This is a genomic window from Ideonella sp., assembly GCF_036277275.1.
Classification (GTDB): domain Bacteria; phylum Pseudomonadota; class Gammaproteobacteria; order Burkholderiales; family Burkholderiaceae_C; genus Ideonella.
This window is the reverse complement of the sequence record NZ_DASUNH010000076.1, coordinates 54,964-104,811: the sequence shown is the minus strand read 5'-3', so window position 1 is coordinate 104,811 and position 49,848 is coordinate 54,964. Positions and strand designations below refer to the sequence as shown.

At 68.7% G+C, this 49,848-nt stretch carries 40 protein-coding genes (1 of these 40 only partly in view); 20 read left to right on the top strand and 20 right to left on the bottom strand.

Features of this window, described 5'->3' with window-relative positions:
* Nucleotides 1-225: hypothetical protein (locus VFY73_RS13610; protein ID WP_329719555.1), on the top strand; the 225-nt coding region annotated here is incomplete at its 5' end.
* Here the strand turns inward: VFY73_RS13610 and VFY73_RS13605 are convergent.
* Entirely contained in the window at nt 204-692 is a 489-nt protein-coding gene (locus VFY73_RS13605) for a hypothetical protein (RefSeq protein ID WP_329719553.1), read from the bottom strand. The two genes, VFY73_RS13610 and VFY73_RS13605, sit on opposite strands and share 22 nt — an antisense overlap.
* 116 nt (nt 693-808) lie before the next feature.
* A complete protein-coding gene (locus VFY73_RS13600; RefSeq protein WP_329719551.1) occupies nt 809-1,681 on the bottom strand; it encodes a TPM domain-containing protein in 873 nt (290 codons plus the stop codon).
* 261 nt (nt 1,682-1,942) lie between these two features.
* Here VFY73_RS13600 and VFY73_RS13595 point away from each other — a divergent pair, with 261 nt between their 5' ends.
* The 4 genes from VFY73_RS13595 (at nt 1,943) to VFY73_RS13580 (ending at nt 5,032) form a co-directional block, all read left to right on the top strand.
* On the top strand, nt 1,943-2,389 hold the full coding sequence (locus VFY73_RS13595; protein WP_329719549.1) for a host attachment protein: 447 nt from the start codon (nt 1,943-1,945) through the stop codon (nt 2,387-2,389).
* 159 nt (nt 2,390-2,548) lie between these two features.
* The gene (locus VFY73_RS13590) at nt 2,549-2,971 is read left to right on the top strand and encodes an Hsp20/alpha crystallin family protein (RefSeq protein ID WP_329719547.1); all 423 of its coding nucleotides are present in this window, start codon (nt 2,549-2,551) and stop codon (nt 2,969-2,971) included.
* A gap of 119 nt (nt 2,972-3,090) precedes the next feature.
* A complete protein-coding gene (locus VFY73_RS13585; RefSeq protein ID WP_329719545.1) occupies nt 3,091-4,407 on the top strand; it encodes a wax ester/triacylglycerol synthase family O-acyltransferase in 1,317 nt (438 codons plus the stop codon).
* A gap of 97 nt (nt 4,408-4,504) precedes the next feature.
* Entirely contained in the window at nt 4,505-5,032 is a 528-nt protein-coding gene (locus VFY73_RS13580; protein WP_329719543.1) for an SH3 domain-containing protein, read from the top strand.
* Nucleotides 5,033-5,199: 167 nt separating this feature from the next.
* Here VFY73_RS13580 and VFY73_RS13575 read toward each other — a convergent pair whose 3' ends face one another.
* A complete protein-coding gene (locus VFY73_RS13575) occupies nt 5,200-5,844 on the bottom strand; it encodes a phosphoribosyltransferase (protein WP_329719541.1) in 645 nt (214 codons plus the stop codon).
* Between the two features lie 165 nt (nt 5,845-6,009).
* Between VFY73_RS13575 and VFY73_RS13570 the strand changes: the two genes are divergently transcribed.
* Nucleotides 6,010-7,440, top strand: coding sequence for a homospermidine synthase (locus VFY73_RS13570; RefSeq protein ID WP_329719539.1), 1,431 nt, complete (start codon nt 6,010-6,012; stop codon nt 7,438-7,440).
* A gap of 88 nt (nt 7,441-7,528) precedes the next feature.
* Here the strand turns inward: VFY73_RS13570 and VFY73_RS13565 are convergent, their stop codons facing one another.
* Nucleotides 7,529-9,991, bottom strand: coding sequence for a Lon protease family protein (locus VFY73_RS13565; RefSeq protein WP_329719537.1), 2,463 nt, complete (start codon nt 9,989-9,991; stop codon nt 7,529-7,531).
* A 167-nt stretch (nt 9,992-10,158) separates the two neighbouring features.
* On the opposite strand from VFY73_RS13565, the gene VFY73_RS13560 reads away from it, so the two are divergent.
* The 6 genes from VFY73_RS13560 to VFY73_RS13535 all read left to right on the top strand — a co-directional run bounded on the left by VFY73_RS13560 (nt 10,159) and on the right by VFY73_RS13535 (nt 19,004).
* On the top strand, nt 10,159-10,614 hold the full coding sequence (locus tag VFY73_RS13560; RefSeq protein WP_329719535.1) for a hypothetical protein: 456 nt from the start codon (nt 10,159-10,161) through the stop codon (nt 10,612-10,614).
* Nucleotides 10,615-10,644: 30 nt separating this feature from the next.
* Nucleotides 10,645-11,184: a CBS domain-containing protein gene (locus VFY73_RS13555; RefSeq protein WP_329719533.1), complete on the top strand. Its 540-nt coding sequence runs from the start codon at nt 10,645-10,647 to the stop codon at nt 11,182-11,184.
* 175 nt (nt 11,185-11,359) lie between these two features.
* Nucleotides 11,360-13,897 (top strand): magnesium-translocating P-type ATPase, encoded by a 2,538-nt coding sequence (mgtA, locus tag VFY73_RS13550; protein ID WP_414654454.1) that lies wholly within the window; start codon nt 11,360-11,362, stop codon nt 13,895-13,897.
* 99 nt (nt 13,898-13,996) lie between these two features.
* Complete coding sequence (gene groL / locus VFY73_RS13545) at nt 13,997-15,628, top strand: chaperonin GroEL (protein ID WP_329719529.1); 1,632 nt, start codon at nt 13,997-13,999, stop codon at nt 15,626-15,628.
* Between the two features lie 46 nt (nt 15,629-15,674).
* Entirely contained in the window at nt 15,675-18,056 is a 2,382-nt protein-coding gene (gene lon / locus VFY73_RS13540; RefSeq protein WP_329719527.1) for an endopeptidase La, read from the top strand.
* A gap of 36 nt (nt 18,057-18,092) precedes the next feature.
* Complete coding sequence (locus VFY73_RS13535) at nt 18,093-19,004, top strand: hypothetical protein (RefSeq protein WP_329719525.1); 912 nt, start codon at nt 18,093-18,095, stop codon at nt 19,002-19,004.
* Here the strand turns inward: VFY73_RS13535 and VFY73_RS13530 are convergent.
* Genes VFY73_RS13530 through VFY73_RS13515 form a run of 4 tightly spaced genes read right to left on the bottom strand, consistent with a single transcriptional unit; the run spans nt 18,998 to nt 24,178 of the window.
* Nucleotides 18,998-20,017 carry an SUMF1/EgtB/PvdO family nonheme iron enzyme gene (locus VFY73_RS13530; RefSeq protein WP_329719523.1) on the bottom strand — a complete coding sequence of 340 codons (1,020 nt, stop codon included), beginning with the start codon at nt 20,015-20,017 and terminating at the stop codon, nt 18,998-19,000. The genes VFY73_RS13535 and VFY73_RS13530 overlap by 7 nt on opposite strands.
* Complete coding sequence (locus VFY73_RS13525; protein WP_329719521.1) at nt 20,014-21,684, bottom strand: hypothetical protein; 1,671 nt, start codon at nt 21,682-21,684, stop codon at nt 20,014-20,016. Before VFY73_RS13525 ends, VFY73_RS13530 begins: the two co-directional genes overlap by 4 nt.
* Nucleotides 21,681-23,150 carry a UbiA family prenyltransferase gene (locus VFY73_RS13520; RefSeq protein ID WP_329719519.1) on the bottom strand — a complete coding sequence of 490 codons (1,470 nt, stop codon included), beginning with the start codon at nt 23,148-23,150 and terminating at the stop codon, nt 21,681-21,683. The genes VFY73_RS13525 and VFY73_RS13520 overlap by 4 nt, the downstream gene beginning before the upstream one ends.
* On the bottom strand, nt 23,138-24,178 hold the full coding sequence (locus VFY73_RS13515) for an NAD-dependent epimerase/dehydratase family protein (protein WP_329719517.1): 1,041 nt from the start codon (nt 24,176-24,178) through the stop codon (nt 23,138-23,140). Before VFY73_RS13515 ends, VFY73_RS13520 begins: the two co-directional genes overlap by 13 nt.
* A gap of 261 nt (nt 24,179-24,439) precedes the next feature.
* Here VFY73_RS13515 and VFY73_RS13510 point away from each other — a divergent pair, with 261 nt between their 5' ends.
* Nucleotides 24,440-25,768 (top strand): nicotinate phosphoribosyltransferase, encoded by a 1,329-nt coding sequence (locus VFY73_RS13510; protein ID WP_329719515.1) that lies wholly within the window; start codon nt 24,440-24,442, stop codon nt 25,766-25,768.
* A 189-nt stretch (nt 25,769-25,957) separates the two neighbouring features.
* Nucleotides 25,958-26,923 carry a hypothetical protein gene (locus VFY73_RS13505; protein WP_329719513.1) on the top strand — a complete coding sequence of 322 codons (966 nt, stop codon included), beginning with the start codon at nt 25,958-25,960 and terminating at the stop codon, nt 26,921-26,923.
* A gap of 44 nt (nt 26,924-26,967) precedes the next feature.
* On the opposite strand, the gene VFY73_RS13500 is transcribed toward VFY73_RS13505, so the two are convergent.
* Nucleotides 26,968-27,924 (bottom strand): ribose-phosphate diphosphokinase, encoded by a 957-nt coding sequence (locus tag VFY73_RS13500; RefSeq protein ID WP_329719511.1) that lies wholly within the window; start codon nt 27,922-27,924, stop codon nt 26,968-26,970.
* Nucleotides 27,925-28,346: 422 nt separating this feature from the next.
* Between VFY73_RS13500 and VFY73_RS13495 the strand changes: the two genes are divergently transcribed.
* On the top strand, nt 28,347-29,069 hold the full coding sequence (locus VFY73_RS13495) for a GNAT family N-acetyltransferase (protein WP_329719509.1): 723 nt from the start codon (nt 28,347-28,349) through the stop codon (nt 29,067-29,069).
* On the top strand, nt 29,066-30,889 hold the full coding sequence (locus tag VFY73_RS13490) for a long-chain fatty acid--CoA ligase (RefSeq protein ID WP_329719507.1): 1,824 nt from the start codon (nt 29,066-29,068) through the stop codon (nt 30,887-30,889). Before VFY73_RS13495 ends, VFY73_RS13490 begins: the two co-directional genes overlap by 4 nt.
* A 28-nt stretch (nt 30,890-30,917) precedes the next feature.
* Here VFY73_RS13490 and VFY73_RS13485 read toward each other — a convergent pair whose 3' ends face one another.
* From VFY73_RS13485 to VFY73_RS13475, 3 genes are all read right to left on the bottom strand, one after another.
* The gene (locus VFY73_RS13485) at nt 30,918-31,394 is read right to left on the bottom strand and encodes a cytochrome c (RefSeq protein WP_329719505.1); all 477 of its coding nucleotides are present in this window, start codon (nt 31,392-31,394) and stop codon (nt 30,918-30,920) included.
* A gap of 5 nt (nt 31,395-31,399) precedes the next feature.
* Nucleotides 31,400-31,861: a universal stress protein gene (locus VFY73_RS13480; RefSeq protein WP_329719503.1), complete on the bottom strand. Its 462-nt coding sequence runs from the start codon at nt 31,859-31,861 to the stop codon at nt 31,400-31,402.
* Nucleotides 31,862-32,204: 343 nt separating this feature from the next.
* On the bottom strand, nt 32,205-32,669 hold the full coding sequence (locus VFY73_RS13475) for a CBS domain-containing protein (protein WP_329719501.1): 465 nt from the start codon (nt 32,667-32,669) through the stop codon (nt 32,205-32,207).
* Between the two features lie 291 nt (nt 32,670-32,960).
* Here VFY73_RS13475 and VFY73_RS13470 point away from each other — a divergent pair, with 291 nt between their 5' ends.
* The gene (locus VFY73_RS13470) at nt 32,961-33,086 is read left to right on the top strand and encodes a hypothetical protein (RefSeq protein WP_329719499.1); all 126 of its coding nucleotides are present in this window, start codon (nt 32,961-32,963) and stop codon (nt 33,084-33,086) included.
* A 230-nt stretch (nt 33,087-33,316) separates the two neighbouring features.
* Here the strand turns inward: VFY73_RS13470 and VFY73_RS13465 are convergent, their stop codons facing one another.
* Both VFY73_RS13465 and VFY73_RS13460 read right to left on the bottom strand, forming a co-directional pair.
* Entirely contained in the window at nt 33,317-35,086 is a 1,770-nt protein-coding gene (locus tag VFY73_RS13465; RefSeq protein ID WP_329719497.1) for a PHA/PHB synthase family protein, read from the bottom strand.
* A 155-nt stretch (nt 35,087-35,241) separates the two neighbouring features.
* Entirely contained in the window at nt 35,242-36,972 is a 1,731-nt protein-coding gene (locus VFY73_RS13460) for an AMP-binding protein (RefSeq protein WP_329719495.1), read from the bottom strand.
* Between the two features lie 471 nt (nt 36,973-37,443).
* Here VFY73_RS13460 and VFY73_RS13455 point away from each other — a divergent pair, with 471 nt between their 5' ends.
* Nucleotides 37,444-38,427, top strand: coding sequence for a hypothetical protein (locus VFY73_RS13455; protein ID WP_329719494.1), 984 nt, complete (start codon nt 37,444-37,446; stop codon nt 38,425-38,427).
* 95 nt (nt 38,428-38,522) lie between these two features.
* Here VFY73_RS13455 and VFY73_RS13450 read toward each other — a convergent pair whose 3' ends face one another.
* The 5 genes from VFY73_RS13450 to VFY73_RS13430 form a co-directional block, all read right to left on the bottom strand.
* Entirely contained in the window at nt 38,523-41,207 is a 2,685-nt protein-coding gene (locus VFY73_RS13450) for a cation-translocating P-type ATPase (RefSeq protein WP_329719492.1), read from the bottom strand.
* Nucleotides 41,204-43,669, bottom strand: coding sequence for a cation-transporting P-type ATPase (locus tag VFY73_RS13445; RefSeq protein WP_329719490.1), 2,466 nt, complete (start codon nt 43,667-43,669; stop codon nt 41,204-41,206). Before VFY73_RS13445 ends, VFY73_RS13450 begins: the two co-directional genes overlap by 4 nt.
* Before the next feature lie 125 nt (nt 43,670-43,794).
* Complete coding sequence (locus VFY73_RS13440; RefSeq protein ID WP_329719488.1) at nt 43,795-44,664, bottom strand: cytochrome c3 family protein; 870 nt, start codon at nt 44,662-44,664, stop codon at nt 43,795-43,797.
* Nucleotides 44,661-45,239 carry a hypothetical protein gene (locus VFY73_RS13435; protein ID WP_329719486.1) on the bottom strand — a complete coding sequence of 193 codons (579 nt, stop codon included), beginning with the start codon at nt 45,237-45,239 and terminating at the stop codon, nt 44,661-44,663. The genes VFY73_RS13440 and VFY73_RS13435 overlap by 4 nt, the downstream gene beginning before the upstream one ends.
* A complete protein-coding gene (locus VFY73_RS13430) occupies nt 45,239-46,492 on the bottom strand; it encodes a 2Fe-2S iron-sulfur cluster-binding protein (RefSeq protein ID WP_329719484.1) in 1,254 nt (417 codons plus the stop codon). Before VFY73_RS13430 ends, VFY73_RS13435 begins: the two co-directional genes overlap by 1 nt.
* A gap of 214 nt (nt 46,493-46,706) precedes the next feature.
* Between VFY73_RS13430 and VFY73_RS13425 the strand changes: the two genes are divergently transcribed.
* Entirely contained in the window at nt 46,707-47,924 is a 1,218-nt protein-coding gene (locus VFY73_RS13425) for an acyl-CoA dehydrogenase family protein (RefSeq protein ID WP_329719482.1), read from the top strand.
* An 81-nt stretch (nt 47,925-48,005) separates the two neighbouring features.
* On the opposite strand, the gene VFY73_RS13420 is transcribed toward VFY73_RS13425, so the two are convergent.
* Nucleotides 48,006-48,194, bottom strand: a complete 189-nt coding sequence (locus VFY73_RS13420) for a hypothetical protein (protein WP_329719480.1) — start codon at nt 48,192-48,194, stop codon at nt 48,006-48,008.
* Between the two features lie 340 nt (nt 48,195-48,534).
* On the opposite strand from VFY73_RS13420, the gene VFY73_RS13415 reads away from it, so the two are divergent.
* Nucleotides 48,535-49,848 carry the 5' portion of an ATP-binding protein gene (locus VFY73_RS13415; protein ID WP_329719478.1) on the top strand. Its footprint extends 738 nt past the window's final position, so only the first 1,314 of its 2,052 coding nucleotides appear in the window; the start codon lies at nt 48,535-48,537; its stop codon lies off the right edge, out of view.

The following is a 49,848-nucleotide window of genomic DNA, read 5'->3' as shown; positions in this document are numbered from 1 at the left end:
GCCCGGCCATCAGGGCAGATACGCTGGGTATCTGCCCAGCCGTCCGGACACGCCATCATCACCATCTGGTCGAATCCCAATGGCAGCTATCTGCCGGACAGGACACTAGCCCGCCTGCAGCCGCCCCGGCTTGATCAGGATCAGTTGCGTGTGTGCCATCGCGGGTCGTCGGGCGAGGTCGACCCGGCGGTCGTCGACGGGCGCTACGGCTTCTTGCCGCCGTAGGGACTGCCTGGAGTGGGCTGATCGCGCTCTGGCGAGACCTCGGCATCGGCCGGGAAGTAGAAGAACGCCTGGTGGTGGTCGCCCGGGTGGATCGTCGTCACCGTGCGTTGTGTCTCACCGCCCAGGCTCGCCTGGATGTCGTAGCGCCCCAGCGGCAGGTCGATCAGCAACCACGGGCCGTCCAACGGCGCGTCGAACACCACGCGCAGCTGCGCGTCGGTGATCTTGACCCGCACATCGACGAGGTAGGCACCGGTCTTCTTCGCCGCGGTGACCGCCCACAGGCTGAAGCTTTCGCGCCGCGCATGCAGGTAGGCCTGCTCGGCCTGAGAGACGCCGCCGGACACATACGCATACCCCTGCGCCGTCTTGCCTTCCTGGACGGCCTGCGCCCCGGCAACCAGGCACAAGGTGCCGACAAAGCATTGAATCGCGCCCATGGCGATACGCCGAAGTGGTTTCTTCATGAAGGATCCTTGGGTAGACGGCGACAGGGCCTGCACCACGCCACCGGGTTTCAGGGAAAGACTCAGGGGCGCCGGACAACGCGTGGCGTTGGCGGCTTCGAACGCGTTCGAGCGCATCACCACCGACCCGAGGCGCCACCGCCACCGAAGCCACCGCCACCGCCGCGAAAACCGCCGCCCGGGCCGCCACGACCGCCTGCCCCACGCCCGAGGCCGAGCAGATGCCAGCCGCCGAACAGGCTGACCAGCAGGGCGATCAGCCCGGCCGACACGGCGAGCGACAGCACGCCGGCGATCGCGAACACACCGAAGGCCACGGCACCGCCGGTGACCAGCGCGCCGGGCAGTCTCCCCAGCAGCACCCGCAGCAACCCGCCGAGCACGACCGCCACGGCAAGAATCACCGGCAGGTAGCCTGCGATGTCGTCAGTCGACACCACGGCCTGGCCCGGTGGCGGCGGCAACGGCTCGCCATCGACGACGCGAATGATCCGGTCGACGCCGGCCTCGATGCCGCCGGCGAAGTCCTGTTGTTGAAAACGAGGCACGATGACCTCGCTGATGATCCGCTTCGCGGTTGCATCGTTGAGTGCACCCTCCAGGCCATAGCCCACTTCGATGCGCAGCGCCTGGTCGTCCTTCGCGACGACGAGGATCGCGCCGTCGTCGACCTTGCTGCGGCCGAGCTTCCACTGCTCGCCCACGCGCAATGCAAATTGCTCGATGGGCTCCGGCGCGGTGCTTCGCACGATCAGCACGGCGAGCTGGCTGCCCTTGCGCGCTTCGAAGGCCGTCAGCTTCTGCTCCAGGCTCAGCTTGTGCTGGTCGTCGAGCAAGGCGACCTGGTCGACCACGTGCCCGCTCAGCGGCGGCACCGGCCACTGCGCCGCGGCAGGCACAGCCCAGCACAGCGCCGCCAGCAGCAGCAGAGACCTTGCCAGGGCGGCGACCACTTGGATGCCGGACGGCGTTGCGAGGCGAAATCCCATGTCATCGACTTCCATCGCAGACGATTCAAGCACCGTGATGACCGAGCGCCTTGCGCTTCGTCAAGGCGCGCATGAAGGTGCCGACAACCCATGCCCGCCGGCCAGTCTCAACTTTCAACGCCGCGGTTGACGGCCATCAACCCACCGGCCGCACCGAGACCTATCGTGAAACATCAGACCGCGCGTTCTGAACTCTGACCGTTCGAGAATTTCCAGGCCGCGTGGCCTCACCGTTCACCCCTTCCCAGCTGGAGCACTGAGATGAACACCCAATGGATCATCGTGGCCAATGCGTCGCTTGCCCGCTTGTTCAAACGTGACTCGCCCAGCGATCCGTTGATTGCGTTGCCAACGATGGAGCACCGCGAAAGCCGCCTGAAGGGCAGCGAGTTGACGGATGACCGGGCCGGCCACGAGGCGACCGACCACAGCAGCGGCGGCAACCGCTTCGAGCCACGAACCGAGCCGCACCGCAAGGAACACCAGCGGTTCGCCCACGAAATCGCCGATCGGCTGGGCGACGCGTTGGCCGAAGACGCATTCAAGTCGCTCTGGATCTGCGCTTCGGACCCCTTCCTCGGCGAACTGAAGGCGGCACTGAGTGATGCGGTGCGCCATCGGCTGCAGCACACCGTTGGCAGCGACTTCACGTCGCTCGGCGTCGACGAGATCGAACGGCGGCTGCAACGTCCCCACGTCAACGCCTGATGCCGTTCGGCGCGGGCCACAGCGATGGTGGCGAGGCATCACTTGACAAAACTCAACGCGCTGCCGACCTGCCTTCCTAGACTTTTGTCCGTTGAGCCGCGAACCCGCGGGCTCGACACGGCGGCGCAGCGCCGCCTGTTCAACCCAAGGAGCAAGACCATGAATGCACTGACCCGACTCGAACGTTTCGAAGACATGTTTCCCGAGGTCTTCCGCCGCTTCGCGCGGCCGCTTCAATGGAGCGAGGCGACACCGGGCGAGATCAAGATCGACGTGACCGAGAACGACAAGGAGTACCTGGTCCGCGCAGAGATTCCGGGCGCCAAGAAGGACGACATCCGCGTCACCGTCGATGGCAATTTCGTCTCGATCTCCGCCGAGGTCCGCCAGGAGAAGGAAGACAAGTCCGACGGAGGCCGCGTGCTGGTGAAGGAGACGTACTACGGTAGCGCGTCGCGTGGCTTCTCGCTTGCCAGCGAAATCGATGACAAGGCCGTGGTCGCCAAGCTGGAAGACGGGGTCCTGAAACTGACGCTGCCCAAGCGGGCCAGCGCCGCTGCGAAGGCGATCTCGATCCAGTGATGCGCGTACCGGGGTCGGTCGGGTTGGACCCTCCAGCCACGGCCGCATCCTGAGGAGATACCGATGCTGGCACCTTCCCGACATTCGGCTGCATCCACGGCGAGCGCGCCGGATCTGTGATGGCCATGCACCCGATGAACCCGGTGGACGCCGCCTGGTACCACATGGACGGGCCGGCCAATCCCGCGATCGTGACCGCCGTGGCGATCACGCGCCGACCGCTGGATGTCGACCGCGTGCGGCGCGACGTCCAGAAGCGGTTGCTGCGCTTCGACCGCTTCCGCCAACGCGTCGTCCAGCCCAGTGCGCTGACGACACCGATGTGGGAGGACGTGCCGGACTTCGACCTCGATGCCCACTTGGTGCATGTCGCCCTGTCGGCCTCTGGCGGCGAAGCCGCGCTGCGCTCGCTGGTGGCGGGCCTGGCGAGCCTGCCGCTCGACCACCGGCGCCCACTGTGGCAGGCGCACGTCATCGACAACGTGCAAGGCGGCAGTGCGTTCGTGATGCGCTATCACCACTGCATCGGCGACGGCACGGCCATGATGACCGTGGCCGCGAAGCTGTTCGACATGCCGCGCCACCCGGTGCGGCCGCGGGCGCGCCCCGCCGCGAGCGCACAGCCTTCGGTCATCGACACCGCGATGTTGCTGGCCGGCGAGGCCGGCGCCGTGCTGTCGGACCTTGCCAAATGGCCTGATCCGGCGTCGCCGTTCAAGGGCGAGTTCGGTACCCGCAAGAGTGTCGCCTGGTCATTGCCGGTGCCGATCGACACCGTCAAGGCGATCGGCGCACCGACCGGCGCGAAGGTCAACGACGTGCTCGTCGCCGCGCTCAGCGGCGCCCTGCGCAGCTACCTGCGCCGAAGAGGGGCCGAGCCCGACGACACGACGCTGCGCGCGATGGTGCCGATCGACCTTCGCACGACCGCCAGCGCCGGTGAGCTCGGCAACGCGTTCGGGCTGGTGATCCTCGACCTGCCGGTGTCGGCCACGACACCCGCGGCGCGCCTGGCGAGAACCAAGGCCGGCATGGACGCATTGAAGGCGTCGGCAGAGGCGCCGGCGATGCAACGGCTGCTCGATCTGTTCGGCCGCGGACCGAAAGCGCTGGAAGACATCGCCTGCGACATCTTTGGCAGCAAGGCGAGCCTGGTGCTCACCAATGTGAAGGGCCCCGGCGAGCGCATCCTGCTGGCCGGCGCCCCGGTGGATCGGCTGATGTTCTGCGTTCCGCACCCGGGTCAGCAGATCGGCTTGGGCGCGAGCATCATGAGTTACCACGGCATGGCCACCCTCACCATCGTGGCCGACGCCGGGTTGGTGCCCGATCCGCAGGTCATCACGCAGGCGTTCAATCGGGAGGTCGCGGCCATGGGCCGAAAGAGCCAGCGTCCGCGGCGCACCATCGATCTGGGGCCCGGGGCGACGCCATGAGGCCGCGACACGCGCGGGTGGGGTTCCCGGCACCGGCCCGATGGGCCCGGCGGTTGCAGCCACGGCGTATCTTCCCGTCATCACTCTGGAGCCTGTCATGCGAAAACCACTGACTGCCTCGGTGCTCTTCTGGGTCATCGCCACTTTGCAGCCCGCCCATGCCGCGGAACCAGACACCCTCACCGCGTACGAGGCTCAACTGCGCGCCGGCCCGTCTGCGGACTATCCGGCCGTCTCGCTGGTGCCTGCAGGCGCCAAGATCGCCGTACAGGGATGTCTGGGCGATTTCACCTGGTGCGACATCGTTGCCGAGGCGGGCCGCGGCTGGCTCGAGGCGGACAACATCACCCGGTCCCGCGACGGAGCGGTGGTGACCGTCCGCCGCTTCGGCGCGAGCATGGGCATCGGCACCGTCGAATTCGATTTGCTGTCCTACTGGGAACAGCACTATTCCGACCAACCTTGGTATGAGGAGCGCGCTCGCTGGGCCCGCCTGCCGTGGGTGAACCGGCAGCATTGGCCCCAGTTTCCCGGTCAGCCGCCCATTCATCCGCAGCCCCCGCCCCCTCCGCCACCGCCAAAGCAACCTGCCCAACCGCTCATGCCCAAACCGCCGCGGCCTTGAGCGTTCACGCAGCGCCCGACCGGCCGGTATTCGGGCCGGTCACATCGAGACTCAGCCGCGCCCCTGGCGACAGGGCCGCCTCGCATGCGAAGGCTTCGCGATGCGCCACCGGAGCGTGGCTCATCGCAGGGCGCCCGTCGCGCCCAACACCAGCTTCGTCAATGTGCTCATGAGCGTTCCGCAAGCAGCGCCACGACCTCGTCGTCGCTGGTTTGGCCGAAGTGACGGTAGTGGGCGCCGACGGCGCCGAACCAGGCCGGCGTCTCGAGACAGACCAATTCGTCGACCTCGGAGCGCAAGGCTTCTGCCTCCAACGCCGGCGCCACCGGAATGGCCAACACCACACGCGCCGGGTGTCGGTGCCGCAGGGCCATGATGGCCGCACGCACCGTGGTGCCCGTGGCGATGCCGTCGTCGACCAACAGCACCGTCTTGCCGGCAACCGGAACCGGCGGGCGGTCTTTCAGGTACAGCGCCCGGCGGCGTTCGATTTCCCTCATATGCACGGGCAGTTCGCGTCTGACGTAGTCGCGCGATGTCCCACTGAGCGCCAACGTCTGCTCATCGATCGCCAGGGCCGGTTCGGCGCCATCGGCCACCGCCGCCACCGCCAGCTCGGGCTGGTCGGGCGCACCGATCTTGCGAACCAGCAGCAGGTCCAGCGGCGCCTTGAGTGCCTTGGCCACTTCGGCGGCCACCGGCACGCCACCGCGCGGCAGAGCCAGCACCACCGGATCGACAAAGCCGCGTCGTTTCAGCGCTTCGGCCAAGCGCCGGCCGGCGTCGGCGCGATCCTCGAACAGCCATTCCATCGCCTGCCCCTGTGCGATCTGTACCCGCCCACGATGGCGCAAGCCGCCCCACCCGGGCCTGAGATTTCTCAAGCCCGGGCGTCGAAGTCGTGGAATTGACCGAACTCAACCGACGCCACGCCAAGCGTCGAAAAATGCAATCCGTCCCTGCCGCCGGAGCCCGCTTTGGATCGCGCCCCCATTCACCACCGTTTCGGCCGCCGCATCCTGATGATCGGCTTCGGCTGCATCGGCCAAGGCGTGCTGCCGCTGCTGCTGCGGCACATCGAGATGCGCCCGGAGCAGGTCCGGGTGCTGTCGCGCCGTGGCGACCCGCAAGGCATGGCGCATGCCCAGGGTGTGCGCTGCGATCAGGTCGAACTGAGGCCCGACAACCTGCGCAGCGAGTTGCTGCCTCGCCTGGCCCCGGGCGACCTGGTGCTGAACCTGTCGGTCAACGTCAGCAGCACGGCCCTGATCGCCTTGTGCGCCGAAGTGGGGGCGCTGTACCTGGACACCTGCATCGAGCCCTGGGACGGCGGCTACACCGACAGCCGGCTGTCGGCCGCTCAGCGCAGCAACTACGCATTGCGCGAAGAAGCCTTGGCACTGCATGGCTGCAAGCCCGGCCCGACTGCGCTGCTGACCCATGGCGCCAACCCTGGGCTCGTGTCCTACTTCGTGAAGCAAGCGCTGCTGCACATTGCGCGCGACACCGCGACACCGGCTGGGCCCCCGGTGGGACGCGAGGCCTGGGCCGGCCTGGCGCAGCGCCTGGGCGTGCGGGTGATCCACATCGCCGAGCGTGATTGGCAGCACCGGGCGGCAGGGCATCCGGCGCGCCACCCCGGCGAGTTCGTCAACACATGGTCGGTCGAAGGCTTCGTCGACGAGGCCTGCCACCAGCCGGCCGAGCTCGGCTGGGGCACCCACGAGCGTCATCTACCGGCCGATGCCCACCACCATGACGCCGGATGCCGGGCGTCTGTCTATCTGAGCCGGCCCGGCGCAGCCACGCGCGTGCGCAGCTGGACGCCGCTGGCCGGGCCGCAACACGCCTTCCTGGTCACCCACGCCGAAGCCATCTCGATCGCCGACCACCTGACCTTGGGTGACCCGCTGCGCCCGAGTTTTCGACCCACGGTGCACTACGCCTACCGGCCCTGCGACGACGCCGTGCTGTCGCTGCAGGAGGTGGCGGCGCGGGAGTGGCGCTTCCCGGCCGAAGGACGGGTGCTGAAAGACGACATCGACGGCTCGGGCATCGACGAGTTGGGCGTTCTGCTGATGGGCCATGCCAAGGGTGCCTACTGGTACGGCTCGCGCCTGTCCACGGCCCAGGCGCGGCAGCTGTGCCCGCACAACAGCGCCACCAGCCTGCAGGTGACCGCGGCAGTGATGGCTGGCGCGGTCTGGGTGATGCGCCACCCGCAGCTGGGCATCGTCGAGCCCGATGACCTGCCCCACGACGAAATGCTGGACCTGGCCCGCCCCTACCTGGGCGACATGCTCGGCGTCTATACCGACTGGACCCCGATCGTCGACCGTCCCTGGTTGTTCGACGAAGACATCGACCGCGAGGACCCCTGGCAGTTCAAGAACTTCCGGGTCACTTGAACGCGCGCTCCAGCCCTTGCAACGCCGGGCCCATCAAGGCATGGCGCGTCGTCGGCCAGGCTCCGGCATGGGGTGGCGACACCGCGCGTCAGCGCGACCGCCGCAGGCGCAGGCCGGCGCCGCCGAGCGCGCGACGAAGCATGCGGCCGTCGTCGCGCCATCGATCCCCGCCGTGAATCCGGCGCAGCTCCGACATCTGCACCAGACGCGCCGCCACCAGCCGGTTGAAGCTCCCCTCGGGCAGCCGGCCCTTGCTGTCCGGCTCGCCGGCGGCCAGGCCCGTCAGCAACTCGACTGCCTCATCGACATCGGAGACGGCGTGGATGCGAAAGCGCCCCTGCGCTGCCGCCTGCACCACATCGTCGCGCAGCATCAGGTGCTCCACGTTGGTGGCCGGAATGACGACACCCTGCCCGCCCTCGAGGCCACGCTCGCGACAGGCGTCGAAGAAGCCCTCGATCTTCTCGTTGACGGCGCCGACCGCCTGCACCTGACCGTGCTGGTTGACCGAGCCCGTCACCGCCAGCGATTGCCGGATCGGCACACTGGCCAACGCCGACAACAGCGCACAGAGCTCGGCCAACGAGGCGCTGTCGCCCTCGACCGGCCCGTAGGATTGCTCGAATACCAGGCTCGCTGACAACGACAGCGGCACGCCCTGGGCGTAGCGCGCGCCGAGGAAGGCCGCGAGGATCATCACGCCTTTGGAGTGGATGGGCTGGCCCAGTGTCGATTCGCGCTCGATGTCGACCAGGTCTCCCTCGCCCACGCGCGCCGTCGCGGTGATCCGCACCGGCAGCCCGAAGCGAAAGCTGCCGGACTCCTGCACCGCCAGGCCGTTGATCTGGCCCACGTGCAGGCCGCTGGTGGCAATGAGCAGGGTGTCGCGCCGCATCGCTTCGTGCCAGGCGTCGCGCTGCCGGTCGGCGCGTCGCTCTCGTGCGGCCAGCGCGGCATTCACGTCCTCGCGGCCGATACACGACCGGCCGCCTGCGGCACACACGTGGTCCGCCTCGCGCAGCAGATCCTGCAGCGGCCGGACGCGGATCGACAGCTTGCGCGAATCGTCGACCATGCGCGAAGCGTGCTCGACCATCCGCCCCACCGCGTCGCGGTTCAATGCACGCAAGCCGGCGGCGCGGGCCAGCGACCCCAACAGCGCAGCAAAGCCCTGCACGCCGGCAGCATCGCGCGGCGCCTCTTCCTCGAAGTCGGCGGCCACCTTGAACAGCTCGTCGAACTCGGGATCCAGCGACTGCAGCAGCTCGTAGTGTTCACGCTCGCCGAACAGCACCACCTTGAGCGCCAGCGGGATCGGCTCCGGCTCCAGCGGCAGCGTACCCAACCAGCCCGAGAGGTGGGCCAGCGATTCGATGCGGGCCTCGCTGGTGGCAAGCGCCCGCTTGAGCCCGTCCCACGCATAGGGCTGGCTCAGCACCTTCTGCGCATCCAGCATCAGGTAACCACCGTTGGCGCGCTGCAGGGCGCCCGGCTTGATGAGCATGAAGTGCGTCACCAGCGTCCCCATGTGGGCCACCTGGTCGATCCGGCCCGTCAGGTTGGCGACGGTGGGGTTGTCAACGCAAACGACCGGCGCGCGGGCACCGTCTTCGTGGCCGACGAAAAGATTGACCCGATAGCGGTTCAGCGACAGGCTGGTCGCGAAACTGAGCTTGTTTTCGTCTTCGTCCTCTTCGGCCGGCTCGTGCAGTTCGGCGCCGGTCTTCACCACGTCGGCCAGCACCCCGTCGAGATAGCGCTGAACGGTGGGCAGGTGCGCAAACGCCCCCTTCAGCTCCTCGACCAAGTGCCCCGTGGCGCGCAGGATCGCCTCACGCGTGGCCGTGCTGACGAGCGCCCGCGTCTCTCGCCGCAGCTTTGGCAGTCCTTGCATCATCTGGTCCAGACGGGCGCGCATCGCCTGCATGGCGGCTGCGACACGCTTGCGTTCATCGTCCGGCAGCGCGGCAAAGGTTTCGGGATCCATCGCCTGCCCATCCCTCATGGGCGCGAAGGCGATACCGTCCGGCGTGTTCTGCAGCATCACGCCCTGCGCGTCGGCGGCGGCGGTGATCTCTGCCAACGCTCGCTCCTCGCGTGCCGTGTTCGCCTGTTCGATGGCGCGGATGCGTGACCGATACTCCTCGCCCTCCAGCGCGGCGCCAATGGCCTCGCCCAGTTCGGCGACGAAATCCTCCATCGCCTTGTGCAGGCGTGCGCCCTGCCCCGCCGGCAGCCGCAGCACCGCGGGGTTGTTCGATTCGGTGAAGTTGTGGACGTGGCACCAATCCTGCGGCGGTGGCCGGGTGGCGGCATGGGCCTCGAGCAGGCGGCGAACGATGTGGTGCCGGCCGCTGCCGGGCTCGCCGAAGACGAAGACGTTGAAACCCGGGCCGACGAGGTCGAGCCCCAGCCGGAGGGCCTCCACCGCACGCGCCTGGCCGAAGGGCTGCTCGGGTTCGGGCAGCGCGGCCGTGGTGTCGAAGTCGAAAACCGCCGGGTCGCAGCGTGAACACAGGCGATCCGGGTCGAGGGCTTCGTGTGGGTGCATGTGTTTACCTGTCGAGCGTCTCCACCATGGCAGCAAGCTAAGGCGCGGCCGGGCCGGGCCGCTTGACCAGCATCAAGAAGCTGCGGTTCGAGGTTGGGCCAGGAAGCCGCTGCTGCGCGGCTCGGAGTTGACAAAACGCAATGCCGAGGCAACGGGGCGTCCTACGCTTGAACCAGCCGCCGTACGAGGGCATTTGCCACCGCCGCGTGCTTGGGCTGCGACGCTGGGCCGACCCATCGGCCCGTCGCATCACGCTGCCAATGCAGCGTGATCGCAGCCTGGGGGTGCAGGTGACCCTGCGTCAGCAGGGCCTTCGGTGCGGCGGCCCCTTCCCCTTTTCAACGTACGAAGCGACGCTGAAGGTGGCCGAGGCGCCGAAGGCGCAGTTGCGCGATCCCCAAACCGCATCGGCGATGACGACGCATCATCTTTCCATCCTCGCACCGCAAACGGAGCGCACCATGTCTGAGTTCATCACGCCCTCATCCATGCTCCCGTCCACTCGGAAAGCAGGCCCCCCTTTGCCGCCGGCGTTCGACTTGCTGCACTGGCTGCGCCGCCATGTGATCAGCATCGTGGTGCTGCTGGCCTTGCTGAGTGCCGTGGTGTCGGTGGCAGCTTGAGTCGCCCATGAGCATGCCCGAGGAAGCCGCATGAACATCGCCTCGATCTCCCAGCGCAAGGTGGTGACCGTCGACGAGCACGCCAGCCTGCAGGAAGCCGCCCAGCTGATGCGGGACCGCCATGTCGGCGCCGTCGTCGTCACCCGCGGCGACGCCGGCGCTTCACACCTGATGGGCGTGCTCACCGATCGCGATCTCGCGCTGCTGGTGGTGGCCGAGGGCCGCTCGCCGCACATGCAGGTGGGCGCGGCTCTAGGTGACGCCGGGAGCCAAGGCCTTGTCGCGATCCCTCAGAAGGCCAGCATCGCCGAGTCAGCCGAGGCCATGCGAGAGGCCGGTGTGCGCCGGTTGCTGCTGATCGACAGCCAGGGCCGGCTGACAGGCATCGTCACATTGGACGACCTGATCGCCTCCTACGCAGACCAGCTCGGCGACATCGCCGCCGCGCTGGAGCGGGGCATCGAACACGAGGTCGAGCGCAGCGCTGGCGACGTCGGCGACCATGACGCAAGCCCGGTGCTCGTGCCACCGGACCTGGCCGTGACCTGGCGTCGCGTCTTCGAGCCCTGAGCGCAGCAAGAGAACCCGGCGCCAGCATCGCATCGCGGGCCGCGGCACGCTCACCATCGGCATGAAGCAGGTCCGCCAGCCCAGGCCGTCCCACCCCGCCGCATCCGCGTCGCAGGCAACCCACCACCCCCCCGAGGACACGGCTGCGTTCTGGAGCCGCGAAGCCCCTGCCTTGATGGCAACGCTGCGCAGCCAGACCCAGGGCCTGTCTTGCGCCGAGGCAGCCCGACGCTTGCGCACCGAAGGCCGCAACACCCTCGACGAGGAACTGGACACACGCACCTGGCGACTCGCCCTCGGGCAGTTCAAGAGCCCTTTGGTGCTCATCCTCGTCTTCGCCGGCGTGGTGTCGGCCAGCCTACGCGACTGGCTCGACGCGGCCATCATCCTGGTCGTGGTGCTGGGCAGTTGCGGCCTTGGCTTCCTGCAGGAATACCGCGCGTCGAAAGCGGTGGCGCAGTTGCGCAAGAGGCTCGCACTGACAGTGACGGCCCTGCGCGATGGCGCGCCCCGCGTCGTGCTGACCAGCGAGCTGGTGCCCGGCGACATCGTCATGTTGTCGGCCGGCAACCTGGTCCCGGCCGATGGGCTCGTGCTGGACAGCCGCGACTTCCTGGTGACCGAAGCCAGCCTCACCGGCGAATCGTTCCCGGTGGAAAAGCAACCCGGTGTGCTGCCCGCCGACACGCCGATCGCGCGTCGCACCAATGCCGTCCATCTGGGCACCTCGGTACGCAGCGGCACGGCCACCGTGCTGGTCGTGCACACCGGCGAACGCACGGCCTTCGGTGCCTTGGCGCAGCGGCTGCGTGCGGCGCCGCCCGAGACGGAGTTCGCGCGCGGGGTCCAGCAGTTCGGCGTGCTGCTGGTGCGGGTGATGGTGGTGATGGTGCTGTTCGTGCTCATCGTCAACCAGTGGCTGGGGCGGCCGTGGGTCGAGTCGATGCTGTTCGCCGTCGCCCTGGCGGTCGGCCTGTCGCCCGAGCTGCTGCCGGCGATCATCAGCGTGACGCTGTCGTCAGGCGCCCGCAGGATGGCACGCCGAGGCGTCATCGTGCGGCACCTCGAAGCGATCGAGAACCTCGGCAGCATGGACTTCCTGTGCACCGACAAGACCGGCACCCTCACCGAAGGCGTGATGACGCTCGAAGCCGCCACGGCGCCCGACGGCAAAGCTTCTGCAGAGGTGCTGCGCCTGGCCTACCTGAACGCGGCCTTCGAGACCGGCATCGACAACCCGTTGGACGCTGCCCTGGTGGCCGCAGGTGAAAAAGCCGGGCTCACGACGGCCGCCCTGCGCAAGATCGACGAGATTCCCTACGACTTCCTGCGCAAGCGCCTGACCATCGTGGTCGAACCGAAGGGCGGGCAACAGCACCTCATCATCACCAAGGGTGCCTTCGCCAACGTGCTCGAGACATGCACGCGGATCGTCCGTGGAAGCGGCCCCGAGCCGTTGGACGACGAGGAACGCAAGCGGCTGGACGCGTGGTTCCGCGAACAGGGCAGCCGCGGCCTGCGGCTGCTGGGGCTCGCCACGCGCGAGGCCGCACCGCGCAGTGGCTACACGCACGACGACGAAGCCGGCATGTGTTTCGCCGGCTTCCTGCTCTTCCTCGATCCACCCAAGGCCTCGGCGAAGGCCACGCTCGGCGCCCTGGCCGAGCACGGCGTCGGTGTCAAGATCGTCACCGGAGACAACCGCTACGTGGCCGCCCACGTGGCCGAGGCCGTCGGGCTCGACCCTCGGGCCATGCTGACCGGCGAGCAGATCGCCAGCATGAAGCAAGAGGCTCTGTGGCACCGTGCGGAGAAGGCCGTGTTGTTCGTTGAGGTCGACCCGCAGCAGAAAGAACGCATCGTGCGTGCGCTTCAACACCGCGGCCATGCGGTGGGCTATCTCGGCGACGGCATCAACGACGCGCCTGCACTGCATGCCGCCGACGTCGGCATCTCGGTCGACGGTGCCGTGGACGTGGCGCGCGAGAGCGCCGACGTGGTGCTGCTGCGGCCCGATCTCGACGTGCTGTGCCAGGGCGTGGAGGAAGGTCGCCGCACCTTCGCGAACACGCTGAAGTACATCAGCATCACGACGAGCGCCAACTTCGGCAACATGATCAGCATGGCGCTGGCCGCCCCGCTGCTGCCCTTTCTGCCGCTGTCGGCCAAGCAGATCCTGCTCAACAACTTCCTCTCGGATCTGCCCTCCATCGCGATCTCGTCCGACCGCGTCGACGACGACCGCCTCACCACCGCGCAGCACTGGGATGTTCACGACCTGCGCCGCTTCATGCTGGTGTTCGGCCTGACAAGCTCCGTGTTCGACCTGCTGACCTTCTGGCTGCTGTTGAAGGTCTTCGATGCTTCGCAGCCGGTGTTCCAGACGGCCTGGTTCGTCGTATCGCTGCTCACGGAGCTCGCCGTCGTGCTGGTGTTGCGAACGCACCGGCCTGCCTGGAACAGCCGGCCCGGGACCATGCTGTGGCTGACGACCCTGCTCACCGCCTTGCTGGCCCTTGCGCTGCCGTTCGTCGGCCCGGCGGCGGCCCTGTTCGCCTTCGTCGCCCTGACACCTACGGTGGCCGTCGGCATGCTCCTCGTCGTGCTCGGCTATGTGGCCGCGACCGAGTTCGCCAAACACCGCTTCTACGCGCGCCCGCATCGGCGCAGCCGTGCCGCCGCGCGCTCGGCACGTCGACGCGCGAGGCGTTGACGCGCGCTTGATTGTGATCAACCCCGACGACGCCAGGCGGCATACGCTGGGCTTTTCGCGGCAGTTTGACCGCATGCACGCCTCGAAGGAGTCAACCCCATGACCGCCAAACAACTGCTCTATGGCGAAGATGCCCGCAACAGGATCCGTCGCGGCGTCGACGCGCTGGCCGACGCGGTGAAAGTGACGCTGGGCCCGCGTGGCCGCACCGTGATCCTCGATCGCGATTTCGGCCCACCGCAGATCGTGAACTCCGGCGTCGTGGTGGCCAAAGCCATTGAGTTGGAAGATCGTTTCGAGAACATGGGTGCGCAGCTGCTGCGCGAGGTGGCCGCGCGAACCAGCGAAATGGCGGGCGACGGCACCACCACCGCCACGGTGCTTGCGCACGCCATGATCCAGGAGGGCTTGAAGTACCTGGCGGCGGGCATGAACCCGATGGACCTGAAGCGCGGCATCGACCTCGCCGTCGATGCGGTCGTGAAGGAGCTGAAGGCCATCGCACAGCCTTCCACGACATCGCAGGAGATCGCCCACGTGGCCGCGATCTCGGCCAACAACGATCGGTCGATCGGCGACCTGATCGGCGGCGCCATGGACAAGGTGGGCCGTGAGGGCGCCGTGTCGATCGAGGACGGTTCCGGCCTGGCCAGCGAGCTCGAGGTGGTCGAAGGGCTGCAGTTCGACCGTGGCTACCTGTCGCCGTACTTCATCAACAATGCCGAGAAGCAGGCGGCGGTGCTGGAAAACGTGGCCATCGTCCTGTGCGACCAGAAGCTGACCGCGGTGAACGATCTGGTGCCGCTGCTGGAGGCGGCGGCCAAGGCCGGGTCGCCGCTGCTCGTGATCGCCGAGGACGTGGAGGCCGACGCGCTGGCGACGCTGGTCATCAACAGCGTGCGTGGCGTGATCAAGACCTGCGCCGTGAAGGCGCCCGGCTTCGGCGACCGCCGCAAGGCGATGCTGCAGGACATGGCGGTGCTCACCGGCGGCACGGTGATCTCCAGCGACCTCGGGCTGACCCTGGCCAAGGCGACGCTCGAGAATCTCGGCCGGGCCCGCCGCGTGGAGATCGACAAGGACACGACCACGCTCATCGGTGGCGGCGGTGACGAGCGGGCCATTGCCGAGCGCGTTGCAGCGATCAAGAAAGAGCGCGACGCGCAGACCAGCGACTATGACCGCAAGCAGCTCGACGAGCGCGTGGCCAAGCTGTCCGGCGGCGTGGCGCTGATCAAGGTCGGCGCCGCCACCGAGACCGAATTGAAGGAGCGCAAGCTGCGCGTCGAAGACGCACTGCACGCCACACGCGCGGCCGTGGAGGAAGGGATCGTTCCCGGAGGTGGTGTGGCTCTGTTGCGCGCCCGCCTGGCGCTGCGCACGCTCGCGGCACCGAATCTGGACCAGGAATCGGGCGTTCGCATCGTCCAACGCGCGCTCGAAGAACCGCTGCGCCGCATCGTCTCCAACGCGGCCGACGAGCCTTCGATCGTGCTGCACAAGGTGGACGAATCGACGCACCGCAACTACGGCTACAACGCCGCGACGCGCGAGTACGGGGACATGCTGGAAATGGGGGTCATCGACCCGGCCAAGGTCACCCGGCTGGCGCTGCAGAACGCCGCGTCGATCGCCAGCCTGGTCCTCACCACGGACTGCATGGTGGCCAACGCGCCGAAGAAGGCGCCGGCAGAAGGGGCGATGCCGGCGGCCAGCCCGGAGATGTATTGACAGCCTGCAGCCGAGCCTTCGAACGTTGTCGCAGCCGGAGTGAACCATGAGCCAGACCCAAGCCGCCCCCGTCGTCGAACTGCCGCCCGGCGTGGTGGCGTTGATCCCCATGCGCAACCTGGTGCTGTTTCCTCAGGTGCTGGCACCGGTCAGCGTCGGGCGCGCGAAGTCGGTCGCCGCCCTGGAACACGCCCTGGCCAGCGAGACGCAGGTGGGCATCGTGTTGCAGAAAGAGCCCCGCGAAGACGACCCTTCCGTGGACGGCCTGTGCGTGGTGGGCACGTTGGCCAAGGTGGTGCACCATGTCGAGCAACAGCAGGGCCTGCACCATGCGGTGTGCCAGGGCATGCAGCGCTTTCGCATCGTCGGGCCGGCTGAGGGGTATCCGTTCCTCGCCGCGCGCATCGAGCCCCTCGTCGAAGCGGCGGACGCCTCGGCCGAGGCCGAGGCGCTGGCGCTGCAGCTGCGTGAGCGAAGCGTGGAGCTCCTGTCGTTGCTGCCCAGCGTGCCCGCCGAACTGGTCCACGCATTGCAGACCACCCGCGGCCCGGCACAACTGGCCGACATCACCGCCAGCATCATCGACGCCGAGGTGAACGAGAAGCAGGCGCTGCTCGAAATGACCACGACGCAGGATCGCGTTCGCCGGCTTCTTCCCTTGCTGTCGCACCGCATCGAGGTGCTGCGGCTGTCGCGCGAAATCGGCGAGCGAACGAAGGAGCAGATCGATGATCGCCAGCGCAAGTTCATGCTGCGCGAGCAGCTGAAGACGATTCAGCAGGAGCTCGGCGAGACCGACGACAACGACGCCGAAGTGGCGCGCCTGGATGAAGCGATCACCAAGGCCGCGATGCCGCCGGACATCGAGACCCATGCCCGCAAGGAGCTGCGGCGCCTGCAGAGCATGTCCGACGCGTCGGGTGAGTACTCGATGCTGCGCACCTACCTCGAATGGATGGTCGAGCTGCCGTGGGCCACGCCCGCGGAAACGCCCATCGACCTGGCCGCGGCGCGCCAGACGTTGCAGGCCGATCACTTCGGGCTGGACCGGGTGAAGCAGCGCATCGTCGAGTTCCTGGCCGTGCGCAAGCTCAACCCGCTGGGCCGCGCGCCGATCCTGTGCTTCGTCGGCCCGCCGGGCGTGGGCAAGACCTCGCTGGGCCAGAGCATTGCGAAGGCGCTTCAGCGACCCTTCGTGCGCGTGTCGCTCGGTGGCGTGCATGACGAGGCCGAGATGCGCGGCCACCGCCGCACCTACATCGGTGCCCTGCCCGGCAACATCATGCAGGGGCTGCGCAAGGCCGGCGCGCGCGACTGCGTGATGATGCTCGACGAGGTCGACAAACTGACGGCCAGCGCCCATGGCGACCCGTCGGCAGCGCTGCTCGAGGTGCTGGACCCCGAGCAGAACAACAGCTTCCGCGACAACTACCTGGGCGTGCCGTTCGACCTCAGCCGGGTCGTGTTCATCGCCACGGCCAACGTGATCGACAACGTGCCAGCGCCGGTGCGCGACCGCATGGAACTGATCGACATCCCCGGCTACACGCAAGAAGAAAAGCTGCAGATCGCGCTGACCTATCTGGTGCCGAGGCAACGCGAGGCCAACGGCTTGCGTGAAGGCCAATGCCAGCTGACGACCGAGGCGCTGCAGGCCATCGTCGCGAACTACACGCGCGAGGCAGGCGTTCGCCAGCTCGAGCGCGAGATCGGCCGCGCGATGCGCCATGCCGCGATGAAGGTCGCCGAAGGATCGGCCGACGCGGTGCACATCGATGCCCAGGACCTCGACACCATTCTGGGGCCGGTCAAGTTCGAGCGCGAGGTCGCGCTGCGCAGCAGCGTCGCCGGCGTGGCCACCGGGCTGGCGTGGACGCCGGTCGGCGGCGACATCCTGTTCATCGAAGCCACGCGGGTGAACGGCAGCGGCAAGCTCACCTTGACCGGCCAGTTGGGCGACGTGATGAAGGAGAGTGCCCAGGCCGCCTTCACGCTCGTCAAGTCGCGGGCGGCCGATCTGCAGGTATCTCCGACGGCGTTCGACAGCATCGACCTGCATTTGCATATTCCCGCCGGCGCCATCCCGAAGGACGGACCGAGCGCCGGTGTGGCGATGTTCGTCGCGCTGGCGTCGCTGTTCACCGACCGTCCGGTGCGGCACGACGTGGCGATGACAGGGGAGATCAGCCTGCGCGGCTTGGTCCTGCCGGTCGGCGGCATCAAGGAAAAGGTGCTGGCCGCGCAACGCGCCGGGCTGCGCACGGTCTTGCTGCCCCAGCGCAACCTGAAGGATTTGCGCGAGGTGCCGGAGAGCGCCCGCGCCGGCATGCAGTTCGTCGGCCTGGAGACGGTCGATGATGCGATCCGCACCGCCTTCGCAGACACGAGCGATTCGGAGTCGTCGAACGACGGCCGGCCCGGCCGTTGACATGCGTCAAGATCCCGGAACGGGGATAATTGCGGCTTGGACACGCTGCGTCGATTTCTGCGAAAGAAGCTCCTGTGGCCCGCGCTGTGCAGCCTCGTGCTCGCCGGGGCGGGGGCTCGCGCCGAAGAGCCTGCGTCAGCGTGCGCAGCGTCAGCGCGCGGCATCCCGGCGCGCGCGGAGCGAGCACCGGGTGCCAGCGAGTTCATCGCGTCGGTGGCGGGCCTTGGCGATCACGCGCGCGACGAAGCGATCCGCGACGAGTTGCTCGCCGGCAATCTTCCGCAGTTCCTGCGCCGGGTGCGGCCGGCAATCTTGAACGCGCGCTTGCGTGATGGCCGCAGCGTGCAGCTCACGCTGTGCGTGCTGTCCGACTACCTCGGCCTCGGCGCCGACAACGACTTCTTGCTCGTGCCGATGGGGCTGGACAGTGCGCTCGCCGTGGCCACGAAATTCGGCTTCACGCTTCCCACGCGGCGCATCGTCGACCTGATCTACCGCGCGGCCGACGTGCACCTGCTGCCGCAGCCGCTGCCGGCCAACGACCGCATGCGCTCCACCGCCTACTTGCAGCAGCATGGCGCGCTGGTGGCACGGCAGCGTGCAGCGCTCGGTGCGCCGCCCGGCGCCCTGACCGCCGGCCACAAGAAAGACCTGGTGCTCAGCGAACGGCTGTGGCGGCAACCCGGGCGCGTGGCGATCTACGGCTGGCAACGCGCCGACGGCACGCCGATCCAGCCGCTGTCCACCGTGCACGGCGAGCGCTACGCCGACTACAGCCACGGCGTGCGCCTGGTCAGCCAGACCATGTTCGTCGACGGCCGCCCGGCGCGGCTGCTGGATGTGCTGGCCGACGACACGCTGGGCCCGTTGCTCAGCGACGAAGGCCCGCTCGCCCCGGCGGCCGGCTGGCTGGCGGCCCGCGCGGGCCGCGACGGCCGGGGTCATTGACCCGCGCGCTGCGGCAAGGTCTTGCAGCAGCGAAAGCCCAGGTGGTAGTTGGCGTGGCTGTGCATGTCCATCACGCGCGTGCCGTGCCAGAAGGGCGCGCGCCAGCGACACCAGTCCTCATGGGCACGGTAAGCGTCGAAGATGAACCAACTGCCCTTCATCTCGGTGACGCCCAGCTCGGCGCTGCCCAGGCTGGCCATCTGCGACGCGTCCAGCGGCAGGTTCATGTGTTCGGCCGCATTGCCATGGAGGTCGTGGACGCCCAACGGGCTGCGACAGTCAGGGAACGAACCGGTCGGGTAGGTGTTCGAGCCGCAGGCGTTCCAGCCGCCGCCCTGACAGCCCGGTGTCTTCCGGCCGCCGGTGGCGCAGACGCCGCTGCGGTAGCTGGGGCCATAGGCCCAGCGCTTGTCAGCCGCGTGCGCGCGGTTGTTCGCATCGCGCATGCGGTTGACCGCAACACTCTGCGTCTGGCCACGGGCCAGGTCGAAACGATAGTCCGGCGGCTGCAGCGCGCCCTGGCAGGCGCCTTCCCATTCGTGTGCGTCACACAGCCGCTTGCCCATCGCCTCGCAGATTTGCGCCGCCTCGCGCGCCTTGACCCAGACCACCGGGTATTCGCAAGGGATGTCCGGGAACTCGTACTGGTCGATGCAGGCGCGGGCGTCCTCGGCGCGCTGGCGGGCCGGGTCGTACAGCGGCGCCATGTTCAGGCCACCGCAGATGCGCGCGAAGGCCGGCTCGTCGCCGCCAGGTGATGCACGCGCCCGCATGGCCCGACACTGCTCCGGAGTCAGCGGATGCTGCGAAATCGCCGGGTTGCCTTGGCCGATGTAGCCCGAGCGTTCGATGATGGTGCGGATGCGCTGCATGGCGGCATCGTCGAGCCCGTGCACCTGCCGGATGGCGCTCAGCATGGCCTCGTTCTGCTGCTTGAACGAGGGGCCCGGCGCTGCGGCAACGAGCAGCCAGCAAGCCAACACGGCGAAAGCGACGCGCAGACTCTGCTTCATCGTGGAGCCTGTCGCCGAGTGAGGTAGAAGAAGTCGCGGTCGTCGGGGAAGCTCAGGAAGCGCGGCAGCAGGGCCGCCCCCAGGGTCTTGTCCAGCACGGCCATGCCTGGCACCAGGTGCTCGACGCCGAGCTGCGTGCCGCTGCGTGGGTACAACGCGAGGTAGGTGTGCTCCAGCGCGTTCATGTCCAGGTGCATGGCGTAGCTGCAGCCATAGGCCAGGAAGACGCGCGCCATCGCGCGCGGCGTGGCGCTCGAGAAGTAGCCGTAGACGAGGTAGCGCCGGCCCTCATGGGCCACGATGCAGGCGCCCGCGCGCAGCGTGCGCAGCCGTTCGTCGGCCGAGCCCGACCAATTGCCCACGCCCCATTGCTCGACCGTGCGGCCCGCCATCGGGATGCCGCCCGGGCCCGGTTCGACCAGCGGCATGCCGTTCTGCCGCGCATGGCGCAGCGTCCCGACGCGGTGGGCCTCGTCGTCGCGCCAGGTCTCCATGCCGACGGTGCCGTCGTCCCGCACGAACAGCGTCGCCAGCCCTGGCTGCAGCCGGCTGAAGACCACGCCCTGCTCGACGAAGCCGTAATGGCTGCCGTGGTTCACCGCCGCCAGCGCACCGTGGCTGAACGCGCCGTGCTCGCGCTTGAAGCCAGCGGTGAAGGTCGCGATGACACGCTCCAGCAGCGACGGCTGGAGCATGCCGGTGCGCACCAGCGCCGCGGCGCTGTCGAATCCGTCCGGGCCGGGCAGGCTCTCGTCGCGCTGTGCCGGCCGCACGCGTGCCGACCAGCCCAGGCGCGGGTGCTCGGTGCCAAGGGCGAAGCCGAGGTCCAAGCCGTCAAGGTCGAACGCCACGAGGTAGGCCAATGCTTCGGACTCGACCGCATCCAGGCCCTCGGCCGCAGCGCCCGGCGGCGTGGCGCTGACCCACACGCCGTCGAGCCCCGCGGCCCCGTACCAGCGGCCCGGCCACAACGCGCGATCGGGTGACAGCATGGCGATGCCGAGCCCCGGGGCCATGATCGCCGGGGGCGGCGCGCCGCTGCGCAACCGTGCAGCCGGCGGCGACCCGGGTGATGGGGCGCCGGCGCCGACGCCAGACGCCGCGGTGGCAGCGCGCTCGGCGAAGGCGTCGCGGTACAGCTCGTTCTTGACGAAGCCGATGATCTGCTCGCCGCGCCAGACGTGGTCCCGCAGGAATTCGGTCGTCGCCTCCAGGGCGCTGCGGTTGCCCGGCACGGCGTTGCGCATGAACAGCCGGTCTTCGCACAACGGAACGTAGGACAGCCGCTGCCGGGCCGCCTGCGCCAGCGCCTTATCGGGCCAGACCGTGCAGCGCGTGACGGCGCCTTCGCGCGTGATCAGCAGCACGCCCGGTGCTGCCGGATCGAGGGCGACGCGCTGGTGCCGTGGGTCGGCGTTTTCGAGGTGGAAGCTGCGCGTGCCCCGGCCATCGGGCGCCGGCAGCGACAGCAGCAGCCAGGCATTGGCGTTCGGCGCCAGATGCGTCAACACGGCGACGCCGGCTGCCCCGGGCAACGCGACCCGTTCCACACGCCGCGCAGCCTGCAGCGCGATGAACGCTTCGTCGCCGGCCGCCGCCGCCACGCCGTGCAGCAGCGTGGTCAGCGCCGCCAGCGCCAAGCCCAGTGCATGGTGGCGACGCATCATGGTCCGAACAACAGCAGCAACGCCATCGTCACGCCGAACGCGCGGCTGAGCGGGTCTCGCAGCGCAAACGCCACCAGGTCGTCATGGATGCGACCGCGGTGGGCCATCAACCACATGTGACCCACCCAGAACAGCAGCAGCGCGCTCAGCGACCAGATGGTCAGGCGCGGCGCCGTGGGGGTGATCACCACGGGGTACAGGGCGAGCAGCACGACGGCGATGCAATCCGCCGCCGTGCCGAGCCCGGCGATCAGCGGCGCGTCGCTGACTGCGTAGCCCCGCACGCGGCCGCCCGAGCCAAGGCCGGGGCGCAACGACACGATCTCGGCGTAGCGTTTCAGCAATGCCAGGCCGAAGAACAGCGCCGTGCTGCACACCAGCAGCCACGGCGACACATCGATCGCCACCACCAGGGAGCCGGCGTAGACGCGCAGGCTGTAGCCGACGGCCAGCACCAACGCGTCGACGATGGGGTAGTTTCTCAACCGCATCGAGTAGGCGAGATTCAACACGGCGTAGCAGCCCAGCGCGGCCAGGAAGGGCGCGGGCAGGGTCAGCGCCAGCAGCGACGCCGCCAGCCACAGCGCGGGCACCAGCAACAGGCCGTGCAGCAACGGCAGGCGGCCGGACGCCAGCGCCCGCTGGCGCTTGTGCGGGTGGCGGCGGTCCGCTGGCAGGTCGAACAGGTCGTTCAGCAGGTACACGCCCGACGCCGCCAGGCTGAAACACACGAAGCCGACCAGCACGGCCAGCAGCTTTGGCAGATCGTAGAGCTGCTGCGTCGCGAGCAGCGGCACCAGCAGCAGCATGTTCTTCAGCCAGTGCTGCGCGCGCATCGCACCAAGGTACTCGCGCCAGCCGGGCCGATCGGCGCCGAAGCTGTGTTCGATCTCGGCCACACGTGCCGTCGCCGCCGCCAGCTGCGGCGACGGCCTGACGAGCACGGCGTGGCGCGCCGCCGCCCAGACCGGCAGGTCGCTGCTGCTGTTGCCGGCATAGTCGAAACCGCCCTCGCCGAACGTTGCGACGAGGCGGTCGCGTTTGACGCTGCCTGACAGGTTGACCCGGCCATCGCTGGCGAGCACGGCGTCGAACAGCCCCAACTGGTCGGCAATAGCCTGCGCGATCCGTGCATCGGCAGCGGTGGCCAGCACGAGGCGGCGGCCCTGGCGCTTCAGTGTCCACAGGTGCGCCAGCAGGTCTTCGGCCCGCGGCAAAGCGGACACGTCGAGCGACGCCCTGTGCGCCAGTTGTCGCTTCAGGTTCGCGCGCCCGGCCGCCAGCCAGGCCGGCAGCTGCAGCAGTTGCAGCGGCCGTCGCCGCGCCACGTCGAACAACGATTCGACGAGGGTGTCGGTGTGCAGCAGCGTTCCGTCGAGATCCACCACCAGCGGCACCGGATCAGCCTGGGCTTCGGGCGCGGCATCGCGTCCAGGCTCAAGTTCAGGCAGGGTCAGAAGAACCATTTGGCCAGGTCCAGCACGCCGTGCTTCCACGGCACACGGTGCGACACGCCGCTGCGGCCGCGGAACTCGGCCCGGTGCGCGAGGTACCAGTCGTAGTTGCGCTGCAGCGCGTCGCGGTTCGAATGGCGTGGCGTGAAGCCCAGCACCGCCTGCAGCCGCTCGATCGAGACCTCGCTCTCGTGCGCGGCCGTCTCGTAGATCCAGCGGTACAGGGGCGACAGGTGAAGCGCCTCCAGCACGCGCAGCAGCCAAACCGCCGGGCGCTGCGGCAGGCTGATGACATGGCGGCCGTGACCGGCACGGTCGAGCACGCACTGGAAGTTGTCGCGCATGGTGCCGAACTCGCCGGCGCCGACGTTGAAGGTGCCGTCGACGAGCTCGCGCTCGCGCGTCAGGCACAACCAGATCACGTCGCAGAGGTCCTCGACGTCCAGCAACTGGTAGCGGTTGTCGCCCCGGCCCAGCACGGGAAAGCCATGGCCATCGCAGGCCCAGTCGTAGAGAAGCTCGAAAGCCCCCAGGCGCTCGGGGCCGACGAAGCTCTTCGGCCGCAGCACCGGTACGCACATTCCCCGGCGGCGGGCCTCGGCGCAATGGCGCTCGGCTTCGATCTTGGCGCAACCGTAAGGGCCGACGCCGTGCAACGCATCATCCTCGCGGATGGGGCTGTGATCGGGAATGCCATAGACCGAGGTCGACGAGATGAAGACGAAGCGAGGCACCTGTTGCCGCCAGGCGGTGTCGAGCAGCAGCAGCGTGCCGCCGACATCGGTCGAGCGAATGTCGGCCTCGCTGGCCAACGGCAGCGCAGCGGCACAGTGCACGACGGCATCGACGCCATGCATTGCCCGCGCCACCGCCGCCGGATCACGGATGTCGCCCAGGATCGCGTCGACCCGGTCGCGCTCCGGGTAGTCGAAAGGCGCGATGTCCAGCGAGCGCACGCGAACACCACGCTCCAGCAAGAACCGGACGAGGTTGATGCCCAGGAAGCCGGATCCCCCGGTGATCAGACAGGTGCCGATCACGTGGCGGCGCTGCGCCCTGCGCACACTTGAAGGTGGGTCGCCGATGCGTTCATCGGTTGAGCGTAGCGGCCGCTTGTCGAACCGACTTGTCGAGGATCAAGGCACGGCCACGCACTGCCGCGAAGGCTCGTCCATCCCGGGGGTCTCGTCGAACTGCGGTGCCAGCGTCGTCCCCACGCGATGGTCGCGACTTGATCGGGATCAGTCGCAGGCGCCGCGTCATGCCTAGAGTGACGCGATGAATGCCGCCAGGGACGATCGATGAGTGCGCTGCTCACCGACTTCTATCAGCTCACGATGCTGCAGGCCTATCTGCACGAAGGGCTCGAGGAGGAGGCGGTGTTCGAGCTGTTCGTGCGCAAGCTGCCCCCGAACCGTTGCTTCCTCGTGGCTGCGGGCCTGGAGCAAGCGCTGGACTACCTCGAGGACCTGCGCTTCGACGACAGCGAGATCGCATGGCTGGTCGGTCGCGGTGGCTTCCCCGCGACACTGGCGCCGCGGCTGCGCGAACTTCGCTTCACGGGCGATGTGCACGCCATGCCGGAGGGAACGGTGTTCTTCCCCGACGAGCCGATCCTTCGGGTGACGGCACCGCTGCCGCAGGCGCAGCTCGTCGAGAGTCGGTTGCTCAACATCGTTCATTTCCAGACGCTGATCGCCTCGAAAGCGGCCCGGATGCGAACGGCCGCGCGCGACAAGACGCTCATCGACTTCGGCATGCGCCGTGCGCATGGTGCAGAGGCCTCCGTGTTCGCCGCACGCGCGGCTTGGCTGGCCGGCTTCGACGGCACCGCCACCGCCGAGGCGGGCCGCCGCTTCGAGATCCCGGTGGTCGGCACGATGGCGCATTCGTTCGTGCAGGCGCATGCCAGCGAGGCGGGCGCCTTCGAAGCTTTCGCGCGCTCACGCCCGCTGCGGCCGACGATGCTTGTCGACACCTATGACAGCGAGGCCGCCGTCGCCAAGCTGATCGCCATCGCACCGCGCCTGAAGCTCGACGGCATCGCCATCGGTGGCGTACGGCTGGACAGCGGCGACCTCGGCGCACACGCTCGCGCGGTACGCTCGATGCTCGACGCTGCGGATCTGGCCGACGTCATCGTGTTCGCGAGCGGCAACCTCGACGAACACCGCATCGCCACATTGCTCCAGGACGGTGCACCGATCGACGGGTTCGGCGTGGGCACCGCGCTCGGCACCTCGAGCGATGCACCGGCGCTCGACATGGTCTACAAGCTGCAGAGCTACGCCGGCATCGCGCGGCGCAAGCGTTCCGAGGGCAAGGCCACCTGGCCGGGCGTCAAACAGGTGAGCCGACGCCTCGACGGCGTGGGATGCCTGGCAGGCGATCTCGTTCACCTCGTGTCGGAAAGCGCCCCGGGGGTTGCACTCCTGCAGCCCTGCATGCGCGCCGGCCGGCGCCTGCAGCCCACGCCGACCCTCGACCAGGTCCGCGAACGGCATGTCCATGAACGGTCACGCTTGCAGAGCGCTCTTTTGTTGCTGGACGCGGCACCGGCCGGGTACGGCGCGGAGATCTCCGCTGGCCTGCGCCACCTGGCCGCGCAGGTCGATTCGGCGACGTGCTGAGCCAGGAAGCTCGCGCATTCCATGCCAACACCCACGCCTGCCACGCCTGCCACGCCTGCCTTGACTGCCTCGACAGCGCCGGTCGCGCCGTCCGAGGCTTTGCCGAGCCTCGAGGCGAAGGTGGCGTTCCTGCGGTCGCCGGCAGCGCACGGTCTGGCGGATGGGAATGTGCAGGCCATGGAGACCCACATGTCCTGGGTCTTTCTGACCAGCGACTGCGTACTCAAGTTGAAGAAGCCGGTCCGCTTTCCGTTCCTGGACTTCTCGACGATCGAGGCGCGCGAGTTCTACTGCCGTCAAGAGCTGCGCTTGAACGCTCGCCTGGCGCCGGGTGTCTATCTGGGCCTGCGGGCGTTGCAGTGGCACGACGGCGAGTTCAGTGTCCTGCCGCCCGAGCGGTTGCCGGCACCCGGCCAGACGCTCGACTGGCTGGTGCTGATGCACCGGCTGCCCGAGCAGCGCATGCTGCATCGGTTGATTGCGCAGGGGCAGGTCACCGAGGTCGACATCGACAAGCTCGTTGGGCTGCTCGGGCGCTTCTACCGCCACGCCATGACGCTGCCTGTCCAGGCCGAGGAATACGTCGCCCGGTTCCATCGAGAACAAGCATCGAATCGCGAAGTGATGCTGCGGCCGCAGTTCGAGTTGCACCACGCGGGCCTTGCTCTCGATCGCATGGATCGCGCGCTGGTGACGTATGCGGAACTGCTGTATGAGCCTTGCACGCGCGGCCGCATCGTCGAAGGCCATGGCGATCTGCGGCCGGAGCATGTCTGCCTGGTGGACCCGCCGGTGATCATCGATTGCCTCGAGTTCAATGCCCAGCTTCGGCAGGTCGATCCGTTCGACGAGGTGGCGTTTCTCGGCCTTGAATGCGGCCTGGCGGGTGCCGACTGGCTCATGCCCCGTCTCATCGCCGGCTTGTCCGCGGCGTTGGACGACCGGCCGCCCGCCGCACTGATCCACCTCTACACGGCGCAACGGGCCCTGCTTCGGGCCCGCCTGGCCATGGCCCATCTGCTCGATCCGCAACCGCGCGCGCCGCAGAAGTGGGCACCGCTTGCACAACGTTGCGTGCAACGCGCGCTCGCGGCGCTCGACGACCTCGACGGTTACTGCCCGCTCAGCGACGCGACGGCCCTGGCCGCCAGCTGATCAAGTCACCTTGCCGATGGCCGGCTCGGCAGCGCGGGGCCGGGTCAACGGCCCCAGGAGGCATGGCTGTCACGGATGGCTCGCGCGAACAGCGGGGTGCAAGACACCGTCGTCACCATCGCCCTGGCCTCTTCGGGCAAGCGAAATGCCGGCACGCTGTCGGTCACGAACACCTGATCGATCGCGCCATCGATCAGCCTGTGTCCCGCCGTCCCGACGAACAGCCCGTGCGCCGCGCACGCGACGACGCTGCGCGCACCGGCAGCGCGCAACGCCAGCGCCGCGCGCTGCAGCGTCTCCCCGGTGGCGACGAGGTCGTCGAACAGCAGCACCGTGGCACCCGTCACATCGCCGGCAACGATCGGCGTGCCGCTGACCAGACCCGCGCTGCGACGCTTGTCCACCATCGCGAACCCGACCGGTCGCTCCAGCCGCGCCTCGAGGTCCTCCCGCCACAGCTGGGCGCGTTTCGCTCCTCCCGTATCGGGTGAGGCGATCACCAGCGGCCCTTGCCCAACCGTCGCGTCGACGGCCGCATCCAGTGCGTGGCGGGCGTCGAGGTGGATGGTCGGGATGCGGAAGGCGTTCTGGAATGCCGCGGGGTTGTGCACCTCCAGCACGATGATCTGCGCGGTGCCGACGGCCTCGATCAGTTGCGCGACGCAGCGCTGCGACACGGGATCGAAGGGCTTGGTCTGGCGATCCTTGCGCGCATAGGCGAGATACGGCACGACAGCCGTCACACGGCGGGCCCCGTGCTCGCGCAAGGTGGCGATGAACATCAGCAGCCGGGCCAGCTTGTCGTGCGGGCTGTCGTCAGGCCCGCCGTGCAGGCCATGGACCACATAGGCATCGCTGCCACGCGGGTCGACCAGCGGTCTCAGCTTGGCTTCACCGTCCTCGAAACGGCGGTCCTCGTGCGGCGACAACACCGTGTCGAGATCGCGTGCCAGCGCTTCGGCGAAGCCCCGGTTGCCGGCGTCCAGGGCAAAGATCAGCATGGTTCACCTCCCCGCGTCGCCCATTCAAGCACCGCCAGGTCCGGTTGGCTTGCGTTTCATCAATGCGCCGGATGGCATGTCGCCTAGTGTCCTGTCGCGTAAATAGCAGCCATTGCGACGGGTCGCAATGGGGATGATCGTGAGACGGCGAGCCGGGCAGATACCGGGTGGTATCTGCCCGGCTTGGCGACGCTGCGAGCGCCCCATTTCGGCCCGCCGACACATGCGCCAGCGCAACCTGACGCCATGCCGACAGCCGGATGCAGAGGATGACGATGGAGCCAGATGACAAGCCGACGTGCAGCCAGAGGGCAGGGCTTTCCGATCGATCCCGCATGGCCCCCGCAGAGATCCGCGGCATCGTGCTGGACACCATCCACACGGTCGCGCCGGAGACCGTGTCCCGGCAGATCCAGCCGGACATGGCGCTGCGCCAGGTGATCGATCTCGACTCCATGGACTGGCTCAACGTCATCACCGGCCTGGAGGAAAGGTTCTGCATCGAGATTCCCCAGTGCGAGCACGCCCGTTTGTCAACGATCGACGCGATCGTCGACTACGTCGCCTCCGGGCGAGCGGTGCCTGTGCCGCCTGGTTCGGCGTCGCACGAGCCGCCTGCACTGCCGTGCAGCCAGCATGTCTTCTTCGGCACGCCGGTGGCGATTCGTCCGATGCGAGACGATGACGAGGTGCTCGAGGCCGATTTCGTCCGCCGGTTGTCCAGCGCGAGCCGCTACCAGCGGTTCATGGCCACGCTGAACGAATTGCCGCCGGCCAAGCTCGCAGAGCTGACCCACGTGGATCAGGTCCATCACGTCGCCCTCGTCGCCGAGGCCACTTGCGAAGGGCAGCGCCGGATCGTCGGCGTCGTACGCTATGTCGTCGATGCCTCCGGCACGGGCTGCGAGTTCGCCGTCGCCGTCGACGACGACTGGCAAGGAAGCGGCCTCGCCGGCATCCTGATGCATGCGCTGATCGCCGTCGCCCGCTCGCGCGGCCTGACGACCATGGAAGGGTTGGTGCTGCGGGCCAATGACAAGATGCTCAAGCTCAGCCACCAGTTGGGGTTCAGGCGCGAGCAAGACCCCGACGACCACGGCACGGTGCGCGTCGTGCGCCGCCTGACAACAGCCAACAACGCATGAATTCTCACGTCTTGTCTCGCATGCCGCCCGATGCGGTGCGCACGCTGCCGCAACTGCTCGCTTGGCGCGTGGGCGAGACGCCACACGCCGAGGCCTATCGACAATTCGAACCGGCTTCCGCAGGCTGGGTCAGCGCCACCTGGGCCGAGGCTGCGCAGCACATTGCTCGTTGGACTTCGGCACTTGCGACGCTGTCGCTGCCGCGGGGTTCGCGCATCGCGATACTTCTGCCCAATGGCCTCGACGCCGTGTGCATCGATCAGGCGGCGCTCGCGCTGGGCTGCGTGCCGGTGCCGCTGCACGCGATCGACAACCCGGGCAGCATCGGCTACATCCTGCTGGACAGCGAAGCATCGGTGCTGGTCGCCGCCACCGAAGCACAGTGGACAGCGATCGCCGCCGCCGGGTGGACGCTGCCGCACCTGCGGCAGGTGGTGGTGCTTCAGCGCGACGGCAGCTCGGCGGGAGCTGCGGTCTCCGCGCCGGTGCGGCTGCTGAGCGACTGGCTGGCCGCGGCCTCCGCCCCATCGGGAGGTTCAAGCGGCCCAGGCGAAGACGATCTCGCCGCCGTCGTCTACACGTCCGGGACGACCGGCCGGCCGAAAGGGGTGATGCTGACGCATCGCAACGTCGTCTCCAACGTGAGGGCGTCGATGTCGTGCGTCGCGCCGCACGCCGAAGACCTCTTCCTGTCGTTCCTGCCGTTGTCGCACACCTTCGAGCGGACCGCCGGCTACTACCTGCCCATCGCCGCCGGCTGCTGCGTCGCCTTTGCCCGCTCGGTGGCGACGCTCGGCGAGGACTTGAAGACCGTGCGGCCGACGGTGTTGGTGTCGGTGCCGCGCATCTACGAGCGGGTGTACGCGAAGGTGCAGGCCTCGTTGGCCGGTTCGGCGGTCAAGGCGTGGTTGTTCGAGCGGGCACAGACGATCGGTTGGCGGCGCTTCTGTCGGCGCCAGGGCCTGCCGGTGCCTCGCAAGACGCCGGCCCTGCTCGACGACATGGCCTGGCCGCTCTTGCACCGGCTGGTTGCGCGTCCGCTGCTGGCCGAGTTTGGCGGCCGCGTGCGCGTGGCCGTGAGCGGTGGTGCTCCCCTGTCGCCACCGATTGCGCGCTGTTTCCTCGGCCTCGGGCTGCCGGTCCTGCAGGGCTATGGCATGACCGAGACATCGCCGGTGGTGGCCGTCAACGCGCTCGAGGACAACGACCCGGCCACCGTGGGCCGGGTGCTGCCGGGGGTCGAGGTGCGCATCGGCGACAACCGCGAGCTGCTCGTGCGCGGGCCCAACGTGATGCGCGGCTACTGGAAGCGCGACGAGGACACCGCGCAGGCCCTCGTCGAAGGCTGGTTGCACACGGGCGATCAGGCGGCGATCGACAACGGCCGGCTGCGCATCGTCGGCCGACTCAAGGAGATCATCGTCACGGCCACCGGCGAGAAGATCGCGCCAGCCGACCTGGAGTTGGCGATCACCGCCGACCCGCTGTTCGAGCAGGCCTACGTGGTCGGCGACAACCGGCCCTTCATCGCCAGCGTGGTCGTGCTCGGGGTGGCCGAATGGTCACGCCTGGCGGTCGGACTTCGACTCGACCCTCGGGCGCCCGCCAGCCTGCGATCGGACGCAGCACGCGCGACCGCACTGGAGCGCATCCGAGGCCTGACCGCCCAGTTCCCGCACCACGCGCAGCCGCGCGCGGTGGCGCTGACGCTGGAGCCCTGGACGATCGAGAACGGGCTGATGACGCCGACGCTGAAACTCAAGCGCAACAACCTCCAGGCACGCTTCAGCGACCTCATCGAAGCGATGTACCACCGTTGAAGCCAGCCGCCGCGCGGCGTGCAGGTTGTCAGCGCGGTTGCACCGGCCGGCCGCTACCTTGCGTTCCTTCGGCACGCGCCGAGAGATAGGCGTACAGGTCGGCGATGTGGGCCTTGACGATCGGTTCACCCTCCCAGGCCGGCATCGTGAGCGCGCTGTCCTCGCGCCGCAGCACCTCGTCGATCAAGACCTCGCGCGTGGCGATGTCGGCGCTGGCCCGCACGTCCGGCATGCCCCAGTCGTAGCGCTGCAAGACGATGCCGACGAAGCGGCGTGGGCCGATGCCGCGCACGCGCGACAGCAGCTCGGGGCCCTCGCTGGTGCCGTTGGCCGCGGGCCCATGGCAGGCCGCGCACTTTGCCTGGAAGACACGCCAGCCGGTGTAGACCGAGCCCGGCGGCTCTGCCTGCCGAGCCAACTGCTGCGCGGGTTGGGTGTTCTGCCAGGCGCCCGCGCATCCCGTGAGGAACAGTGCCGCCATACCCGTCGTCATCAAAGTTTTCACGATGGTCACCCCGCAGTTCCCTCTGTCGCGCGCACCAGCAGCACCGGTGCCGGTGCGAGGCGGGCGATCTGTTCGGCATTGCTGCCGATCATCAGGCGGCCGACGCCGCATCGGCCGTGGGTGCCGATCACGATCAGTTCGGCGCGCCAGCGGCGAGCCTCGTCGACCACCTGATCGCACACGCGCACGGCCGGGCTCTCGATCAACTCGCTCTCGACGCCGAGGCCCGCAGATTTCACGCGCCCCTCAGCGTCCGCCAGGATCTGCTGCCCGCCCTGCGTCAGCAGTTGCACCATCTGCGTCGTCAGCAGGCCGCCGGTCTCGGGCGCCATCGCGATCGCCGTCAGGTCGATCACGTGCAACAGCTTGATCGTTGCGCCAGTCAGCCGCGCCAGCTTGATCGCCTCGTCGAGGCCGCGGTTGGAGGTGGGGCTGCCGTCGATCGGCACCAGGATCTTGGTGTACATCGTCAGTCCTCGCGCTTCATTCAAAGACCTGCTTCGCGCAGGCGACGCAGCCACTCGTCGTTCAAGACGGCCGACACGGCGGCGGGGCGCCGTCGCCAGGCGGCGACCCAGTGATTCAGCAGCTTCTTCATCGCAACTCCTCGGCATCGGCCCGTTGACCCGGCCATCGTCACCGTGCACCGTGAACCAGCGCGCAACGCGCAGAAGCGGGCGGTAACTGCAGGTGAACGGCGTGTATCAAGCCGACCGTTCGCGCCGCCGCACAGTGCGACGAGAAGCCGCCGCCCTTCGTCGGTCCCGAAAGAATCGCCGGTCATCTGCCGCGATCGGTCGGTGCAAAGCTCTACGCATGCGCCGCACGCTCGCGCGCGCGGCCGCTGCCGATCGCGCCCGCCAGCGCCTGCATTTCTTGAGACACGACCTCCAGCAGGTCGTCCAGCGTGACGATCCCCACCAGCACTGCCTGCGGCCCGGTGACCGGCACGCGCCGGACGCCCTTGCGGCGCATCAGCTCCAGCACGTCCAGCACCGAGTCCTCCTCGCGGGCCGTGACGACGTCCGCCGTCATCGCCTGCGACACCACCATGTACCGCGCGTCCTGGTCTTTGGCAAGCACCGACACCACGATGTCGCGATCGGTCAGGATGCCCACGACGGTTCGGCCGGGATCGCTTTCCTCGACGACGACGAGGCAGCCCACCTGCTGATCTCGCATCGTCTGCGCAGCCTCGGCGAGGCGCACGCTGCGAAAGCTGATCGCCACGATACGAGTGCAGACATCGCCTGCAGTGAGCGTTCTTGCGGACATCTTGGTCTCCTGGTTGACGGCTGGCAACTCTGGTAGCCGACGCGCCGCCTGCCTTGGCACAGCCTGGGAGTTCCGCAAGAAGCGCATGGACTTCCATGCTGAGGTCAACGACCACCGAGCCGATTGATGGACATCAATTCGCCTGCAATCTGACCGCCTTCGAGGCGGACCCGTCGGGCAGGTGCGCAAGGGGCAGAGGACCCAGGTCACCGTCAGCGCCTCCCCCGCCGGCCAGTACCCCGCGACCATCACCCATGTCGGCTTCTGCTCGACCACCAAGGACGCGAAACCATGGGCCTGCTGCGCGAGTTGAGCGAGCAGCGCGACATCAGGGTGCTGACGGTGTCGCACAGGGCCGACATGGCGGCCTGCCCACGTCGCATCGTCCGCTTCGTCGAGGCGCTGCGCCACGCGTGACGCGCGTGCCGACTCGGCCAGGGCCTGTTAAAACGCTACGGAGCCCCGATGCGTTGCCACCAGAACAAGACGAGCGCGAGGCGCAAAACGAAGCCGGGGTCCGGCCTTGCAGGCTCCTGTCCGGGCTCAGCCCCGGCGAGGCTTTGCAACGCCGCGGTCGGCTGTTCCGGTGGCAACCCTTCGGGAACGGGTCTTCCAGGGCGCATGGCGGCGTTGCCCACCTTGCCCTGCTAGCGCATCAAGACGTAGCGCCCCGGCGCGTCGTCGAGCGGCACGATGCCCTTGCCCACGGCACCCATCGGTGGCGGGGTGCGCAGCCGGCCGGAGTGGCGCGCCAGCCAGCCTTGCCACTCGGGCCACCACGAGCCCGCCTTGCGCTGCGCCTGGGCCAGGTAGACGTTGGCATCGACGTACTTGCCGTCCTCTTCGCGCACCCGCACGCGGTAGCTTCGGTTCGGGTGGCCGGGTGGGCTGACGACGCCGGCGTTGTGCCCGCCGGTGGTCAGCACGAACGTGATTTCGGTGTCCGTCAACAACTGGATCTTGTAGACGGAGCGCCACGGCGCAACGTGGTCCGTCTCGGTGCCGAGGCAGAACAGCGGCACCTGGATGTCGCCCAGGGCGACCGGCTTGCCGACGACGCGAAAGCGCGCCGCCGCCAGGTCGTTGCGCAGAAACAGGCCATGCAGGTACTGCGAGTGCATGCGGTAGGGCATGCGCGTCGCATCGGCGTTCCAGGCCATCAGGTCGGTCATCGGCGAGCGCTCGCCCATCAGGTAGTCGTGCACGGCCCGAGACCAGATCAGGTCGTTCGAGCGCAGCAGCTGGAACGCGCCCGCCATCTGCCCCCGCGACAAGTAGCCACGGTCGAACATGATGTCTTCGAGGAACGTGACCTCGCTGTCGTCGATGAACAGCGCGATCTCCCCCGGCTCGCTGAAATCGGTCTGCGCGGCGAGCAGTGTCATCGTCGCCAACCGGTCGTCGTTGTCGCGTGCCATCGCGGCGGCACCGATCGACAGCAGTGTGCCGCCCAGGCAATAGCCGACGGCGTGCACCTTGCGATCCGGCACGATCGCCGCCACCGTGTCGAGCGACTCGAACAGGCCCATGCGCAGGTAATCGTCCATGCCGTAGTCGCGATCGGCCTCACCCGGGTTCTTCCACGAGACGCAGAACACCGTGTGGCCTTGGTCCACCAGGTACTTGATGAGCGAGTTCTGTGGCCGCAGGTCCAGCACGTAGTACTTCATGATCCACGCCGGCAGGATGAACACAGGCTCCGAATGGATCTTGGCGGTGGTCGGCGCGTACTGGATCAGTTCGACCAGCGTATTGCGCATCACCACCTTGCCCGGCGTGATCGCGACCTCCTGGCCGACCCGGAAGGCTTCGACACCGGCAGGCGGCCGGCCGGCCTGGAGCCGGTCCCAGTCGTCGCACCAGTTGATCGCGCCGTTGACCAGGTTAGTGCCCAGCGACTCGGCCGTGCGCCGCAACAGCTCCGGGTTGGTCGGCACGAAGTTGCTCGGCGAAAGCATGTCCAGAAGTTGCCGAGTGATGAAGGTCACCACGTCTTCGTGGTGGGTGGAGACACCGCGCACCTCGGTGGTCGCGTTGTGCCACCACTGCTGGGTCAGCAGAAACGACTGCGACATGACATTGAATGGCCACGCACGCCAGGCCGGGTGCAGGAACCGGCGGTCCTGCGGCAGCGGCTCGATGCAAGGCGACGCGTCGGCCTGCATGGCATGCGGCAGGTACATGGCCATGCGGTAGGTCTTGCGCCAGATCTTCTGCACCAGCTCGGCCTGCTTCGCCGGCGACAGCGCCAGGTGCGCGAGCCAGTCGGTGTAGGCCAGCACCAGCGCGGCCGGGGACACGCCGGCGGTGCGGCGCCCCAACTGCGCGTGCAACCAGCGGTCAAAGCCCTCGGTCGGCGCGCTGGTCGGGATGTCGGGCATGTCCAGCGACGCGCTGGCGTGTACCGTCGGTTCCATCTCTGGCAGTGGTGCGGCCAACGCCAACGGCAGGCTGGTCCGCGAGGCGAGGTTGGCCGAACCAGCCACCCGCCGGTTCGTGGGTGAACCTTTCGGCCTGCCTGCGGCCAGCCCCACCGCGCGGGAAAGGGCCCCTTCACCCGCCCGGGCCGGCCTCATGCCGCCACTTTCGCGTTGTCGATCGCGCGCATCGCCTCGTCTTTGAGCTGGCGCCGCAGCACCTTGCCGATGGCCGTGCGCGGAAGTTCGCTGCGAAACTCGATGCGACGCGGGCGCTTGTACGCCGTAAGGTTCTGCTCGCAATGCAGCCGGATGCCCTGCTCGGTCAGTGCGGGATCACGACGCACGACGAACAACAACACCGCCTCGCCGCTGCGCTCATCGGGGATACCGACCGCCGCGACGTCTTCGACGCCCGGAAGCCTCCGCACGACATCGTCGATCTCCTGCGGGAAGGCCTTCATGCCGGAGACGACGATCATGTCCTTCTTGCGGTCGACGAAATGGACATAGCCATCCGGCCCCATGCGGCCGATGTCGCCTGTCCTCAACCAGCCTTCGGCGGTGATCGCCTGCGCCGTTTCTTCGGGGCGGTTCCAGTAGCCGCGCATCACCTGCGGGCCGCGAACGCAGATCTCGCCTGTTTCGCCCAGGGGCAATGACCTGCCACCGTCGTCCAGGATGGCGACCTCGGTCGATGGCACCGGCAAGCCCAGCTTGCCGCTGCAGGTGGTCGCGTCGACGCGGTTCGCACAGACGATGGGCGACGTCTCGGACAGCCCGTAGCCCTCGATCAGCGGCCTGCCCAGGGCCTGCTGCCAGCGCTGCGACACGGCAGGCTGCAGCGCCATGCCGCCGGCAACGGCCAGCTTCACGTGGCCCCGGCGTTCTGCAGCGACCGCGTCGAACCCCGGCGCGTTCATCAGCAGATTGAACAGCGTGTTGACACCGGTGATCACCGTGAACGGCGTGCGCCTGAGCACCGAGATGAAGCGCTTCATGTCGCGCGGATCCGGGATCAGCACGTTGTGCCCTCCCAGCCGCAGGAACACGAGCAGGTTCGCCGTCAGCGCGAACACGTGGTACAGCGGCAGCGCCGTGATCACCGTCTCTTCGCCTTCCTGCAGCACGCCGGCGGTCCAGGCGATCACCTGCTCGACGTTGGCCACGAGGTTGCCATGCGTCAGCGTCGCGCCTTTCGGCCGGCCCGTCGTGCCGCCCGTGTACTGGATGAAGGCGACATCGTCGGGCCCGACGTCGACATCGACCAATGGGTGTTCCTCACCCAGGTTCAATGCGGCGTTCAGCTCCCAGGCGCCCTCGATGTCGAACGGCGGCACCGCATGCTTGCCGCGGCGCACGACGAAGTTCACCAGCCAACGCTTGGGTGCTGGGAACAGGTCGCCGATCTGCGTGACCACCACAGCGCGCACGGCCGTGCCCACCCGCGCCTGTTGGACGGTGTGGGCGAAATTCTCCAGCACGACGACGACCGTGGCTCCGGAGTCCTTCAGCTGGTGCTGCAACTCGGCCGCCGTGTACAGCGGGTTGATGTTGACGACGGTCATGCCGGCGCGCAAGGCCCCGGCCACGACGATCGGGTACTGCAGCGTGTTGGGCAGCATCACCGCGACACGCTCGCCTTTGGCCATCCCTTGCCGCTGCAACCAGGCGCCGAACGCACGGCTGCGGTGGTCGAACTCGCGGTAGGTGAGCGACACGCCAAGGCTGGTGAACGCGGGCCGGTCGGCGAACCGGCTGCAGCTGCGCTCGATGAGGTGCTTGAGCGATGGCGTGGCGCGCCAATCCACTTCGGGCGGCACGCCTGGCGGGTAAGAGGCAAGCCAGACTCTTTCCGGCTTCGTCGCAGGGATGGGCATGTTCATGATGGGGTGCCTTGCGATTCTTTCCATCAGCCACTGTAGGCACGACGATCGGCGGCGGTTTGCGCCAGCGCAAGCGGCCAGCCCGTTCCCCGAGGTCGCCGGGCCAACTTTGCGCAACGCGAGGTTTCAGCGCCGAACCGGGCTGCGGGCGGGTTGCCGTGCCCGCCGCAAGCGCCACGCCTTCTCGGCCTCGACCACCAACAGCACCGCCACAGCCGCGGCAAGGCAAGTTCCCAATTCACCACCGCTCAGCGGCACGGGATGGCGGCTGACTCGTTGCCGCGGCTTGGCCGCGGTACGCGAGCCCCCGCGACGTGCCCATGCTGCGCATGCCGTGGCGGTCCGCACTGCGCACCATCAATTCGGAACCGTTGACGAGATCCGGATTTTGCCGCCCTTGCGTCAGCTCAATGCCCCGCCGCGATTCACGGTTCAACGTACTGGCAACGTCACCGGCCAGGAGAACTTGCGATGACCGACCGCCGAACCCTCTTGACAGCTGCCGCGGCAGCCTTGGCAACGCCGTTGGCGACTGCGCGGCGGAGCCGGCCGGTACCTGCCGCCGGCATCTCCGAGCACTATGTTCCCGGCGGCACGCGCGGCATCCAGCGTGGCCAGTTCACGTACACCGCGACGGACCGATTCGAGGGCTATGGGGTCATCCGCCTCCCCGATGCCAAACGCCTTTTCATGGTCCCGCTCACCAAACTCGTCTTCGACGAGTCCAGCGGCGCGAAGTTCGCGATTCAAGGGGACGGCGTCCTCACCGTGTTGAAGGACGACTTGTACGAACTGACCACCAACATGGACTGGCCTGCGCAGGCGCGGGGGTCGGGGCAGGACGGGTACGACGTCGACTCGCGCAAGCTGCAGATCCTGCGCGCGAGGGTAGGCGTGAACCCGCCGGTCTACATCGAGGACCAGGTCACGCCGATTGTCGACTCGGGCCAATACGACCGGCTGGCGACGCACGACATGCCCGGAGCGAGCGTCCCGCAGGCCGTGCGCATCACCGTTCCATGGGAGCCTGGAACCGTCGCTCCGGGAGCCATGGCCTATGTTGACGTGGCGTTGCCTACCGGCAGTTTCGCTCCCGCGGTCGGCGACCTGGTCCGGGTCAGCCACACCAGCCTGACGGATGCCGTGCTCGGCGCTCAGAACATCGGCATCCTGATTTCCGGGCGCATCGTGGCGCCTGGCGTCGCGCGCGTGATCGTGGAGAACCGATACGGCGTCCAGGCGGTCGCCATCCCGAGCGGCAGCATGAACGTGCTGGCCGAGTCGGCCGTCGCGAGCGCCGGCAACAACCAGGATGCGTGGTGCTACCTCGGCTCGGGTCCGGTCATGCTGCTTGCAGGCGAGAAGCTCTTTGTCGGAGTGCGCAGCAGCAGCCTCGGTGACTTCCTGCAAATCTCCAACAGCAGCTTCCTTCGCATTTCCAATGTGGTCCCCTGAACATCTCGTCGGCAGGCGACCGGACTCGGCGGTCTGGATCAGGGCGATCACACGGCCGACGTGGTCGCCTTGCACGTCGAGCCTTGCGCCGCCGCTCACACCGACGCGGCCCGCAGCCGCCACGCCTTCTCGGCCTCGACCGCCAACAGCACCACAGCAGCCGCGGCGAGGCAGATCCCCAACTCACCTAAGCTCAACGGCACGGTCTTGAACAGCGGCTGCAACCAGGGCACGTAGATCGTTGCCAACTGCAGCGCCATGGTGAGTGCCACGGCGCCGAGCAGCGGCCGGTTCGAGCCCAGGCCCAGCCGCCACAGCGACTCGCCTTCGCTGCGGATGGCCAGCACGTGGGCCATCTGCGTCAGGGTCAGCGCGGTGAACACCATCGTCTGCGCACTCGAGGGCGCATGCGCCAGGGCCCAGGCCTGCACCGCCAGGCACAGCGCGCCGATCAGCAGCCCGACGAACAGGATGTGCTGCCACATGCCGTGAGCGAACAGGCTCTCGGTCGGCGCCCTGGGCGGGCGACGCATGATGCCGCGCTCGGCCGGCTCGGCCGCGAGGGCCAGCCCCGGCAGGCCGTCGGTCACCAGATTGACCCACAGGATGTGGATCGGCAGCAGCGGGATCGGCAGGCCCAGCAGCGGCGCGAGAAAGATGGTCCAGATCTCGCCCGAGTTGCCGGTCATCGCGTAGCGCACGAACTTGCGGATGTTGTCGTAGATGCGCCGGCCTTCGCGCACCGCCCCGACGATGGTCGCGAAGTTGTCGTCCAGCAGCACCAGGCTCGATGCTTCCCGCGCGACGTCCGTGCCGCCGCGCCCCATTGCCACGCCAATGTCGGCGCGCTTGAGCGCCGGCGCATCGTTGACGCCGTCGCCTGTCATCGCGACGAACTCGCCGTGCGCCTGCAGGGCCTCGACGATGCGGATCTTCTGCGCCGGGTCGACACGCGCGTACACACGCACCGCGCGGACCCGCTCGCGCAGGGCGGCGTCGTCCAGCCCGCTCAGCTCTGCGCCGGTGAGCACGCCCGCTGCGGAGCCACCTTGGGCGTCGGCCCTGGCTTCGGCAATCCCCAGCTTGCACGCAATGGCCCAGGCGGTGGCGGGGTGGTCGCCGGTGATCATCACCGGCGTGATGCCGGCGCTGATGCAGTCCCCCACGGCACGGGCGGCCTCCTCGCGCGGCGGATCGATGAGGCCGACGAGCCCGAGCAGCTCCATGCGCGCCTCGGCTGACGCCAGTTCGCCGGGTTCGGGCACTCGTTCGTGCCGGCGCCGTGCCAGCGCCAGCACGCGCAGCCCGCGCGCTGCCATGGCCTGGGCCGCGGCCAGCACGCGGGCGGTGTCCAGTGCGCCGCCGCCGTCGGGGTGCCAGTGCGTCGTGCATTGCGGCACCACGGACTCGGGCGCGCCCTTCGTGTAGGCCACCAGGCCGTCGGCGGTCTGATGAAAGGTCGTCATGCGCTTGCGCTCCGAGTCGAACGGCAACTCCTGCACGCGCGGGGTCAGGCCGTCGACCTTCGCCTTCTCGATCCCGGCATCGCTGGCCGCCTGCACGAGGGCGGTCTCGGTCGGATCGCCCTGCCAGCCGCCGTCGCCATCGCGGCCGGCGTCGTTGCACAGGGCGCCGGCGCGCAAGACCTCCAGGTGAGCCGGACTCGCTGGTCCGCTGGTCGCGCCGGGAGCCCACACGTCGCCGTCCACCACCACCTCCTCGACCTGCATCCGGTTCTGCGTCAAGGTGCCGGTCTTGTCGGAGCAGATGAAGGTCACCGAGCCGAGGGTCTCGACCGACGGCAGCCGCCGCACGAGCGCGTTGAGCGACACCATGTGCCGCGCGCCCAGCGCCAGCAGCACCGTCACGACGGCCGGCAGCGCCTCGGGGATCGCCGCCACGGCGAGACTGACCGCGGTCAGCAGCATCTGCATCGGCAGCTCGCCACGCAGCACGCCAATGGCGAAGATCAGTGCGCAGATGGCGAGCACGACGAGCGCCAGCCGCCGGCCGAAGGCGGCAAGCCGCCGTTGCAGCGGCGTGGCGCGGTCACCGCTGGCCGCCATCAGGCCGGCGACCTTGCCCAGCTCGGTCGACATGCCAATGGCCACCACCAGGCCGCGGCCACGGCCTTGCGCCGCGGTCGTGCCCTTGTAGGCCATGTTCAGCCGGTCGCCCAGCGATGCCGCGTCGGCGCCCAGCACCCGCGCATGCTTCTCGACGCTGACCGACTCGCCGGTCAGCGTGGACTCGTCGACCAGCAGCCGCGCCACCTCGGTCAGGCGCAAGTCGGCCGGAATCTGGTTGCCCGCTTCGACCAGCACGACATCGCCCGGCACCAGTGCGCTGGCCGACACGCGGCGGACCTTGCCGTCGCGCAGCACGGTGGCATGGGCCGCCGCAAGCCGCTTCAGTGCGTCCAGTGCCCGATCGGCACGCCATGCTTGCACGAAGCCGACCAGGCCGTTGAGCACCACGATGACCAGGATCGCCAGCGTGTCGACCCAGTCGCCGATCACGCCGGAGATGACCGCCGCGCCCGCCAGCACGAGGATCATGAAGTCGGTGAACTGGTCCAGCAGCAGCCGCCAGAGGCTTCGGCGGGCACCCTCGGCCAGCTCGTTCGGGCCGTGAATCTCGGCGCGGCGCGCTGCTTCGTCATCGTGCAGGCCGCGGTGCATCTCGACGCCGTGCTCGCGCGCCACGTCGCCGGCGTCGCGGCAGTGCCAATCGGGTGCAGTCGGCGTGACTGGCTCGTTCATGTGGTGGATGGAGGTCATTCCAGGTGGTGTTTCAGCCGCGCCGCGAGCCCGAAGGTGAGCAACGCCACCAGGGCCGAGGCGATGGCCAGCAGCACCCAGTCGGTCGCATGCAATGGCCGAAGGCTCAGCAGATGGCTGACGGCAGGAATCTGGACGAGCGCGACCACCGACGCGAGCGTGCCGAAGACGATCCAGCGGGCCACGGCCTGGCGCAGCAGGGTCAAGCCGCACGTGAAGGCGGCGCTGGCCAGCAGCAGCATCGCCAGCGCCATCGCGCGAGCGTGCTCGACGTCGTGATCGGTGCCGAGCGCATGCAGGTAGCTCCAGACCACGGCACCGCTGACGAGCCCGCCGACCAGGCCGATGCCCAGCCACGACGCGCCCGAGAAGAAGCGCGCACGCCGATGCCGCTGCACCGGGGCGAGCGGCCCTTGCACCGGAAGATCCTGGAACGCCAGCATGGCCGTGGGATGGATGACCAGCTCCAGCCACACGATGTGCACCGGCAGGAACAGCAGGGGCAGCCCCATCAGCGGGATCGCCGCGGCCCCGATCACCAACGGCATGTGGACCAGCAGCAGGTAGGCAAAGGCCAGCCGCAGGTTCTGGAACAGCTGGCGGCCTTCCGCCACCGCGTCGACGATGGTCCTGAAGTTGTCGTCGAGCAGCACCACCGGCGCCACCTCGCGGGCGCTGCGCGTGCCGCGCTCGCCCATGGCCACGCCGATGTCGGCCAACCGAAGCGCCGGAACGTCGTTGACACCGTCGCCGGTCACGGCCACCAATTCGCCGCCGGCCTGCAGCGCCTGCACCAGCGCCAGCTTCTGCGGCGGCGTGGCGCGGGCCACCACGTTGACATCGTCGTTGGCGGCCAGCACCGCACCGGCATCGTCGCCGGGCGCGAGCACCACGACCTTCGGCAGCGCGCCGCCGAGCCCGATCTCGCGCGCGATGGCCGCGGCCGTCGCTGGGTGGTCGCCAGTGACCATGATGACGCGCATCCCCGCAGCCATGCAGTCGGCAATGGCCTCGCGCACACCCCCGCGGACCGGATCCTCGAACGCCAGCAGGCCGGCGAACGTGAAGCCCTCGCCGGGTTCGTCGTTGACGGCCATCCCCGCGGGCAGCTCGCGCAAGGCGCAGGCGATGACCTTGTGCCCGGACGACGCGAACGCCCGCACGCGTTCGAGCCAGTCGGCCCGCGCCGGCGCGGACAAGGCGCAGAGCGCCATCACGGTCTCGGGCGCACCCTTGGTGAAGGCCGTTGGCTGGCCCGCGGCCGGGTGCCAGATGACCGTTTCGCGGCGTCGGGCTTCGGTGAACGGGAAGTCGGCCAGCCGGATCGCCGGCGGCAGCGCCCCCGCCGCCGCGTGCAAGGCCTGGTCGAGCGGGTCGCCGCTGTCGGGCCTCGCTGCGAACGTGGCCACCTGCAGCACCGAAACGTCATCGTGCCCCTCGGCCGGCGCCCGGTGGGCGAGCACCAGTGAGCCGGCGGTGATCGTCCCGGTCTTGTCCGACACGATGCAGGTGATGCGGCCGATGTTCTCTACCGCCACGGCGCGCCGCACCAGTGCCTTCTTGCGCGCCAGGCGAAACACGCCGACGCCAAGAAAGAAGGTGTAGACGACTGGAAACTCCTCGGGCAGCGCCGCGACAGCCAGCGTGACTGCGCTCAGGACGGCGTCGATCCAACCGTGGCCGTGCCACAGCCGCACCGCGGCGAGCACGACGCACATCACGATCGCCACGCCGAGCAGCACGTAGACCAGTTCGCTGATCGCCTTTTGCAGCGGCGTGGCCGCGTGGCTGCCTTCGGTGGCCGAGCGGGCGATCTCACCATAGCGCGTCTCGATGCCGATGCAGACCACGCGCAACCGGGCGGTGCCGGTCAGCAGCCGCGTGCCGGCGGTGCCCCAGTGGACATCGGGCGCCTTGCCCGCCAGCTGGCCGGCGGGCGCCAGGGCCTGCTTGGCCACCGGCAACGATTCACCGGTCAAGGTCGACTCATCGACCTGCAGCCCGCTGCCGGACACCAGCAGGCCATCTGCGGGAAAGTAGTCGCCCGGTGTCACCTCGGCCAGGTCGCCCGGCACCAGCTCGCGCGACGGGATGTCCTGCCATGTCCCGTCGCGCAGCACACGTGCCGTGCTGGCCAGCCTGCTCGCCAGGCCCGCCGATGAGGCGACGGTGCGGCGATGCAGGAACGCGTCCATGCCCAGCAGCGGTGCCAGCGCCACGAGCAGGGTCAGCGCTTCGGTGAGCTGGCCCAGCAGGCCGAACAGCCCCGCCGTCAACAGCAGGAACCAAAGCATCGGATCGCGCGCCGTGTCGCGCGCCACCACGCGCCAGCCGCTGGCGGCATGGGCCACGATGTCGTTGAACCCGTGGACGCGCTGCTCCGCGACCTGCGCCGCGCTGAGGCCCTCGTCGGCGGCCCCGAGCGCCTGCAGCCTGCCGGCGGGAATCTCGCGAAGGCTCATGCGCGGGGAGTCTGCCATGGGCACACACGCACCCATGTGTCATTTCGGCCGACAGCACGCCCCGCCACGCGTCGTGTGACGGCGCAAGGCGTCGCTCTTCGTCGGGTGCTCGGCATCATCGGGCGTCAGTCGCGTTCGCGCCGTCGTTCATCGCCCCGGCCGCGCTTTGCGTCGTCCTCGTCCGCACTGCGGTGGCACTCCACGCAGTTGTCGAAGCGGCGGATGCCTTCTTCCTCATGCTCCGCCCGAACGTTGGCCGGCGTGTGCTCATGGCAGCCGTAGCAGGTGTAGCGCTTGAAGTCGTTGGCCTGGTGGCAGGTCACGCAGCTGGCGTCGTGGTCCCGGTCGAGGACGAAGTACTCATCGTGGTCGAAGGTGGCCGGCCTCCACGCGGTCGTGGCGTGGCACTGGTCGCAGTTGCCCCGCACTTGCCGGTGCAAGGTGTCCGACGGGGCCTTGTGGCAACTCGCGCAGGCCACGTTGGCGGCCAGCAATGCATGGTCGAAGGTCGCCGGCTTCCAGGCCTGCGCGCTGTGGCACTGGCCGCAGCCGACGCTCAGGTCGCGGTGGAGCTCGTTCCTCGGCGTGGCGTGGCACGACTCGCAGCGATCGCGCACCGTGACGCGCAACAGCTCGTGCGAGAACGGCTTGCGGCTGCGCTGCGTGAGCTTGGGGCCTGCATGGTCGACGTGGCAGGCGACGCAATCCTGCTCGATCAGTTCCTGGTGGAACGAGGTCTTCAGGCCCTGCTGCGGCAGCGCGACCCCCTTGGTCGAGCGCAGGCCGATGTCCACCAGGGCGTGACACTCCGTGCAGCGCTGCGCGGCGGCGCCGCGCCAGGGCACGTGGCAGGCAAAGCAATCGGTGGCCAGCTCGGCATGCCCGCGCGACAGCGGGCCCGGGCTCACCATCAGGTGCGGGTAGACGAACGCCAGCGCCACGAGCACGACCAGGTTGGCCGCGATGACGACGAGCAGCCAGGGCGGGCGCTTCACTTCCAGCCCCAGAACAGGAACACCGCAATGATGTGGGCCAGGGCGAGCCCCGTGAAAGCCAGCGTGATCGGAAAGTGGATGACGCGCCACTGGCGGACCGCATCGAAGGTCAGGCTGTCCCAGTAGCTGCGCTCTTCGAGTTCCGCGGTCGACAGGCCCTCCCGGCGCATGCGCTGTTGCGCTTCGGCCAGACGGCGGCGCGAGCGATCGAGCAGGAACTTGCCGGTGAGGCCGCTGACCACGTTGACCAGCATGGCCGCCACCGCGAGCCAGCCAAGGATCGCGTTGAAGTGGATGCCGGCATGCACCAGCACCAACAGCGAGCCCAGCCAGGCCAGGCCCTCATGCCAACGCAGCAACTGCGCCGGCTGGCCCGACTGGATCAGCTTGCGCTTGCGCAGCGAGTAGACGGTGGACGCGATGATCAGCAGCGTGCCCGGGATGCCCAGGTAGCGGCCGACCCAGACCGCGTCGAGCAGATGCAGCAGCGCATCCAGCAGCAGCGTGGCGCCCACCAGCGCGCAGATGCCCGCCAGGAAGGGCAGCACTTCGCGGCGGAACAGGCGGGCATGCATCAGGCCTCCAGCACCACGGCGGACGATGGCCGGCCCACGCACAGCAGGCAATGGCCGGGGGCGATGTCGTGGTCGGGCGGGCTGGCGTAGTGCACGGCGCCGCTGGACAGGCGCGTCTCGCAGCTGCCGCAGCCGCCCGAGCGGCAGCCCGACTCCACCACCACGCCGTGCCGCTCGGCGAACTCGAGCAGGTTGGCGTCCTGGCCATCCCACGCCAGCGTGCGGCCGGAGCGACTGAAGCGGACCTCGACCGGGACGGACACCACCGGCACCGCCGCGCCTGCCTGTGCGCCAGGCAGCTCGATGGAAGCCGGCCCGAAGGCCTCGAAATGCAGGTCCGCGCGCGGCACGCCCCACTCGACCAGGGCCGGCACCAGGCTCTGCATCATCGCCGGCGGGCCGCAGACGTAGAACTGGTGGCGGCCATGCGGCAGGATCCGCCTGAGCAGGTCGACATCGACATGCCCGGTGTGCTGGAAGTCCGTGCCGGCCGCGTCTTCGGGCCCGGGACGGCTGTAGGCCACCGTCAGCGTCAGCTTGGGATGCGACGCCGCGATCTCCTGCAGCCGCAACTTGAAGGCATGCTCGCGGCCGTTGCGCACCCCGTAGACCAGGTGCAGACGGCGGCCTGGCTGCTCGGCCAGGCACCAGCGCAGCATGCTCATCATCGGCGTGATGCCGATGCCTGCGGCCACCAGCACGGCGGGCACCCGGGCATCGGAATCGATGAAGAAGTGGCCGGACGGTGCCTTGACCCTGACGACATCGCCGACCTGGACCCGGTCGTGAAGATGGTTCGAGGCCACGCCGCGTGGCCACTCGGGGTGGTCCGCCGGCGTCAGCACGCGCTTGACGGTGATGCGGTAGCAAGCCGGATCGGGCCGGTCGGACAGCGAGTAGCAGCGCGTGACCGGTCGCGTGGCGCCCTGTGCATCACGTCCGTCGCCGGGCACGTCGAGCGAGAACGTCAGGAACTGCCCGGGCTTGAAGCCGGGCAGCGCGGCGCCGTCGACCGGTTCCAGGTAGAAGGAGCATTGCGATCTTGCTGCGTCCTCGTAGGCGCGGGCCCGCACCCTGAACTCCCGCCAGCCGGCCCACGCAGCGCCGGACGAAGACGGCGCGTGCGCGTGGTCTGGCACCGCAGGCAGTTCCGCCACCATGCCGCGCCGCCACCACAGCACCATGCCCACTCCCACCGCGGTTTGCAGCAACAGTGCGGCGGCGATCCAGGCCAGAAGCTGGGCAGCAGTCACTTGGGTGGTGGACTACACGAGGCAAACCATGCGATTGATTCTGTCGTTCGGGCGGCAGCGCCCGCTTGACCCCAATCAAGGGCTGCAGGCCGCAGCGTGAAACCCGATCCTGCGAGTCAGGGGGCAGCGAACGACCCGATTGCGACTCGTCAAAGTCGCCGGCAGTTGGCCCGGCTAGCGTCAATGTCTTTGTCCGACCCTGGAAAAGCCCGCCGTGAATGCCATTGTCAAACCCGCCCTGCCCGCTTCGTTGGTCAGCTTGAGCCCCGCCGCCGTGGCACGGGTGGAGCGTGTGCGTGATATTGCCCGCCAGGTGGCTGGGCCGGCCGCCGAGGCGGTGGACCGCGACGCGCGCTTTCCGCACGAAGCGATCGACGCGCTGAAGGCCGAGCGCCTGCTGTCGGCCCATGTGCCCGAGCGATTCGACGGCCTGGGCGCCAGCATCACCGAGCTGGGGCAGATGTGCGAGGCGCTGGGCCAGCGCTGTGCCTCGGCCGCGATGGTGTTCGCGATGCACCAGGTGCAGGTGGCCTGCCTGGTCCGTCATGGCAGCGCGCCGTTCTTCGAGACCTACCTGCAAGAGCTGGTGCGCGACCAGCGCCTGATCGCTTCGGTGACCAGCGAGGCCGGCGTCGGCGGCTCGGTGCGCACCAGCATCTGCCCGATCGAGAGCGAGGCCGACGGCAGTTGCCGTGTGCGCAAGGAAGGCACGGTGGTGTCGTACGGCGATGCGGCGGATGACTTCTTGATCACCGTGCGGCGCAACGTCAAATCGGTGGCGGGCGACCAGGCGATGGTGCTGGCGCACAAGCCGCAGTGCGAGATGCAGCTCGTGGGCAGCTGGGACGCGATGGGCATGCGCGGCACTTGCAGCCCGGGCTATACCCTCACCGCGCGTTTCGGGCCCGAGCAGGTCGTGCCGGCGCCGTTTGCCGACATCAATGCGCACACGATGGTGCCGTGGGCGCACATCCTGTGGAGCTCGGCCTGGCTGGGCATCGCGACCGACGCGGTTGCCCGCGCCCGGGCGTTCGTCCGCGACACCGGCCGCCGCATGGCCGCCACCCCGCCCACCGCCACCCGCTTGAGCGATGTGTCGACGCACCTGCAGCTGATGCGGGTGCACGTGCACGAATGGAGGCGCCGCTACGACCAGATGACCGCCGCGCCCGACGGCGGCGCGCAGGAGCTGTCGTCGGTGGCCTGCGCCGTGCAGCTCAACCACCTGAAGCTCGCCAGCTCCGAGCTGGTGGCAGAGATCTGCACCAAGGCGCTTCGAATTGCTGGCACCACCGGCTACCGCAACGACTCGCCCTACAGCATCGCCCGCCATTTGCGCGACGCACACTCAGCGGCGTTGATGATCGGCAACGAGCGCATCCACGCCGCCAACGGCGCGCTGCACATGGTGTACCGCGACGACGCACTGTGACACGGCCCCCGGCTTGAGCGAGGCCAACACAAGCCCGCTCTGCAGCGCCAATATCGTGCGGCGCCTGCCCGGCAAAACCGGCTAGGGCGCGGGTTCGACGGGCTTTTGTTCTTCCGCCTTGGGGTCGCGCTGCTCCGGGTGGCCCCGGTTGACGTCGCCGGGTGACTCCGGGCCGGTCTGGCCGGCTTCACCCAGGCGATGGTCCTCGGCGTCATGCTCGAGACCTCCCTGAAGACCAGGAGGAAAGTCTTGCGTCCGGCGTCCAATCATGACCAGTTCCTTGAAGCGTCCAAGTTGACGAAATGCGCAGGGGCCTCGATCCCGTTCGGGTCACAGCAAGGTAGCGCCCGGTTTCATCGCGGGGCTTGCGCCAACGCAAAGCGGCCCTTGCGAAGCGAATGAAGACGACGCGCAGGTGAGCGGCGCGCCATGTAACGAAACATTTCTTGACCGCCGTCAAACAGCGGTGGCGATGGCAACGGCAAATTGGGTCAGTCAACGGTACCCCCACATGAATGTCATTCGCCTCGTTCCGGCTCCCGGTCAAGCATCGTCCGTGGAGGCTTCGCAACTGCGCCGCCTTCGCGGCTTCTATCGGGCGTTGTCCGACATGAATCGGGCATCCATCCACTTGAAGGACCCGCGAGCGCTGTACACCACCATTTGCGACATTGCCGTCACGTCGAGCGGGGCCACGATGGCCTGGGTGGGGCTGCGGGACAAAGACCTGATCGTTCCGGTGGCGTGGAGCGAATCGGCGCGGCGATACGTCGAAGGGCTCGAGATACGTGTGCCGGAAGCCGGTGGCGAGCAGGGTGGCGGGCCGACAGCACTGGCCTTCGTCCGAGGTGCACCCTACATCTGCAACGACTACCTGGCCGACGACTGCACCAAACCGTGGCGCGCCCACGCCGACGCATTCGGCGTCAAGTCGGCGGCGGCGTTTCCGATCTTCCGCCGTGGCCAGGCCGTGGGGGCGCTCAACTTGTACTTCGATCAGGCCGGAGCCTTCGACGACGAGCAGGTCGCACTCATCGAACAGATGGTGGAAGACCTGTGTTTCGCTCTCGAGAACCTGGACCGTGAAGAAGGTCGTATCTGCGCGGAACGCCTGGCCCAGGAACGGCAACTGCAGCTGTCGAGCATCGTCGAGACGGCACTGGACGCGATCATCACGGTGAACGCACGCTTCGAGGTGGTGGTTTTCAACCGCGCGGCGGCCCAGATGTTCGGCGTCGCGCCGGAGGACGCCATCGGCCAGCCGCTGGACCGTTTCGTGCCCGTGGAATACCGCGCCGGCCACCACCAGCGCATGGTCGGCTTTGCCGCCAAGGGAGAGGTTTCCCGCTTCATGGGACGCCCCCGCGAGTTGCAGGGCCAGCGAGCCAATGGCGAGGTCTTTCCGATGGAGGCGTCGATTTCGCGGTCCGGCGAAGGCGACGGCCTGCTGATGACCGTAACCGCGCGCGACGTGACCCAGCTTCGCCAAGCCGAGAGGGCGCAGCTGGCCAGCGCCGCGGCCGAAGCCGCCAACAGCGCGAAGACCCAATTCCTGTCGCAGATCAGCCATGAGTTGCGCACCCCGTTGAACGCCGTGCTCGGCTTTGCCCAGCTGATGCGCGCGGACACGCGTGACCCCCTGGCGCCGCGGCACCAGGCACAGATCGACTTGGTGCTTCAAGCCGGCGAGCACCTGCGCACGCTGATTGACGAGATGCTCGACGTGAGTCGCATTGAATCGGGGCGTATGGCCATCGACGCGCGCGACTTCGACCTGTGTGCGCTGCTGCGCAGCGTGCTGAGCATCAGCCAACCCCAGGCCTCGCGGTACAAGGTGCGCCTGGAAGAGGCGTTTTCCCCGGCGTGCCGGTTTCAGTTGCACACCGATCCCGATCGTCTGCGGCAGGTCCTGCTGAACCTGGTG

Excerpts from the sequence above, each read along its gene's own strand:
- VFY73_RS13605 (WP_329719553.1), bottom strand. The coding sequence starts at position 692 with ATGAAGAAACCACTTCGGCGTATCGCCATGGGCGCGATTCAATGCTTT.
- VFY73_RS13600 (WP_329719551.1), bottom strand. The coding sequence starts at position 1,681 with ATGGGATTTCGCCTCGCAACGCCGTCCGGCATCCAAGTGGTCGCCGCC.
- VFY73_RS13595 (WP_329719549.1), top strand. The coding sequence starts at position 1,943 with ATGAACACCCAATGGATCATCGTGGCCAATGCGTCGCTTGCCCGCTTG.
- VFY73_RS13590 (WP_329719547.1), top strand. The coding sequence starts at position 2,549 with ATGAATGCACTGACCCGACTCGAACGTTTCGAAGACATGTTTCCCGAG.
- VFY73_RS13585 (WP_329719545.1), top strand. The coding sequence starts at position 3,091 with ATGGCCATGCACCCGATGAACCCGGTGGACGCCGCCTGGTACCACATG.
- VFY73_RS13580 (WP_329719543.1), top strand. The coding sequence starts at position 4,505 with ATGCGAAAACCACTGACTGCCTCGGTGCTCTTCTGGGTCATCGCCACT.
- VFY73_RS13575 (WP_329719541.1), bottom strand. The coding sequence starts at position 5,844 with ATGGAATGGCTGTTCGAGGATCGCGCCGACGCCGGCCGGCGCTTGGCC.
- VFY73_RS13565 (WP_329719537.1), bottom strand. The coding sequence starts at position 9,991 with ATGCACCCACACGAAGCCCTCGACCCGGATCGCCTGTGTTCACGCTGC.
- VFY73_RS13555 (WP_329719533.1), top strand. The coding sequence starts at position 10,645 with ATGAACATCGCCTCGATCTCCCAGCGCAAGGTGGTGACCGTCGACGAG.
- mgtA (WP_414654454.1), top strand. The coding sequence starts at position 11,360 with ATGGCAACGCTGCGCAGCCAGACCCAGGGCCTGTCTTGCGCCGAGGCA.
- groL (WP_329719529.1), top strand. The coding sequence starts at position 13,997 with ATGACCGCCAAACAACTGCTCTATGGCGAAGATGCCCGCAACAGGATC.
- lon (WP_329719527.1), top strand. The coding sequence starts at position 15,675 with ATGAGCCAGACCCAAGCCGCCCCCGTCGTCGAACTGCCGCCCGGCGTG.
- VFY73_RS13530 (WP_329719523.1), bottom strand. The coding sequence starts at position 20,017 with ATGAAGCAGAGTCTGCGCGTCGCTTTCGCCGTGTTGGCTTGCTGGCTG.
- VFY73_RS13525 (WP_329719521.1), bottom strand. The coding sequence starts at position 21,684 with ATGATGCGTCGCCACCATGCACTGGGCTTGGCGCTGGCGGCGCTGACC.
- VFY73_RS13520 (WP_329719519.1), bottom strand. The coding sequence starts at position 23,150 with ATGGTTCTTCTGACCCTGCCTGAACTTGAGCCTGGACGCGATGCCGCG.
- VFY73_RS13510 (WP_329719515.1), top strand. The coding sequence starts at position 24,440 with ATGAGTGCGCTGCTCACCGACTTCTATCAGCTCACGATGCTGCAGGCC.
- VFY73_RS13505 (WP_329719513.1), top strand. The coding sequence starts at position 25,958 with ATGTCCTGGGTCTTTCTGACCAGCGACTGCGTACTCAAGTTGAAGAAG.
- VFY73_RS13500 (WP_329719511.1), bottom strand. The coding sequence starts at position 27,924 with ATGCTGATCTTTGCCCTGGACGCCGGCAACCGGGGCTTCGCCGAAGCG.
- VFY73_RS13495 (WP_329719509.1), top strand. The coding sequence starts at position 28,347 with ATGGCGCTGCGCCAGGTGATCGATCTCGACTCCATGGACTGGCTCAAC.
- VFY73_RS13490 (WP_329719507.1), top strand. The coding sequence starts at position 29,066 with ATGAATTCTCACGTCTTGTCTCGCATGCCGCCCGATGCGGTGCGCACG.
- VFY73_RS13480 (WP_329719503.1), bottom strand. The coding sequence starts at position 31,861 with ATGTACACCAAGATCCTGGTGCCGATCGACGGCAGCCCCACCTCCAAC.
- VFY73_RS13475 (WP_329719501.1), bottom strand. The coding sequence starts at position 32,669 with ATGTCCGCAAGAACGCTCACTGCAGGCGATGTCTGCACTCGTATCGTG.
- VFY73_RS13470 (WP_329719499.1), top strand. The coding sequence starts at position 32,961 with ATGGGCCTGCTGCGCGAGTTGAGCGAGCAGCGCGACATCAGGGTGCTG.
- VFY73_RS13465 (WP_329719497.1), bottom strand. The coding sequence starts at position 35,086 with ATGGAACCGACGGTACACGCCAGCGCGTCGCTGGACATGCCCGACATC.
- VFY73_RS13460 (WP_329719495.1), bottom strand. The coding sequence starts at position 36,972 with ATGAACATGCCCATCCCTGCGACGAAGCCGGAAAGAGTCTGGCTTGCC.
- VFY73_RS13455 (WP_329719494.1), top strand. The coding sequence starts at position 37,444 with ATGACCGACCGCCGAACCCTCTTGACAGCTGCCGCGGCAGCCTTGGCA.
- VFY73_RS13450 (WP_329719492.1), bottom strand. The coding sequence starts at position 41,207 with ATGACCTCCATCCACCACATGAACGAGCCAGTCACGCCGACTGCACCC.
- VFY73_RS13445 (WP_329719490.1), bottom strand. The coding sequence starts at position 43,669 with ATGAGCCTTCGCGAGATTCCCGCCGGCAGGCTGCAGGCGCTCGGGGCC.
- VFY73_RS13435 (WP_329719486.1), bottom strand. The coding sequence starts at position 45,239 with ATGCATGCCCGCCTGTTCCGCCGCGAAGTGCTGCCCTTCCTGGCGGGC.
- VFY73_RS13420 (WP_329719480.1), bottom strand. The coding sequence starts at position 48,194 with ATGATTGGACGCCGGACGCAAGACTTTCCTCCTGGTCTTCAGGGAGGT.